General features: G+C 63.5%; 51 protein-coding genes and 1 tRNA gene (1 of these 52 running past the window's edge). 14 read left to right on the top strand and 38 right to left on the bottom strand.

Going from position 1 to position 56,141, the window contains the following annotated elements; translation table 11 throughout:
- Positions 1–831, bottom strand: the 5' portion of a protein-coding gene (locus tag CAG34_RS19050) for a TauD/TfdA family dioxygenase (RefSeq protein ID WP_085591804.1). The gene continues 75 nt to the left of window position 1, outside the view; the window shows 831 of its 906 coding nt (coding positions 1–831); its start codon is at positions 829–831; the stop codon falls past the left edge of the window.
- Between the two features lie 37 nt (positions 832–868).
- Positions 869–1,906, bottom strand: a complete 1,038-nt coding sequence (locus CAG34_RS19045) for an ABC transporter substrate-binding protein (protein WP_085591802.1) — start codon at positions 1,904–1,906, stop codon at positions 869–871.
- 297 nt (positions 1,907–2,203) lie between these two features.
- On the opposite strand from CAG34_RS19045, the gene CAG34_RS19040 reads away from it, so the two are divergent.
- Entirely contained in the window at positions 2,204–3,805 is a 1,602-nt protein-coding gene (locus CAG34_RS19040; RefSeq protein WP_256573566.1) for an ABC transporter permease, read from the top strand.
- A complete protein-coding gene (locus tag CAG34_RS19035; protein WP_025337300.1) occupies positions 3,802–4,665 on the top strand; it encodes an ABC transporter ATP-binding protein in 864 nt (287 codons plus the stop codon). Before CAG34_RS19040 ends, CAG34_RS19035 begins: the two co-directional genes overlap by 4 nt.
- Positions 4,666–4,842: 177 nt before the next feature.
- On the opposite strand, the gene CAG34_RS19030 is transcribed toward CAG34_RS19035, so the two are convergent.
- From CAG34_RS19030 to CAG34_RS18995, 8 genes are all read right to left on the bottom strand, one after another.
- Positions 4,843–5,124: a gamma-butyrobetaine hydroxylase-like domain-containing protein gene (locus CAG34_RS19030; RefSeq protein ID WP_085591800.1), complete on the bottom strand. Its 282-nt coding sequence runs from the start codon at positions 5,122–5,124 to the stop codon at positions 4,843–4,845.
- Complete coding sequence (locus CAG34_RS19025; RefSeq protein WP_085591798.1) at positions 5,124–6,089, bottom strand: HEAT repeat domain-containing protein; 966 nt, start codon at positions 6,087–6,089, stop codon at positions 5,124–5,126. The genes CAG34_RS19030 and CAG34_RS19025 overlap by 1 nt, the downstream gene beginning before the upstream one ends.
- Entirely contained in the window at positions 6,086–6,937 is an 852-nt protein-coding gene (locus CAG34_RS19020; protein WP_085591796.1) for an ABC transporter ATP-binding protein, read from the bottom strand. The genes CAG34_RS19025 and CAG34_RS19020 overlap by 4 nt, the downstream gene beginning before the upstream one ends.
- A complete protein-coding gene (locus CAG34_RS19015) occupies positions 6,937–7,719 on the bottom strand; it encodes an ABC transporter permease (RefSeq protein ID WP_085591794.1) in 783 nt (260 codons plus the stop codon). The genes CAG34_RS19020 and CAG34_RS19015 overlap by 1 nt, the downstream gene beginning before the upstream one ends.
- 15 nt (positions 7,720–7,734) lie before the next feature.
- Positions 7,735–9,141, bottom strand: a complete 1,407-nt coding sequence (locus CAG34_RS19010; protein ID WP_085591792.1) for an ABC transporter substrate-binding protein — start codon at positions 9,139–9,141, stop codon at positions 7,735–7,737.
- Positions 9,142–9,259: 118 nt separating this feature from the next.
- Positions 9,260–9,505, bottom strand: coding sequence for a ferredoxin family protein (locus CAG34_RS19005; protein ID WP_008096634.1), 246 nt, complete (start codon positions 9,503–9,505; stop codon positions 9,260–9,262).
- A gap of 63 nt (positions 9,506–9,568) precedes the next feature.
- Positions 9,569–11,293 carry a fumarate reductase/succinate dehydrogenase flavoprotein subunit gene (locus tag CAG34_RS19000; RefSeq protein ID WP_085591790.1) on the bottom strand — a complete coding sequence of 575 codons (1,725 nt, stop codon included), beginning with the start codon at positions 11,291–11,293 and terminating at the stop codon, positions 9,569–9,571.
- Complete coding sequence (locus tag CAG34_RS18995; protein ID WP_015268562.1) at positions 11,290–12,039, bottom strand: GntR family transcriptional regulator; 750 nt, start codon at positions 12,037–12,039, stop codon at positions 11,290–11,292. Before CAG34_RS18995 ends, CAG34_RS19000 begins: the two co-directional genes overlap by 4 nt.
- Positions 12,040–12,246: 207 nt before the next feature.
- Here CAG34_RS18995 and CAG34_RS18990 point away from each other — a divergent pair.
- The 3 genes from CAG34_RS18990 (at position 12,247) to CAG34_RS18980 (ending at position 14,865) form a co-directional block, all read left to right on the top strand.
- Positions 12,247–12,323 (top strand) — tRNA-Arg (locus CAG34_RS18990).
- Between the two features lie 160 nt (positions 12,324–12,483).
- Positions 12,484–14,214: a dipeptidase gene (locus CAG34_RS18985; protein WP_158091103.1), complete on the top strand. Its 1,731-nt coding sequence runs from the start codon at positions 12,484–12,486 to the stop codon at positions 14,212–14,214.
- A 213-nt stretch (positions 14,215–14,427) separates the two neighbouring features.
- A complete protein-coding gene (locus CAG34_RS18980; RefSeq protein ID WP_025337291.1) occupies positions 14,428–14,865 on the top strand; it encodes a CBS domain-containing protein in 438 nt (145 codons plus the stop codon).
- A 6-nt stretch (positions 14,866–14,871) separates the two neighbouring features.
- Here CAG34_RS18980 and CAG34_RS18975 read toward each other — a convergent pair whose 3' ends face one another.
- From CAG34_RS18975 to CAG34_RS18965, 3 genes are all read right to left on the bottom strand, one after another.
- On the bottom strand, positions 14,872–15,510 hold the full coding sequence (locus CAG34_RS18975) for an NADH:ubiquinone oxidoreductase subunit N (protein WP_085591786.1): 639 nt from the start codon (positions 15,508–15,510) through the stop codon (positions 14,872–14,874).
- 69 nt (positions 15,511–15,579) lie between these two features.
- On the bottom strand, positions 15,580–15,822 hold the full coding sequence (locus CAG34_RS18970; RefSeq protein WP_085591784.1) for a DUF2789 domain-containing protein: 243 nt from the start codon (positions 15,820–15,822) through the stop codon (positions 15,580–15,582).
- A 60-nt stretch (positions 15,823–15,882) separates the two neighbouring features.
- Positions 15,883–16,341 carry an aminoacyl-tRNA deacylase gene (locus CAG34_RS18965; protein ID WP_003260230.1) on the bottom strand — a complete coding sequence of 153 codons (459 nt, stop codon included), beginning with the start codon at positions 16,339–16,341 and terminating at the stop codon, positions 15,883–15,885.
- A 98-nt stretch (positions 16,342–16,439) separates the two neighbouring features.
- Between CAG34_RS18965 and CAG34_RS18960 the strand changes: the two genes are divergently transcribed.
- Both CAG34_RS18960 and CAG34_RS18955 read left to right on the top strand, forming a co-directional pair.
- Positions 16,440–17,786, top strand: a complete 1,347-nt coding sequence (locus CAG34_RS18960; protein WP_085591781.1) for a nodulation protein NfeD — start codon at positions 16,440–16,442, stop codon at positions 17,784–17,786.
- 2 nt (positions 17,787–17,788) lie between these two features.
- The gene (locus tag CAG34_RS18955; protein ID WP_025337287.1) at positions 17,789–18,541 is read left to right on the top strand and encodes a slipin family protein; all 753 of its coding nucleotides are present in this window, start codon (positions 17,789–17,791) and stop codon (positions 18,539–18,541) included.
- Between the two features lie 110 nt (positions 18,542–18,651).
- On the opposite strand, the gene CAG34_RS18950 is transcribed toward CAG34_RS18955, so the two are convergent.
- The 3 genes from CAG34_RS18950 to abc-f all read right to left on the bottom strand — a co-directional run bounded on the left by CAG34_RS18950 (position 18,652) and on the right by abc-f (position 21,906).
- The gene (locus tag CAG34_RS18950) at positions 18,652–19,284 is read right to left on the bottom strand and encodes a LysE family transporter (RefSeq protein WP_046616418.1); all 633 of its coding nucleotides are present in this window, start codon (positions 19,282–19,284) and stop codon (positions 18,652–18,654) included.
- Between the two features lie 124 nt (positions 19,285–19,408).
- Positions 19,409–19,996 carry a mechanosensitive ion channel family protein gene (locus CAG34_RS18945; RefSeq protein WP_085591779.1) on the bottom strand — a complete coding sequence of 196 codons (588 nt, stop codon included), beginning with the start codon at positions 19,994–19,996 and terminating at the stop codon, positions 19,409–19,411.
- Complete coding sequence (gene abc-f / locus CAG34_RS18940; RefSeq protein ID WP_025337284.1) at positions 19,996–21,906, bottom strand: ribosomal protection-like ABC-F family protein; 1,911 nt, start codon at positions 21,904–21,906, stop codon at positions 19,996–19,998. Before abc-f ends, CAG34_RS18945 begins: the two co-directional genes overlap by 1 nt.
- Before the next feature lie 50 nt (positions 21,907–21,956).
- Here abc-f and CAG34_RS18935 point away from each other — a divergent pair, with 50 nt between their 5' ends.
- Positions 21,957–22,439: a TIGR02444 family protein gene (locus CAG34_RS18935; RefSeq protein ID WP_085591777.1), complete on the top strand. Its 483-nt coding sequence runs from the start codon at positions 21,957–21,959 to the stop codon at positions 22,437–22,439.
- Here CAG34_RS18935 and CAG34_RS18930 read toward each other — a convergent pair.
- On the bottom strand, positions 22,415–23,530 hold the full coding sequence (locus CAG34_RS18930) for an AlgP family protein (protein ID WP_085591775.1): 1,116 nt from the start codon (positions 23,528–23,530) through the stop codon (positions 22,415–22,417). The genes CAG34_RS18935 and CAG34_RS18930 overlap by 25 nt on opposite strands.
- A 380-nt stretch (positions 23,531–23,910) precedes the next feature.
- Between CAG34_RS18930 and CAG34_RS18925 the strand changes: the two genes are divergently transcribed.
- Positions 23,911–24,549, top strand: coding sequence for an FKBP-type peptidyl-prolyl cis-trans isomerase (locus CAG34_RS18925; protein WP_085591773.1), 639 nt, complete (start codon positions 23,911–23,913; stop codon positions 24,547–24,549).
- Between the two features lie 9 nt (positions 24,550–24,558).
- Here the strand turns inward: CAG34_RS18925 and rsd are convergent, their stop codons facing one another.
- From rsd to CAG34_RS18890, 7 genes are all read right to left on the bottom strand, one after another.
- Positions 24,559–25,029, bottom strand: coding sequence for a sigma D regulator (gene rsd, locus CAG34_RS18920; RefSeq protein WP_085591771.1), 471 nt, complete (start codon positions 25,027–25,029; stop codon positions 24,559–24,561).
- Positions 25,030–25,259: 230 nt separating this feature from the next.
- Entirely contained in the window at positions 25,260–25,766 is a 507-nt protein-coding gene (locus CAG34_RS18915) for a disulfide bond formation protein B (RefSeq protein ID WP_085591769.1), read from the bottom strand.
- A gap of 221 nt (positions 25,767–25,987) precedes the next feature.
- Positions 25,988–27,226: a heme biosynthesis protein HemY gene (locus tag CAG34_RS18910; protein ID WP_015268543.1), complete on the bottom strand. Its 1,239-nt coding sequence runs from the start codon at positions 27,224–27,226 to the stop codon at positions 25,988–25,990.
- The gene (locus CAG34_RS18905) at positions 27,223–28,323 is read right to left on the bottom strand and encodes a uroporphyrinogen-III C-methyltransferase (RefSeq protein WP_084785108.1); all 1,101 of its coding nucleotides are present in this window, start codon (positions 28,321–28,323) and stop codon (positions 27,223–27,225) included. The genes CAG34_RS18910 and CAG34_RS18905 overlap by 4 nt, the downstream gene beginning before the upstream one ends.
- A gap of 45 nt (positions 28,324–28,368) precedes the next feature.
- Entirely contained in the window at positions 28,369–29,136 is a 768-nt protein-coding gene (locus tag CAG34_RS18900) for a uroporphyrinogen-III synthase (RefSeq protein WP_085591767.1), read from the bottom strand.
- Entirely contained in the window at positions 29,133–30,074 is a 942-nt protein-coding gene (gene hemC, locus CAG34_RS18895) for a hydroxymethylbilane synthase (protein WP_025337275.1), read from the bottom strand. Before hemC ends, CAG34_RS18900 begins: the two co-directional genes overlap by 4 nt.
- A gap of 195 nt (positions 30,075–30,269) precedes the next feature.
- A complete protein-coding gene (locus CAG34_RS18890) occupies positions 30,270–31,013 on the bottom strand; it encodes a LytTR family DNA-binding domain-containing protein (protein ID WP_015268539.1) in 744 nt (247 codons plus the stop codon).
- A gap of 297 nt (positions 31,014–31,310) precedes the next feature.
- Between CAG34_RS18890 and argH the strand changes: the two genes are divergently transcribed.
- Entirely contained in the window at positions 31,311–32,705 is a 1,395-nt protein-coding gene (argH, locus tag CAG34_RS18885; RefSeq protein ID WP_085591765.1) for an argininosuccinate lyase, read from the top strand.
- A 116-nt stretch (positions 32,706–32,821) separates the two neighbouring features.
- Here argH and CAG34_RS18880 read toward each other — a convergent pair whose 3' ends face one another.
- Positions 32,822–33,484 carry a glutathione S-transferase gene (locus CAG34_RS18880; protein WP_025337273.1) on the bottom strand — a complete coding sequence of 221 codons (663 nt, stop codon included), beginning with the start codon at positions 33,482–33,484 and terminating at the stop codon, positions 32,822–32,824.
- 147 nt (positions 33,485–33,631) lie between these two features.
- On the opposite strand from CAG34_RS18880, the gene CAG34_RS18875 reads away from it, so the two are divergent.
- Complete coding sequence (locus CAG34_RS18875; protein WP_085591763.1) at positions 33,632–33,934, top strand: hypothetical protein; 303 nt, start codon at positions 33,632–33,634, stop codon at positions 33,932–33,934.
- A gap of 70 nt (positions 33,935–34,004) precedes the next feature.
- Complete coding sequence (locus CAG34_RS18870; protein ID WP_015268535.1) at positions 34,005–34,250, top strand: TIGR02647 family protein; 246 nt, start codon at positions 34,005–34,007, stop codon at positions 34,248–34,250.
- A 133-nt stretch (positions 34,251–34,383) separates the two neighbouring features.
- On the opposite strand, the gene CAG34_RS18865 is transcribed toward CAG34_RS18870, so the two are convergent.
- Positions 34,384–36,327 carry an FTR1 family protein gene (locus CAG34_RS18865; protein WP_085591761.1) on the bottom strand — a complete coding sequence of 648 codons (1,944 nt, stop codon included), beginning with the start codon at positions 36,325–36,327 and terminating at the stop codon, positions 34,384–34,386.
- A 289-nt stretch (positions 36,328–36,616) separates the two neighbouring features.
- Between CAG34_RS18865 and CAG34_RS18860 the strand changes: the two genes are divergently transcribed.
- A complete protein-coding gene (locus tag CAG34_RS18860) occupies positions 36,617–37,072 on the top strand; it encodes a transposase (protein ID WP_085591759.1) in 456 nt (151 codons plus the stop codon).
- A 310-nt stretch (positions 37,073–37,382) separates the two neighbouring features.
- Here the strand turns inward: CAG34_RS18860 and CAG34_RS18855 are convergent, their stop codons facing one another.
- From CAG34_RS18855 to CAG34_RS18830, 6 genes are all read right to left on the bottom strand, one after another.
- Complete coding sequence (locus tag CAG34_RS18855; protein WP_085591756.1) at positions 37,383–38,801, bottom strand: efflux transporter outer membrane subunit; 1,419 nt, start codon at positions 38,799–38,801, stop codon at positions 37,383–37,385.
- On the bottom strand, positions 38,798–39,673 hold the full coding sequence (locus CAG34_RS18850; protein ID WP_010951565.1) for an HlyD family secretion protein: 876 nt from the start codon (positions 39,671–39,673) through the stop codon (positions 38,798–38,800). The genes CAG34_RS18855 and CAG34_RS18850 overlap by 4 nt, the downstream gene beginning before the upstream one ends.
- On the bottom strand, positions 39,670–39,882 hold the full coding sequence (locus tag CAG34_RS18845; RefSeq protein ID WP_003255905.1) for a DUF1656 domain-containing protein: 213 nt from the start codon (positions 39,880–39,882) through the stop codon (positions 39,670–39,672). Before CAG34_RS18845 ends, CAG34_RS18850 begins: the two co-directional genes overlap by 4 nt.
- Entirely contained in the window at positions 39,879–41,966 is a 2,088-nt protein-coding gene (locus CAG34_RS18840) for an FUSC family protein (RefSeq protein WP_085591754.1), read from the bottom strand. The genes CAG34_RS18845 and CAG34_RS18840 overlap by 4 nt, the downstream gene beginning before the upstream one ends.
- A complete protein-coding gene (locus CAG34_RS18835) occupies positions 41,963–42,415 on the bottom strand; it encodes a MarR family winged helix-turn-helix transcriptional regulator (protein ID WP_025337266.1) in 453 nt (150 codons plus the stop codon). Before CAG34_RS18835 ends, CAG34_RS18840 begins: the two co-directional genes overlap by 4 nt.
- Positions 42,416–42,648: 233 nt before the next feature.
- A complete protein-coding gene (locus tag CAG34_RS18830) occupies positions 42,649–43,443 on the bottom strand; it encodes a tetratricopeptide repeat protein (RefSeq protein WP_085591752.1) in 795 nt (264 codons plus the stop codon).
- 207 nt (positions 43,444–43,650) lie between these two features.
- Between CAG34_RS18830 and CAG34_RS18825 the strand changes: the two genes are divergently transcribed.
- Positions 43,651–44,211, top strand: a complete 561-nt coding sequence (locus CAG34_RS18825) for a WYL domain-containing protein (RefSeq protein WP_025337264.1) — start codon at positions 43,651–43,653, stop codon at positions 44,209–44,211.
- A gap of 118 nt (positions 44,212–44,329) precedes the next feature.
- Here CAG34_RS18825 and CAG34_RS18815 read toward each other — a convergent pair whose 3' ends face one another.
- The 6 genes from CAG34_RS18815 to CAG34_RS29335 form a co-directional block, all read right to left on the bottom strand.
- Positions 44,330–45,193, bottom strand: coding sequence for an ABC transporter permease (locus tag CAG34_RS18815; RefSeq protein ID WP_015268522.1), 864 nt, complete (start codon positions 45,191–45,193; stop codon positions 44,330–44,332).
- 14 nt (positions 45,194–45,207) lie between these two features.
- Complete coding sequence (locus CAG34_RS18810; RefSeq protein WP_085591750.1) at positions 45,208–46,071, bottom strand: ABC transporter ATP-binding protein; 864 nt, start codon at positions 46,069–46,071, stop codon at positions 45,208–45,210.
- Between the two features lie 6 nt (positions 46,072–46,077).
- On the bottom strand, positions 46,078–47,097 hold the full coding sequence (locus CAG34_RS18805) for an ABC transporter substrate-binding protein (protein ID WP_025337262.1): 1,020 nt from the start codon (positions 47,095–47,097) through the stop codon (positions 46,078–46,080).
- An 18-nt stretch (positions 47,098–47,115) separates the two neighbouring features.
- Entirely contained in the window at positions 47,116–48,015 is a 900-nt protein-coding gene (locus CAG34_RS18800; RefSeq protein WP_085591748.1) for a TauD/TfdA family dioxygenase, read from the bottom strand.
- A gap of 199 nt (positions 48,016–48,214) precedes the next feature.
- The gene (locus tag CAG34_RS18795; RefSeq protein ID WP_025337260.1) at positions 48,215–48,556 is read right to left on the bottom strand and encodes a hypothetical protein; all 342 of its coding nucleotides are present in this window, start codon (positions 48,554–48,556) and stop codon (positions 48,215–48,217) included.
- 305 nt (positions 48,557–48,861) lie between these two features.
- On the bottom strand, positions 48,862–56,141 hold a 7,280-nt coding region (locus CAG34_RS29335), incomplete at its 5' end, for an immunoglobulin-like domain-containing protein (RefSeq protein WP_305880218.1).

Genomic DNA, 56,141 nt, shown 5'->3' with positions numbered 1-56,141 from the left:
CACCACCCGCGGTTGGGTCCCGTAATCATCCACCGCATAATGCTGCGTCGCGCGGTTATCCCAGATGGCCACGTCCCCCGCCTGCCAGCGCCAGCGAACGGTGTTCTCCAGGCGCGTCACATGCCCTTGCAGCACCGCGAACAGGTGCTGCGAATCCGCCAGCGAATAACCTTTGATGCGCTTCACGAAATGCCCCAGCTGCAGCACCCGCTCGCCACTGATCGGGTGCACGCGCACCACCGGGTGCTCGGTCTCGTACACCGTGGAGGTGAACACTTTGCGATAGCGCTCCAGCTTGGCCGGGTCCACATCGGGCTTCACGCTGGCGTAGTCGTATTCGTTGCTGTGCACCGCCCACAGTTTGTCGGCCAGCTCGCGCAGCGGCTCGGGCAGCTCCTGGTAGGCCGTGGCGGTGTTGGCCCACACGGTGTCGCCACCGGATGCCGGCACCACCACGCTGCGCAGGATCGAGGCCTTGGGGTAGGCGTCGACGAAGGTCACGTCGGTGTGCCAGGAGTTGGCCCGCTGGCCTTCGGCACCATCGAGCTGCAACAGGTAGCTTGTGCCATCCACCACCGGCACGGTGGGGTGGGCGACCGGCTCACCGAGCAACTTGGCGAAGGCTTCCTGGCTTTGGTCATCCAGGTGGGTCTGGCCACGGAAGAAGATCACCTTGTGCTTCACCAGCGCGGCCTGGATGGCGTCGAGGGTGGCGGCATCAAGGTCGGCGGACAATTGCACCCCGCGAATTTCGGCACCGATGCGGCCGGCAACCGGGTGGATGTCGAGTTCGAGGGTTTGTGGCGCGGTGGCCAGGGCGGCGTTGCTCATGGTCGTGTCCTTGCGGTCATTGTCGGGTTTTCGGGGTTCAGCGGGCGGCCTGCACGGCCTGTTTCTGTTGCAGGGCGGCGTCGAGGAAACGTGGTTCGATCCAGTCGGCCACCTGGAAGCCACGGCGGATCAGGCGCTCCTTGGCGGCCAGGTCCACACCCTGTTGCAACTGGCCGACGAATTCGGCGTCCAGCCGTGGATCGAAGTAATGGGCCAGGTCTTCCTTGGCCAGGTCGTCGTTGAGGATGCTGCGCGGCCAGTTGGCATTGCTGGCCACCAGCTCGACATAGGCCTCGCGGTTGTGTTCGTCGCGCAGCCAGGCGCTGGCCTGTTGCTGGGCATTGACCAGGCGCTGCACCAGCTCGGGGTATTTGCGGATGAAATCGCCAGTGCCCAGCAGCACCGCCTGGGTACTGCCGGCGCCTTCCAGGTCACGCGAGTTGACCGGTAGCTCGACCAGCCCGCGCTCGCGCAGCGACAGCAGGTTGGACAGGCCCCAGGTGGCGTCGATCTGCTTGGCGGCCAGCGCGGCATTGGCGGCGTTGAAGTCCAGGTTGATCACCTTCAGCTCGCGCTCGCTAAGCCCCTGGCTGGCCAGGGCGCTGGCGAACGACAGCTGGTTGGCGGTGCCACGGAACACCGCCACGCGCTTGCCTTTGAGGTCGTGCAGGGTCTTGATGCCGGAACCGGGCACCACGCCCAGGTAGCTCTTCACCCCACGTACCCCCGCCGACAGCACGCGGGTGTCCAGGCCATTGGCCTTGCCGACGATGGCGGCCAGGTCGCCGAGGTAGGCGAAATCGGCCTGACCGTTGGCCAACGCTTCGTTCACCACCGGCCCGGCGCCCTTGAAGAAGTGCCAGTCGATGCGAATGCCGTCCTTGGCGAATTCCTTCTCCAGCAGTTGCTGGTCACGCAGCACGTCGACCACGCCACCGGCGCTGGGCTTGCTGCCCGCGCTGAGGTCGGGCACGGCGATGCGGATGCTTGCTGGCTTGGCCGCTTCAGCTGCGTGGGCGCTGAGGGTGAAGGCCAGCCCAAGGGCGGTGATCAGGTGGCGCAGCGGGGTTTTCATGGCAAGGCTCCTTGGCAGGCTGCCACCGGCGATGGCCGGCGCTTTGGCCAGAAGCTAGGCAGGTCTGGTTAGAACCTACAAAGATCAAAACTTCATTCTTCAGTAACTGGAAGGCATAAATCAGGCGGTATGCGGGCCTGCGGCTGGCTTGCGGAAAACGCATGGAAAATATGAGGAAAACGCAACGGCGAGGGGCTTCCGTATGCATGAAGCGCATGCTCTTATCTCTTGAAAGTCATTTTTTAGAATTTTTAATTCCATAAATGAATAATCTAACAACGCTTCGAGAGATGGCCGATGAATGGAATTCTGAGCAGAGGTCGGGGATTGTTCCGGGGGTCGCTGCGCGACCCTTTCGCGACGCAAGGCCGCTCCCACAAGGATCGCGCCCGCTTGTTGCCCTGGGTCTTGCCTGTGCTGGTTGCACTGCTGTGGGTGGTGGCCAGCCGGGAGCACTGGATGAGCGAGCAGATTCTGCCGGCGCCAGCATTGGTGTGGCAGAGCGCGGTGGAGTTTGGCTCCGGCGAGCTGTGGGGGCACCTGTGGATAAGCTTGCAGCGGTTGTTCTGGGGGCTGGCGGTCGGCATCGGCAGCGGGTTGCTGCTGGGGGTCTGGCTGGGTGCTTCGCGGCGGGCGCAGACGCTGGTGCTGCCAACCTTCGTGGCGCTGGCACAGATACCTACCCTGGCCTGGATCCCGTTGTTCATGCTGTTCTTCGGGATCGGTGAGTTGCTCAAGCTAGTGGTGCTGGTGAAAGCCGTGGTGGTCCCCGTTACCTTGCACACGCTGGTCGGTGTACGCGATGCCCAGCCCAAGCTGCGAGAGGCCGCTGCGGTGCTGCGCCTGCCTCGCCATCTACTGTTCCTGCGCCTGCTGCTACCGGCTGCCCTGCCCGCCTTCCTCACCGGCGTACGCCTGGCCCTGGCCACCGGCTGGACCTCGCTGCTGGCGGTCGAACTGCTGGCCTCCAGCGAAGGGATTGGCTACCTGATGGTGTGGGGACGGCAGCTGTTCATGCTCGACCTGGTGCTGCTGTGCATCCTGGTGATCGGCCTGGTCGGCGCACTGCTGGAGCGCGGCTTCTCGGCCCTGGAAAAGCGCCTGCTGTACTGGCCGCAAGCGGCCACAGGGGAGCAGCACCGTGGCCCCGTGCCGCGGGGTTGGCAAAGCCTGCTGCTGCCACTGGCACTGTTGGCCCTGTGGCAGGCCAGCAGCAGCTTTGGCTGGGTCGACAGCAATATCCTGACCTCGCCACTTGAAGTGTTGCGCACCCTGCTGACCGGCCTGGCCGATGGTTCGCTGCCGCAAGCCTTGCTGCTGAGCCTGCAGCGCGCTTTGGCCGGCTTGCTGCTGGGCGGTAGCGCTGGCCTGCTGGTCGGTTTGCTGTTGGGGCTTTCGGCCAATGCCGAACGTATCTTCGGGCCAAGCCTGTCGGCCTTGCGTCAGGTGGCGCTGTTTGCCTGGGTGCCGCTGCTCACAGCCTGGTTCGGCCTGGGTGAAGGGGCCAAGCAGGTATTCGTCGGCATGGCTGCGTTCTTCCCATTGCTGATCGCCACCCAGCGCGGTATCGCCAGCCTCTCGCCGCAGCTGGGTGAAGCCGCGCGCACCCTGCGCCTGAACCTGTGGCAACGCCTGCGCCTGCTGGTGCTGCCCGGCGCAGCCCCGGCCATTTTTGCCGGCCTGCGCCTGTCGCTGATCTACGCCTGGCTGGGCACCATCGGTGCCGAATACTTCATGCCCTCGGACGGTGGCATCGCCAGCCTGATGATCGGCGCCCAGCAACTGTTCCGCATGGATCAGGTAATGGCCGCCATGCTGCTGATCGGCTTGGTCGGCGCCCTGCTCGGCACCCTTGGACAACGCCTCGAATCGCGCGCCACGCGCTGGAGAACCGCATGAACGCCTTCAATACCTCGCACCTGCACGCGGCCAACCAGCCCGACGTCACCCCGCCCCTGGTCAGCTTCGAGGGGGTCGGCAAAGTGTTCAGCGTCGATGGCCAGCCGCTGGAAGCCATCCGCAACTTCAACCTGTCGATCAACCAGGGTGAGTTCATCGCCATCGTTGGTGCTTCCGGCTGTGGCAAATCCACCCTGCTGCGCCTGCTGGTAGGGCTGGATACCGACTACAGCGGCAACATCCGTGTGGACGGCCACACTGTCAGCGGCATTGGTAGCGAACGCGGCATCGTGTTTCAGGAACACCGGCTGTTCCCCTGGCTGAGCGTGGAACAGAACATTGCCCTGGGCCTGGTCAACGAACCGCTCACCCAGGGTGAGCGCGCGCGGCGGGTACATGAGTTCGTGCAACTGGTGGGGCTGGTCGGCTTCGAGTCGGCCTACCCTCACCAGCTGTCCGGCGGTATGGCCCAGCGCGTGGCGATCGCCCGAGGCCTGGTAGCCAGCCCGCGTATCCTGCTGCTCGACGAGCCGTTCGGCGCGCTGGATGCGCTGACCCGCCAGCAACTGCAGGACGAGCTGCTGGCCATTCGCGAACGTGCCGGCATCACTACGCTGCTGGTCACCCATGACGCCGAGGAGGCCACCTACCTGGCCGACCGGGTGGTGGTTCTGGAGCCGCGCCCGGGGCGGATCAAGTCGGTGGTGGAGATCGACCTGCCACACCCACGGTTGCGTACGGGCGTGGCACTTCACGAGCTGCGGGAGAAGGTGCTGCACCAGATCACCGGGGATGGCGGCTACCTGACGCCGCCGGTGCGACGGGTCGAAGGGCTGAGGCCGGAGCTGATTGCGCTCTGAGCCTGTGGGAACGGGCCCGTACTCATAGAACTGCCCATGACTCACTGAATTAGCAGGGCCCCTGCGGGAGCGGCTTTAGCCGCGAACACCGGCGCAGCCGGTGCCATGCACCGAGTTGGATTCTTCGCGGCTAAAGCCGCTCCCACAGGGTACGCGGACCGCTTGCGAATTCAGGTCTCACCGGGCACTGAGGTCACGCAGGTAAGCCCAAGGGTAGATACCCCGCTCATGCCCATCGCTGAACACCAGCTGCACGCCATATCCTTGCGGCTCGATTTGCACCACGCGCACATCATCGCGAACCAGGCTGATGCTCCCCTGCAGCCGTGCCGCTCGGCATTGTGAACAGGGGCAAGCACCGCGCAGGCGGGCATGGCTGAAGCTGTGTTCGCCGTCTTGCCATTGCAGCACCAGTTGCCCGGGCCCGCGCATGTTGCGAATAGCTTGCGGGGCGTTCATCAGGAGGCCCCGCGCAGTTGCGCCATGGCGATCCGCACAGCCTTGCGCACCTCGGGGTCGCTATCGGCCTCGGCGGCCTGCAGCACCGGCAAGGCACGCGCCTGGCCCAGCTCACCCAGGGCCAGAGCCGCCTCCTTGCGCAGGTTGGCAATGCCGTGGCCGAGCAACTCGCCAAGCGCGTCCAGGGCCGCAGCATGACGCAGCCGCCCCAGGGACCGCGCCGCACGCAGACGTACTTGCCAGAAGTCATCGGCAAGGGCATTTACCAGTGCCGGGCCTGCTGGGGCCAGGCCCACCTTGCCTAGCGTGGTGGCGGCTTCTTCGCGCACTTGCCAGGCCTTGTCAGCCAATGCAGCCACCAATGCTGGCACCACCGCGCTGTCGCGGGCGAGGCCCAGCGCACCAATGGCCGCGCGACGCACCTCGGTGTCCGGCTCGTCTGCGGCAAGCTTTGCCAATGCTGGCAATGCCGGCTGGTGCTTGAGCCAGCCAAGAATACCCACTGCCTCACGCCGGACCGCGGCGTCGCCATCGGCCAGGGCCAGCAGTGCAGGCTCTGCAGCATCTTCCAGGCGCAGCTCGCGCAAGGCACGCAGGGCGCTTGCACGGACGAAGGCATCGGCATGCTTGACCCATGGCAGGATCAGGTGACCGGTTTCAAGGCTCTTGAGTTCGCTGAGGCTCTGGGCGGCAGCCAGCCGTACCGGCTCGGCAGCATCGGCCAGCGCAGCGCACAGGGCCTGCACAACTTCGGGTTCTTCCCAGGCCTCGAGCAGGCGCGCGGCCTCGGCACGCACCTCGTCGGCGGCATCCACCAGTAGTGCATCGGTGAGCCATGGCAAGCCATCCGGGTCTTCCAGGTCGGCCAGTTCGATCAGGGCGATACGGCGCACACCTGCATCAGCGGCACCAAGGCGAGGCAGAAGAGCAAGGATGTCGGGGTTGTCAGTCGTTCGTTCAGTCATAGCGCGATCCGTAGCGGTGGGTGCTCAGTGTCCGGCAGGCCCAGTGGGGTCAGGCGCGGAAGTTCGCGGCCTTCCTCGTGACGGAGCAAGGCCAGACAGTGACGCTTGAGGTGAGTGAATTCAGGGCTGGTCAGCAGGCTGGCGCGGCGTGGGCGCGGAAACTCCAGGTGCAGGTCTTCGATAAAGCGGCCAGGTCGCGGGCTCATCACCAGGATACGGTCGGCCAGGAACAGCGCCTCGTCGATATCGTGGGTGACGAACACCACGGTGGTGCGGATGCTTGCCCAGATATCCAGCAACAGCTCCTGCATGCGTGCACGGGTTTGCGCATCCAGGGCACCGAAGGGTTCGTCCATCAGCAAAAGGCGCGGCCGGTTGATCAGCACCCGGGCAATCTCGGCCCGTTGCTGCATACCGCCGGACAACTGACTGGGCCAGCGCCCGGCAAAGTCGGCCAGCCCCACCAGTTGCAGCATTTCACGAGCCTGCCGGCGACGTTCGGCGCGGCTCTGGCCCTGCATCTTCAGACCAAAGGCCACGTTGTCGAGCACGCTACGCCAAGGCAGCAAGGTGTGGTGCTGAAACACCATGCCACGCTGCGGTGACGGCCCGGCAACGGTCTGGCCATCCACGCTCAACTGGCCGCTGCTGGGCACCAGGTGCCCGGCCAGGGCGCCAAGCAACGTCGACTTGCCGCAACCGGAGGGGCCAAGGATGCAGACGAACTCGCCAGGCTCTACGGCAAAGTCCAGACGCTGCACCGCCTCGAATGCTTCGCTGCCGTGCCCCAGTCGAATCGACAGGCCACGCCCGTCGATACGCCCTGGTGCTGGTTGATAACTGGTCATCAGCTGGCCCTCCGCGTGCGGTACCAAGGCGTGGCCAATTCCCCAAGGCGCTTGACCAGGGCGCTGCTGCCCATGCCCAGCACGCCGATCAGCAGCATGCCGACGATGATGTCCGGGTAGTTTTGCAAGGTGTACGACTCCCAGGTGTAGTAGCCGATACCGAACTGTCCGGAAATCATCTCGGCGGTGACCAGGCAGAACCATGAAGTCCCCATGCCGATGGCCAGGCCAGTGACGATGCTTGGCAGCGCTCCAGGCAACACCACTTCGCGCAGGATCGACCAACGCTCTGCACCGAGGCTGCGCGCCGACGCCACCAGGCGCGGGTCGATGGCCTCGACGCCGTGCACGGTGTTCAGCAGGATCGGGAACAGCGCGCCAGTGAAGGTTATGAACACCATCGACAGTTCCGACGACGGGAACATCAGGATCGCCAGCGGGATCCACGCCACCGCCGGAATCGGCCGCAGCACTTCGAGTGGTGGCATCAGGGTGTCCTCGGCCCATTTCGAGCGGCCGATCAACAACCCCAGGGCCACGCCAATCAGCGCCGCGGCGCCATAACCGGCAAACACCCGTGACAGGCTGCTGCCCAGGTGCGCCAGCAGGGTGCTGGAAGTCAGCAACTGCCAGGCAGCTTCCAGCACCGCCTTCGGTGTGGGGACATAGGTGAACGTCAGCAGCCCGAGGTCCAGCTTCACGCTCGCCGCGACCTGCCAGAACAGCAGGCAGGCCAGCAGCGAAGCCAGGCGCACCGGCCAGCGCTTGAGGTTGCAGGTCATGTCGGTGCCTCCCGGTCAGCGCTGGGCGACCAGCTTCTGGTTGGCGCTGACGAAGTCCAGCGCTTCACCGCCATGGGCCTTGGCATACTGCTCGGCCTGGTCCTTGAGCAGGAACGCCGCCAGTTCACCCTTGGCGTTACGCACGAACCAGGCCTGGTTCGCCAGCAACTTGATTCCGCTGTCGGCGGCCTGGGCGTAGATGGCGCGGATGTCCTTGCCCTCCTGCTCCAGCTGGGCCAAGGCGCCAAGCGCGGCCTCCGGCGAAGCGTAGTGGCGGACCTTGCCTTCACCGCGCACCCAGATCTGTGCCAGGCGGCTGAAGTCAGTAATCGGTTTGCCTGTCAGCGCGTCATTGGCCTTGAGTGGCTGCGGATCGTAGTCTTTCAGCGCCTTGTCGTAGTCCAGGCCAGCCTCCTTGAAGGCCGCACGGATGTACTGGTCGTCGATGAACTTGTCGGTGTCGAGGCCGCGGTCGGTCTTTTTAAGCAGCTTGAGCGTATCGATGGAGGTTGCGACTGCCTGACGGTATTCAGGCTTCCATGTCAGGTCGCGGGTCTGCAGGCCGAGCGGGCCGTGGAACAGGTAATTGACCTCGGCCTCGATGCCGGTGACTTTCTCGATCAACTCGCTGTACTTCTCAGGTTCCGCAGCGATCAGCCGATCGGCTTCGAGGCTGGCGCGCAGGTAGGCGGTGACCACTTCGGGGTATTTCTGCGCATAATCGGCATCGACCAAAGCGCCATGGAAGGTCGGTGCGTTGGCCTGGGCGCCGTCATAGATCTTGCGGGCGAAGCCGCGGTTGGGGAACAGTTCGGCGAACGGCACGAAGTCGGCATGGGCCTCGATGCGGTTGCTACGCAGGGCGGAACCGGCGATTTCCGGCGCCTGGGCGATGATTCGCACATCCTTCTGCGGGTCCCAGCCCTGGGCTGCTAGGGCACGCAGCAGCATGCCGTGGGCGGTGGAGGCGAACGGCACGGAAATGGTCCTGCCCTTGAGTTCAGCCAGCGACTGCACGCTGGACGCCGCCGGTACGACGATGCCATTGCCGCTGCCGTGCACGCTGCCCGACAGCACGCTTACGAATAGGCTGCGCTTGCCGGCATCCAGGTGAGCAACACCGTTGAACGACCCGGGGAAGTCGGCCATTGCACCGAAGTCGAGTTTGCCAGCGACCATTTCATTGGTCAGTGGCGCACCGCTGGTGAAGTTCTTCCACTCCACCTGATACTTGGCATCTTTGTATTTGCCGTCATGCGGCAGGTACTTGTCCAGCAGGCCAAGCTCGCGTATCAGCAGGCCACCAGTGGCGCAGTTGATGGTGGTGTCCTGGGTGCCAATGGCGATGCGGATGGTTTCGGCGCTGGCATTCAGGCCAGTGAGCGCCAGCGCGAGGCCGGCCACGGTTGCAACAAGGCGCATGGGTGTTTCCCCTCGAGTCGTTATAAGAGTTGGGTCGTCTCCGCCGCCCGGCTTGGGTGGTGGGAAACGAGGGGCACAGCAGGAGGGCGTCCGGTGGTGCGCCGGATGGCGGGATGAATCAGCGCAGCAGGTACGGGATGTCGACCTTCACCGCACCCGTGGGGCAGTCCTTTTCGCAGGGCATGCAGTACCAGCATTCGTCGAAGGCCATGTAGGCCTTCTGCGTGGCCGGGTTGATCGCCAGCAGGTCCATGGGGCAAACCTCCACGCAGACGGTGCAGCCTTTTTCGGCGATGCACTTGTCTTCGTCGATGGTGACGGGGGCGCTGCTGCGAAAGAAGATTTCTTGCGGCTGGTAGGCCATTTCACGGAGTCCTCGGGGCCTGCGGCCCTCGTTCTTCGAAGTGTTCACAGGACACAACGTCGCCTAGGCTGCATCGGCCTTTACCCGCAGCTGGTCGTAGGCGGTCTGCTCTTCTGCGTCCAACGCAATCAGGTAAGGCTCGACCGCTTTCCTGAAACTGGTCATTTCACCGTTCTCGCCCTTTTTCAGATGGCAATGGCAGAACCACTCGCCATCATTGCGCTCAGGGAAGTCCACCCGGTGGTGGTACAGCCCCCAGCGGCTTTCCTCGCGGAACAGCGAGGCCCGCGCCGCCATCTCGGCGCAATCGCGAATCACCGAAACTTCCATCGCACGCATCAGTTCGTGAGGGTTACTGGCCTTCATCTGGTCCAGGTCACGTTCGATCTCGGCAAAGCGCGCCAGGCCGATTTCCATCTTTTTGGTCACCTTCGGCGGCTGCAGGTAATCGTTGACCATGCGTCGGAGCTTGTACTCGACCTGCGCTGGCGGCAGGCCATGCTGACGCTGCAGCGGGGCAAACACCCGCGCGCGCTCGCGCTCGACCTGTTCGGCATCGACCTCGGCGAATTCGCGCCCGGTCACGTAATGCGCAGCGTTCACACCGGCAAACCAGCCATAGGTGAAGGCCCCGAGCATGTAGTTGTGCGGCACCGCTGCCATATCGCCCGCGGCATACAGCCCTTTGACGCTGGTCTCGGCCTTTTCATTGACCCACACCCCCGACGCCGAATGCCCCGAGCAGAAACCGATCTCCGAGATATGCATCTCGACCATGTGCTGGCGATAATCGGTGCCACGCCCGGCGTGGAACTGGCCACGACTGGGGCGCTCGTTGCTGTGCAAGATCTCTTCGATGTTCTGGATGGTTTCCTCGGCCAAATGATCGAGCTTGAGGAACACCGGGCCATTGCCGCCCTCGAGTTCCTGATGGAACTCCCACATCATCTGGCCGCTCCAGTAGTCGCACTCGATAAAGCGCTCACCCTTGCTGTTGGCGGTATATCCACCCAGTGGGCCGGTGACGTAGGCACAGGCCGGGCCGTTGTAGTCCTTGATCAGCGGGTTGATCTGGAAGCACTCGAGGTTGGCCAGTTCGGCACCTGCATGGTAGGCCATGGCGTAGCCATCACCGGCATTGGTCGGGTTCTCGTAGGTGCCCATCAGATAGCCCGACGACGGCAGGCCCAGGCGCCCGGCCGCGCCGCAGGCAAGGATCACCGCCTTGGCCCGCACCACGCGAAACTCTCCGCTACGGCAATCGAAACCCAGCACGCCAGCGGCCGCGCCTTCACCATCGAGCAGCACACGGGTGCAGACCATACGGTTGCTGATTTCGACCCGGGCACGCTTGAGCTGACGGTACAGCACCTTCTTGATGTCGTGGCCTTCGGGCATGGGCAGCACGTAGGCGCCCATGTGGTGAACCTTTTTCACCGCGTAGTCGCCGGTCTCGTCCTTCTCGAATTTCACCCCCCAGCGGTCGAGTTGCTCGATGGTTTCAAAGCTGTGGGTAGCGTAGGCATGCACCGTGGCCTGGTTGACGATACCGTCATTGGCCACGGTGATTTCCTTGGTGTACTGCTCGGGGGTGGCATGGCCTGGGATGATCGCGTTGTTCAGGCCATCCATGCCCATGCTGATGGCACCGCTGCGCTTGACGTTGGCCTTGTCCAGCAGCAGCACGCGCAGGCTTTTGTCCTGCTCCTTGGCCTTGATCGCCGCCATCGGCCCGGCGGTACCGCCACCGATGACGATGATGTCGTAGTCCTGGGTCTGGATGCTCATGCCTTGCTCCCCTTCTGGCGGTCGATGCGCAGGCGGTACTGGAAAGCATCGCCGCGGTAGTAAAGGTGTTCGAAGTCCAGTGGCGTACCGTCGGCGGCATGGGTCAGGCGCTCGATGCGCATGATCGGCGAGCCTTCTTCAACATCCAGGGCCTGGGTCAGGTCGCTGTCGGCCAGCACGGCATCGATGGCCAGGTCGGCGTGGCCAAGGGCAATGCCGCAGTCGTTTTCCAGGAGCAGGAAAATGTCGCGGGTGACAAGGTCGGCCTTTTCCAGCTTTTCGCCGACGGCCTTGGGCAACCAGGTCAGCTCCAGCGACACCGGCTCGCGGTTGATCAGCCGTACTCGGCGGATCTCGGTGACCAGGCTGCCCTCCTCGACCTGCAGCCGCGCGGCCACCAATGCATTGGCTGGCACATGGCGGAAACTGCGCAGGCGGTTGATCACCTCGTAACCCATTTGCGTCATCGACTCGCCCAACCCCTGCAGGGTACTGACGTTCTGGAAAGCCTTGGGCTTGGCTACGAAGGTACCCTTGCCATGAATCTTGAAAATCAGCCCTTCCTTCTGCAAGTCGCCCAGTGCCTGGCGCACAGTGATGCGGCTGACGTCGAAAGCCTTGCCCAGTTCGCTTTCCGAGGGCATGCGGCTATGCGATGGATAAGTGCCGTCGAGGATGCGCTCGCGCAGCAATTCCTTGAGCTGGGTGTAAAGCGGTACCGGGGACAGGGGGAGCAGTTCGGCCATGGGGTCTCTTCGCTGATCGAATACTTGTTATAACAAGTTGTGACCAGAGAATAGAGGGCATAATAACTGCTGTGGAAATATCGATATCGCATATGGATAGATGCGTTTGTGATTGCTGCTGTCGGCAGCTCTCGGCGAAAGGTAAAAACGGCTACAGATCAAGGCGATGGACGCCATCGGATCAGATGGGTATCATGCGTGCGCGTTGCACTCGTAGCTCAGCTGGATAGAGTACTGCCCTCCGAAGGCAGGGGTCGTGGGTTCGAATCCCGCCGAGTGCGCCATATCAAAAAGCCCTGGGCCTGTGCCCGGGGCTTTTTCGTTTGTGCGACATGTCGCGTTTCTGGCACTCCCGTGCCACGGGTCATTGGTGTTAGCGTGGGCGTCTTCCCGTTTCCCGACGGGCAACCCACAACAATGATTGGCGAAGGAATGCGCACAACCATGCACCTGAAAAAACTTACCGCCACCACCCTGCTGCTGGCCAGCATCGGCCTGTTCACCCAACCGGCACAGGCCAACCTTACCCAGCAGCAGTCCGCGGCCATCGTCAAAGCCTTCGACGGCAGCGACCCAAGCGACTTCAAGCAGTTCCTCGGCAAGCTCAAAGGCAGCGACCTGGCCAAGGCCGACAACCTCGCGGCAACCCTGGATGCCTACCTGGCCGGCAAGCCACTGGCCGCCGAGCAGCAGAACGAGATCAACCGCCTGCTCGGCCTGTATACCCGCATCAAGTACGGCAAGGCTGCCAGCGAAACCCTGCGTGAACTGGTGGCCATCCCCACCTTCAACGTCGAAGGCACGCCGCAGCACGAGAACCCCGAGTTCCTCAGGATCGCCGACAAGATCAAGGCCCTGGCCGATAGCTTCGGCCTGGCTTTCCGCAATATCGACAACCGGGTGTACGAGATTTCGCTGGGCAGCGGCAAGGAAGTGGTCGGCATCCATGCCCACGCCGACGTAGTGCCGGTCAATCCGGACAACTGGAAGCTGGCCGATGGCACGCGCCTGGACCCGTTCAAGGTCACCCTGGTCGGTGACCGCATGTACGGCCGCGGCACCGAAGACGACAAGAACGGCATTGTCGTGGCGATGTACGCGCTTAAAGTGGCCAAGGACGAGAACCTGCCGCTAGCTCGCCAGTTCAAGCTGCTGATCGACACCACTGAAGAAACCAGCGGTGATGCCATCCCCTACTACTTCGAGCGCAACCCCACGCCCGACTACAACCTGGCCCTCGATGGCGGCTACCCGGTGGTCATCGCCGAGAAAGGCTACGGCACGATCATGGCCAGCTTCAGCAAGCGCCAGGCCAGTGGCAAGGGTGCCGAGATCGTCAACCTGACCGGCGGCCTGGCCACCAACCAGATCCCGACAACCTCGGTCGCGACCCTGGTCACCGACAACCCGGCGAAGCTGGCCAGCCAGCTGGAAAAAGCCGGCGCCGATTACGTGAAGCGTAATGGCGGCGACTTCAGCATCGCCGCCAAGGCCGATGGCAAGCAGGTGTTGCTCACCGTGACCGGCGTGTCCGCCCACTCTTCGGAGCCGGAGTCCGGGGTCAACCCGGTGGCGCGCATGCTTGGTTTCATCAACGGCCTGGGCAAGGATGTGCCGCTCAAGCACAACCACTTCACCGATGCCGCCCGCTATGCCGCCGACAACTGGGGCCTGGACTACCTGGGCAACAAGCTCGGCGTGGCCTTCAAGGATTCGTTCATGGGCCCGCTGACCGCCTCGCTGACCTTTGTCGGGGTGGATGAAAAAGGCCTGAAACTGGCGGTGAACCTGCGCATTCCGAAAGGCAAGCCAATTGCCACGATCAAGGACGAACTGGCTGACAAGCTGGGCAAATGGACCCGGCAGAGCCATACCTCGGTGGCCTTCGACTACAGCCTGGACGAGCCGATGTATCGCAACCCCGAGGGCGAATGGGTCAAGGCCTTGCTTGACGTGGCCACCGAGAACCTGGGCATGAAGCACGAGTTCGGTACCTCGGCGGGCGCCACCTCGGTACACGACTTGCCTAACGGCGTGCAGTTCGGCCTGGCCATGCCGGATGTGAAGTACACCGGGCACAACGACAACGAGTTCAAGACCGTTGAGCAGTTCATGCTGGACTTGCAGGTGGTGAGCGAGATGGTGGCGCGGATCGGGCAGATGCCGAAGCTCTGAGCCAACTCTACCGGCCTCTTCGCGGGCACGCCCGCTCCCACAGGAATTACGCAACCTGTGGGAGCGGGCATGCCCGCGAAGAGGCCGGTACAGGCGACCATTCATGACGTTTTTCAATCGACTCGATGCCGTTTCCTGCATTGCCGTGCAGAGCGCCGTGCCGGATGCTTTATTTACTCCGAGACATCGCTTTTTTCACCCGCAGAGGCCCGTATGAAGACCGTCGAACAAATCCTCAAGACCAAGTCCCAGCACCAGACCGTGTACACCATCGGCCCGGATGACTCGGTACTCGACGCCCTGAAGCTGCTGGCGGAGAAAAACGTCGGTGCGCTACCGGTGGTCGAGGCCAACCAGGTAGTGGGTATCGTCAGTGAACGGGACTATGCGCGCAAACTGGTGCTCAAGGGCCGCTCGTCCGCCGCTACCCCCGTGCGTGAGATCATGAGTGCGCCGGTGGTCACCGTGGAACCGAAGCAGAACCTCGAGTACTGCATGAACCTGATGACCAACCGCCACCTGCGCCACCTGCCGGTGGTCAGCAATGGCGAGCTGCTCGGCCTGCTGTCGATCGGTGACCTGGTCAAGGAAACCATCGCCGAACAGGCAAACCTGATCCTCAAACTGGAGCAATACATCCGCGGTGAATGAAGCGCCTCAATGGTAGGCGCGCTCCAGTTCGTCCAGCTGATGGTCGAAGCTGCGCAGGCGCGCCGACCAGGTGTACACCAGCACTTCCAGGTCCCGGTTGAGCACGGCGGTGTTGCCATGGCCGCTGCGGGTCGGCTCGCCCACATCCAGCTGGTAGCGTTCACGGGCCATGGCCTGGGCCACGCTGGACAGGTCGCGGGCATTGGCCAGCCAGTGGTGATGGTGGTCATGAATTTCGCGGTCGAGCAAGCGGCACTGGCGTTTCAGAGCATCCAGGCTCTGCTCCAGCGGCGTGCCCTTGAGCTCGCCCATGACCTCTTCGAAGGTGCGCCCCGAATGCCAGTAGCTGCCCCAGAAGTAGCGGTCGAACACCGTCTCGACGCGGCGCAGCGCAACCTTGGTGTTCCAGATGGTCAGCAACGTTCGCCCCTGCACCACCTCGCGCTTGTTCAGGTGCAATTGCTGCCAGGCGATCCAGGTCAGCGCCACCAGTGCAACCGCCACGGTGACGGCGGCAGCGGCATACAGAAAGTGCACTGCCTGGTTCATCTGTTGCGTTTGCCGTATGCCGTAGAAATAACTGGCCGTCAATGTGCCCAGGATCGTCACGGAGCACCAGAAGCCCGGTGCGTAGGGATCTTTCATCGCGCTATCCCCTTGTTGTTTTCCTGAGCATAGCAACGGCCAATCACTCGTCAGGCACCACTCGGCGCTTTATTTTTTGCTTGGATGCAGCGCCTCGTTCAGTTGGTCGATCATCGGAATCCAGTCGTCATCAGCGATGTACTTCTCTTTCAGGAAATCGCGCTGTGAATCGTTCCAGAAAGGCGCGTCAACCAGCTTTATATCGTCGTCGAGCGGCGAATGGGTGGTGATGAAACGGTCGATATCGACCGGATCGTCAGACAGCCCCAGCTGTTTGAAAATCTCGGACAAAGGATGAATCGGCTTATCCATGGTTCCTCCTCGTCGCCAGACCGGTCGTCGACGATGCCGGCCCGGCATGGGTTGAGAGCATCAGCTGAGCTCACGCACTTCGGCGCGCGGCACCAGCTTCAGATATTGCTCCATGCTCATGTGGATCAGGTGATCGTGATCACCCGCCTCCAGATAGACATCGCCTTGGCGGGTAAGACTCGAATCAAGCAGCATCTTTATCTGGTAGGCATCGCCAAGCGCCGGTACGGCACCGCGCTCGCAGTCGCCGAACAGGCTCGGCAGGCCGCTTTCACGGGTCAGTTGCCAGGCCCCGGACATGCGCACCTTGGTCATGTCCAGATGCCGGTTGGCCGGTAGCACGGCCATGATGTAGTTGCCATGACGGTCATCGAGCATCACCGACTTGGCGACCCGCTCGGCGGGCACGCCGGCCGTACGGGCCGACTCCAGGCTGGTGGCCGAATGTGGATGGGGAATGATGTCGTAATCGCAGTTGGCCTTGTCCAGGCGATCCTGCAGGGTCTTTGCCATACGCATGATGCACCTCCGGTTTCGCCCCCCAATTTCCAATTTTAGGTCGGGTACCAGCAGGCAGGGCTAAACTTGTGCAATAGAGGCAAACGAGGTGACGACAGGTGATCACCCGCTGCTGGCGCTGGCTGTTGCTGCTGTTGCTGCTTGGTATCACGCCAGGCAGCTTGGCAGCGCCCGGTGCAGTCTGGGTGCTGGGCATCGATGACGCCATCGGCCCGGCCAGCGCCGACTACCTGGTGCGCAGCCTCGACCAGGCCAAGGCGCAGGGTGCGCAACTGGTGGTTATCCGCATGGACACCCCGGGCGGGCTCGACAGCGCCATGCGCCAGATGATCAAGGCGATTCTCGCCAGCCCCGTGCCGGTCGCAACCTTCGTCGCCCCCAGTGGTGCCCGCGCCGCCAGCGCTGGCACTTATATCCTCTATGCCAGCCATGTCGCGGCCATGGCGCCCGGTACCAACCTGGGCGCCGCAACCCCCGTGCAGATAGGCGCCCCGCCAGGCACGCCCAAGGACGACAAGGCCAAAGGCAGCGATGACGAAACCCTCGCGCGCAAGCAGGTCAACGATGCGGCAGCCTACATTCGTGGCCTGGCGCAGCTGCGCGGGCGCAATGCCGACTGGGCGGAGAAGGCTGTGCGCGAGGCGGTCAGCCTGTCCGCCAGCGAGGCCTTGCGGCTCGACGTGATCGACCTGGTGGCCGATGACCTGCCCGACCTGCTGCGCAAGCTCGATGGCAAAACGCTCACTGTCGCTGGCCAGCCCCAGCAACTGCAGACTGCCGGCGCCAGCCAGGTCGAGCACCTGCCGGACTGGCGCACACGGGTGCTCGCAGTCATCACCAACCCCAGCGTGGCGCTGATCCTGATCATGATCGGTGTGTACGGCCTGCTGTTCGAGTTCATGAACCCCGGCTCGACGGTAGGCGGCGTGGTCGGCGGCATCTGCCTGCTGCTGGCGCTGTATGCCCTGCAGCTGTTGCCCGTGAGCTTCGCCGGGGTGGCGCTGATATTGCTCGGTATCGCCTTCATGATCGCCGAAGCCTTCCTGCCCAGTTTCGGCGTGGTCGGCTTTGGCGGCATCGTCGCCTTCGTGGTCGGCGCGCTGATCCTGATCGACACCGATGCCCCTGGTTTCGGTATCCCGCTGGCCCTGATCGGCACCCTGGCGGGGCTCTCGGCGCTGCTGATCGGCGGTGTGCTGGGCATGGCGCTCAAGGCCCGCCGACGGGCGCTGGTCAGCGGTGACGCCGGCCTGGTCGGCAGCCTGGCCACCGTCACCCAGGTGATGGCAGGCAACCCGTTCTGTGGCTTCGTGCTGGCCCAGGGCGAGCAATGGCACGCGCAGTGTGCAACGCCACTGCAAGCGGGCCAGAACGTGCGGGTGACCGCGCGCCATGGCGTCATGCTGGAAGTGAGCGCCGCCGCGCCCGCGGCGCAAGGAGAATGACCATGTTCATGCAATTGGGCTTCGGCGCGGTGCTGATCGTGCTGGCGATGCTGTTGCTGTCGGCATTCCGCATCCTGCGCGAGTACGAGCGCGGCGTGGTGTTCCAGCTGGGGCGCTTCTGGCAGGTGAAGGGGCCGGGGCTGATCCTGCTGATCCCGGTGATCCAGCAAATGGTGCGGGTCGACCTGCGCACCGTGGTGCTGGATGTACCACCGCAAGATGTGATCACCCGCGACAACGTCTCGGTCAAGGTCAACGCCGTGGTCTACTTCCGCGTGCTCGACCCGCAGAAGGCGATCATCCAGGTCGAGGATTTCCTCGTGGCGACCAGCCAGCTGGCCCAGACCACGCTGCGCGCGGTGCTCGGCAAGCACGAACTGGATGAACTGTTGGCCGAACGCGAGCAGCTGAACTCGGACATTCGCCAGGTGCTGGATGCACAGACCGATGCCTGGGGCATCAAGGTGGCCAACGTCGAGATCAAGCACGTCGACCTCAACGAATCGATGGTGCGTGCCATTGCCCGCCAGGCCGAGGCCGAGCGTGAACGACGGGCCAAGGTGATCCATGCCGAGGGTGAGTTGCAGGCGTCGGAGAAATTGATGCAGGCGGCGCAGATGCTGAGCAAGGAGCCTGGGGCGATGCAGTTGCGTTACATGCAGACGCTGGGGACGATTGCGGGGGACAAGAGCTCGACCATCGTCTTTCCGCTGCCGGTGGATTTGCTCAAGGGGTTGGTGGACAAGCAGAAATAGAGGTGGCCCATTCGCGGGCTTGCCCGCTCCCACCGGTACTGCGCTGCCCTCAGGGCTGCAGTAATACCTGTGGGAGCGGGCAAGCCCGCGAATGGCCTACATACGGTCTGTCAGACTGGCGCGCGACGCAAAGTCGCCAGGAAGGTGGCCGCGCCAATGAACAACCCGGCGAACGTCCGGTTCAAACGCTTCTGCTGCTTGGGCGTACGCAGCAAGCGCAAAACCCGCGCAGCCAACCCGGTGTACCCCGCCATCACCAGCATATCCACGGTGACCATGGTCACCGTGATCGCCACATACTGCGGCAACAGCGGCTCATGCGGGTTGATGAACTGCGGCAGCACCGCCAGCATGAACACCAGTGCCTTGGGGTTGCTGACGTTGACCAGGAAGCCACGGAACACCAGGCTCAGCGGTTTACCGATAGGGCGCACGGCGGATTCATCGCTCATGTCCATCGGCAAGGCTCGCCATTGCTTGTAGGCCAGGTAGACAAGGTAGGCGACGCCGAACCATTTGATGATCTGGAAGGCCGTGGCCGAGGCGGCCAGGATGGCGCCGACGCCGGCGGCGATGATGGCGATCTGCACGATCAGGCCCAGTTGCAGGCCCAGGGCGTTCCAGTAACCACGCCAGAAGCCGTATTGCAGGCCGCTGGACATCGAGGCAATCGCCCCGGCACCGGGTGAAAGACTGATCACCCAACAGGCGGCAAAGAAGCCCAACCACACTTCCATCGACATCACACACCTCGCTCGAACATATGTTGCAAAACGTTAAGCTAAGGTGTTGGTGAAAAAATAACCAGTAAATTTTGCAGGATTTGTTCTGCCTGTACCGGCCTCTTCGCGGGCCGTACAGGATTAATCAATCCACCTCGGCGGACGACTCTTTGTGCATGGACTGCACCTCAGCCCCGCGCCAGCGCCGTACCGACTTCTGGAAGAACTGGCTATTGGGCACCTGCACCAGCGCCCCGCCCGCCTCGGGCATTTCCATCAGGGTGGTGAACAGCAGGTTGATGGCAATCACCCGGCCCTTGACGCCCGGCTTGTCCAGGGTGTCGACCAGTTCGACCACGTCACCAATACGAAACGGCCCGACGGTGAAGATCAGCACCGCGCACAGCAGGTTGGAAAGCACGCTCCACATGGCGAAGAAGGCCACCGCCGCCACCGCGACGAAGCCGGACAGTGCTGTCCACAGCACAGTCGCCGATACACCCAGGCGCTCCAGCACAAACAGCAACGCGCTGCCCATGATCAGCCAGCGCAGGCCGCCACGCACCGGCACCAGCAGTTCCGGCGGCAACGGGTAACGCTGGCCCAGGCGGCTCAGCCCGCGTGCAACGATGCGCTGCAGGACGAAGGCCGCTACCAGGATCAACAGGATCTGCAAGCCCAGCCAGAAGGTGTCCATCCATTGCCCTGGCAGCAGCGAACGCAGTTCCTCCATCAGGACAGCGCCTCGAGCTCGGCCTGCATGCTTTCGAGGGTTTCCAGCGCTTCCATCCAGGCCTCTTCCAGTTCGCCTTCGCGCTGCTTCAGCTTGGTCTGGCGCGCCAGCAGGTCACGCAACTCGTCCTTGCGCGACGCGTCGTATAGGCCACCATCGCCCAGCGCGGTCTCGATCTCGGCCAGTTGCGCGTGCACCTGGTTGAGCTCGGCTTCCAGCTTGTCAGCAGCCTTCTTGTGCGGGGCCAGTTGCTGGCGCAAGGCTGCGGCAGCCTGGCGTTGGGCCTTCTTGTCGGTCTTGTCCGGGTTGACCGGGGCGGTACTGGCCGGCGCGCTGCGCTGGCGGTACTCGACCAGCCAGCGGCTGTAGTCGTCCAGGTCACCATCGAAGATGTCGACCTTGCCGTCAGCCACCAACAGGAAGTCGTCGGTAGTGCTCTTGAGCAGATGACGGTCGTGCGACACCACCACCACGGCACCGGCAAACTCCTGCAGGGCCATGGTCAGCGCCAGGCGCATTTCCAGGTCGAGGTGGTTGGTCGGTTCGTCGAGCAGCAGCAGGTTTGGTCGCTCCCAGGCGATCAGGGCCAGCGCCAGGCGGGCCTTCTCACCACCGGAGAAGTTCACCACCGGCTCGTCGACGCGATCGCCATGGAAGTCGAAGCCACCCAGGAAGTCGCGCAGGGTCTGCTCACGCTCGGCGGGGGCAATGCGCTGCAGGTGCAGCAGCGGGCTGGCCTTGTCGTCCAGCGAATCCAGCTGGTGCTGGGCGAAGTAGCCCACGGCCAGGTTCTCACCCCGCACCAGGCGGCCCGACAGTGGCTCGAGTTCGCCTGCGAGGTTCTTGATCAGGGTCGACTTGCCTGCGCCGTTGGGGCCGAGCAGGCCAATGCGCGCACCGGGGGTGAGCTGCAGCTTGACCTTGTCGAGGATCGCCTTGTCACCGTAGCCCAGGCGGCCTTCGGACAGGCTGAGCAGCGGGCTGGAGATTTTCTGCGACTCGCGGAAAACGAAGTCGAACGGCGAATCGACATGCGCCGCCGATAGCTCCTCCATGCGCTCCAGGGCCTTGATCCGGCTCTGTGCCTGGCGGGCCTTGGTGGCCTGGGCCTTGAAGCGGGCAATGTACTTTTCCATGTGCGCACGCTGGGCCTGCTGTTTCTCGTAGGCCTGCTGTTGTTGCGCCAGGCGCTCGGCCCGGGTGCGCTCGAAGGCGGTGTAGCCGCCTTTGTACAGGTTCAGCTTGCGCTGCTCGACGTGCAGCACATGGTCGACCACGGCATCGAGGAAGTCGCGGTCGTGGGAGATCAGCAACAACGTGCCGGGGTAGCCCTTGAGCCAGTCCTCCAGCCACAGGATAGCGTCCAGGTCCAGGTGGTTGGTGGGCTCGTCGAGCAGCAGCAGGTCGGACGGGCACATCAGGGCCTGGGCCAGGTTCAGGCGCATCCGCCAGCCACCGGAGAAGTCGCCGACGCGGCGGTCCATCTGTTCGTTGGTGAAACCAAGGCCGGCCAGCAACTTGCGTGCGCGGGCGTCGGCGGTATAGCCGTCGGCGCTATCCAGCTCAATGTGCAGGCGCGCCAGGGCGGTACCGTCGTGGGCCTGCTCGGCCGCGGCCAGTTCGGCCTGGACCTTGCGCAGGCGCACGTCGCCGTCGAGCACATAGTCCACGGCCAGGCGGTCGAGGGTATCGACTTCCTGGCGCATGTGGGCGATGCGCCAGTCACCGGGCAGCTGGCAATCGCCGGCATCGGGCGACAGCTCACCGCGCAGCAAGGCGAACAGGCTGGATTTTCCGGCGCCGTTGGCGCCGATCAGGCCGGCCTTGTGACCGGTGTGCAGGGTCATCTCGGCGCCTTCTAGCAAGCGCTGCGGACCACGCTGTAAAGTGAGGTTGGATAGTCTGATCATGATGGTCGCGGAGTCTACCAGCTTCCTCGGCCCATAGCGCGAGTGGAACCATGCACACCGACCTGTGGAATCACGCCCTGGCCCTGTACGCCAGGCCCGGCGTAGAAGCCGCCTGCCTCGCCCTGCAGGCGCAGGGTGGCGATGTCTGTCTGCTGCTGTGCGCAACCTGGCTGCAGGCGCGTGGCGTGGCCGTGCTGGACGAACGCGTGCAGGCATTGCGCGAGGTTACCGAGCCCTGGCAGCGCGAAGTGGTCAACCCGTTACGTAGCTTGCGCCAACAGTGGCGAGCAGCGGCGCAAAGTGATGCGCAGCTGGCGGCGTTGCGTGAGCAGGTGAAAGGGTTGGAGTTACAGGCCGAGAAAGCCTTGCTGGAACGCTTGCAGGAGCGTTCGCGACTGTGGCCGGTGGGCGCCCATGAGCCCATGGAAAACTGGCTGGACCGGCTGGCGCCGGCCCAGGCCCGCCACCACGACGCGCTGGTTCGGTTGCGCGTCGCGGCGGCAGCGCTTCAGGACGCCGAAGACGGTGCCTGAGCCGGGGTGCTGGCAGGTGCCGATGGCGCTACCGAAGTTGCCGGGGTGGCCGAGTTGGTCGCGACGGCCGGAGTGCTGGCGGCTGGCGTAGCCGGTTTGGCTTCGGCTGGCTTGCTGGCAACAGGCTTGGCAGCTGCTGGCTTGGCGGCGGGTTTGGCGGCCGTACGTGCTGGGGCCTTGGCGGCAGCTGGTTTCGTGGCCGGCTTGGCAGCAGCGGCTTTGGCTGGCGTTTTGGCTGCCGCTGGCTTGGCTGCAGGTTTAGCGGCTGCGGTGGCTTTGGCTGCTGGCTTGGCTGCCGGTTTGGCAGCAGCAGTGGCCTTGGCAGCCGGCTTGGCTGCAGGTTTGGCAGCAGCAGTGGCCTTGGCGGCTGGTTTAGCCGCAGGTTTGGCAGCAGCAGTGGCCTTGGCGGCTGGCTTTGCCGCAGGTTTGGCAGCAGCAGTGGCCTTGGCGGCTGGCTTGGCTGCAGGTTTGGCAGCAGCAGTGGCCTTGGCGGCTGGCTTGGCTGCAGGTTTGGCAGCAGCAGTGGCCTTGGCTGCCGGCTTGGCCGCAGGTTTGGCAGCAGCAGTGGCCTTGGCGGCTGGCTTGGCCGCAGGTTTGGCAGCAGTGGCCTTGGCGGCCGGCTTGGCTGCAGGTTTGGCCGTAGCAGCCTTGTTGACAGGTTTGGCGGCTGCTGGTTTGGAGGTCTTGGCAGCACGCTGGTCAAGCGCCTTGGCTGCAGCTTCGCGAACCTTGCCTACACCTTGGGCCAGCTTGAGGCTGTCCTGGGCATCGCGCTTGAGTTGCTGGATATAAGAACGGGTCTGGGTTTGACGTTCCTTGAGGGAGTCGAGCAGTTCTTCAAGTTCGCCAATGACTTTTTGCGCCTTGGTCTGCGCCTTGGCTTTACCTGCCTTGGCCGCGTCTTGCAGTTTCAGGCGACCGTTGTGCAGTTTTTCCTGGGCCTTGCCACGCTGCTTTTCCAACTTGGCCAGCAGTTTTTCCGCATCAGCCAGCGCTTGCGAGCAGGCATCTTCCAAGTGTTCGAGCAAGCTGCCCGAAAGTTGCTGGAGCAGGTGTAACGGCGTGCTTACTGGCTTCTTTTTAGCCGACATGGTTTACCTCCTGGCTGACGAGATTGCGGCTCATACTATGCTTCTGCTGCTACCGCCGCTAGGGCATGTTGACAGTATTATTTACGCCGCGTTGCATGCCTGGGCAAAGTTGTTATCTTGCAGCTCCGAGCAAGTGTAGTTGCTGAATAAATCATTGCTGATATTTGGCAATTATCTGTACTGCACAGCCCCCTGTAGGAGCGGCCTTGTGTCGCGATGGGCTGCGGAGCAGCCCCTGGATTCAGCACCACCGCAGATATTGCCGGGGCTGCTTTGCAGCCCTTTCGCGACACAAGGCCGCTCCTACAGCGGGCGTAAAAAGGCAAATACAAATAACGAACACTGGCATACTTCCCCGCTCATTGGCGCAGGAACTGACCATGCCTCGATATCTTGTTTTAGGTTTATGCCTGCTGGCACCCCTCGCCCTGGCTGACAGCGAAGAACATGACCTCGCCTACAGCATCGGCGCCAGCCTGGGTGAGCGGCTGCGCCAGGGTATGCCGGGCCTGCAACTGGATGCGCTGGTAGAAGGCCTGCGCCAGTCCTACCAGGGGCAACCGCTTAAACTCGACAACGCACGCATGCAGGCCTTGCTCCAGCAGCAGGAAGCGCAGGAAGGCGATGCCGCCATGCAGAAACTTCAAGCTGCCGAAACACGTTTCATGGCCAACGAGCGTGGTCGTTATGGCGTGCACGAACTACCGGAGGGCGTGCTCTACAGCGAACTGCAAGCAGGTACGGGCGCGCAGCCCAAAGCCGGTGGCAAGGTGCAGGTGCGTTACGTGGGCAGGCTGCCAGACGGCTCGGTGTTCGACCAGAACCAGACGCCCCAGTGGTTCAGCCTGGACTCGGTAATCGAAGGATGGCAGGTGGCCTTGCCAAAGATGCACACCGGCGCCAAATGGCGCCTGGTGATTCCCTCAGCGCAAGCTTATGGCGCCGAGGGCGCAGGCGACCTGATCGAACCCTACACACCCCTGGTGTTCGAGATCGAACTGCTGGCGGTTGGCGACTGACGCCAACCCTCAGGCCTGGACTGCGCCTTCTTCCTTGTGCGCGTTGTGCAACACTTCGATCAGGCAGTCTTCCAGTTCGAAGCGCTCGTGCAGCAGGCCACCCAGCTTGCCCAGCTTTTCGGCAAAGCGTTCGGTGTCCTTGCATTCACCCTTGGCGCAATGGTCATTGAAGGCCAGTGCGATCTGAGTACTGTCGTTGATCCGTGGGTTGATATCTTCGGCCAACTTCAGCGCCTTCTCGTCGCCGAAGGCCTTGGCCTCACTGACCAGCTGCTCGCAGACTTCGAAATGCCACGCCGAAACGTAGTCGACAAGGAGCGTGCAAAACTCCCCGTTCGTGTCCTTGTCGGCGAAGGCCGGCTTGGCATCGCGCAGCGCGCGGAAAGCCTGCACCAGTTCCTGGCGCTCCTCCAGCCAGCGGTCGATCAGTTTGTGAACCCCACCCCAGCGTTCCTGAGCGTTCTGACAACTATCGAGCATGGCGATCTCTTCCCTTCTGGGTAGATGCCGCTGCACCTCGCACCACGACCGTGCAGCACAAAGGTGACATCAGCAGGCGGCATCGAGCAGTTGTGTTTTCGGTATGCGTGCTGGGAGATTATTCCCGCGCGTGCTGCCCTTCAAGGTACGCAGCGGACAAAGTTCATACAAGTGTTTAATACCCTGTTACACGGCCATTGGTCGTGCCAATGGCGCAACCTTGCGCCAGGTCATGTTCTCGCCAGGGTGCGGAAACGATACGCCAGCAGGCAACTCAAGGGCAGCACCGCCAGCAGCAGGAAGGCCAGCAGGCTCCACTCGGGCAGGGTCAGGTCGAGAAAGCTCCAGGCCAGCGAGTTGCAATCCGGGCCGCCGAACAACAATTGCCGGGCCGCCTCGCCCCAGGATTGCTCGAACAGCCGCCCGAGCGGCACCGGGCAGACCGGGATGGCCCCGTCATCCCCTTGCAACCAGACATGTCGCGCTGCCAGCAACGCCCCGGCCAGCGAACAGCCCAGCGTCGCCCGCGCGTAGCAGCGAATGCCCGCCGTACCCGGTGCCTGCAGCACTGCCGCCAGGCACAGCAGCGCGTACAGGCCAAGCAGCAGCCGCTGGCTGAAACACAACGGGCAGGGCACCAGCCCGAGGACGCTTTCCAGGTGGAAGGACGCGGCCAGTACCGCCAATGCAGCAAGGCAGGCAGGTAGGAAAAAGGTGCGCAAACGGGCCGGCAACATGGGCGGTGAAGGTCCCGGAATAATGAAGTGGCCTGAAACGGTAGAGGAAAGACGCGCTTTGTTTCAAGGCGCGACAGCAACGACAAGTCGCTGAATCGCGAAGGAAATTTCCAACTATGCAGTAGGAAACGTCTGAAGAAATGGATTGCAGATCTAACTTACATCGAGAGAAAGGTTACCCGCCCCCAAGGCCCGCACCTTTGCGCGGGCCCTGGGGTAGGTCAGGCGCGTACGCCTTCGGGCAAAGGCAGGGCTAGCAGGCGCTCGTCCAGCAGGCCGAGGCCCTCCTGGAACAGCTGGTTGCTGCGCTCGGTCTCGCCAAGGCCGGCGAGCAGGCGCGCCAGCTCGGCACAGGCTTCGGGGTTGCGCTCCATGCGCAGGCTGCTTTCCAGGTAGTCGCGCGCCTTGCCCCACAGGCGGTTCTGCAGGCTCAGACGGCCCAGGGTAAGCAGCAGGCTGGCATCTTGCGGGTGGGCCTTGAGCCAACCTTCGGCTGTTTGCAGCTGGCGCGCCGGGTCATCGCCGCGCACCAGGCCGTACAGGCGGGCCAGGTGGCTTTCGTATTCACGCTTGAGGGCGGTGCGCAGCACTTGTTCGGCTTCGCTCTGGGCACCCACCTGGCGCAATTGCTCGGCATAGGCCAGCACCAGCTGTGGCTCCTGGCGCTGGGCTGCGGTCAGTTGCTGCCAGGCGCGCTCCAAGGCCTGACGGGCACTTTGCGCGTCCTCGCCACGGGTGGTGGCCAGGCTCAGGTTCTGGCCCCAGGCACGTTGTTCCAGGGCTGCCAGCTCGGCGGCCGGCAGCACCTTGCCCTTGCGCAGGTCGGGCAGCAGGCGGATCAGTGCCGACCAGTCGCCGCGCTCCAGGTGCAGGCGCTGCAGCAGGCGCAGCACCTGGCCGTTGTGCGGGTGGCGCTCCTGCATGGCCAGCAGGGTTTCCAGGGCGCCGTCGCTTTCGCCACGGTCCATCTGCAACTGTGCATGGGTCAGGGCGATAGCCAGTTCCGCTTGCGGCTGGCGCTCCAGGGCACGTTCCAGCAGGTTGTCGCTGTCTTCGGTTCGGCCTTGCTCGTTGGCGGCACGCGCGGCACCGAGGTAGTACAGCAACGGCTGGCGCTCGGCCTCGGCGGCACGGTGCAGATGGCGCTGGGCACTGGCCCAACGGCCCTCGGCGAGGTCCAGCTGGCCCTGCTCGATGGCCAGACGAACGCGCCGGCTGCGATTACGCCGCGACCACGGGTTGACCACGCCGCTGGAAGTCAGCACCAGGCCGACCAGGTAGCGCACCAGCCACAGCAGCAGCACCACAACCAGCAAGCCGGCCAGGGCCGCCCACAGCCCCGACTGGTAGCGGAAGCTGCCATAGGAGATCAGCACGTAGCCGCTGTGCTTGGCGACCGCAATACCCAGCGCCGCGGCGACCACGATCGCCAGCACGGCCAGCAGGTAGACACGCTTCATGGCTTGCCCCCTTCAGCCTCGGCCGGCAGGTGGCGGCGCTGTATATAGGCCTGCACTGCGGCCAGGCTTTCGCTGAGGTCGGGGGTAACCACCGACACCGGCTGTTCGGCAAGGGCGTTGAGGCTGTCAAGCATGGCCTTGCTTTGCGGGTTGTCGGCGTTGAAGTTGGCCAGCAGCACGCTGCGGGCGTCGTCCAGCGCCTGGGTGTACACCTTGCTATCGCCATTGAGCGCTGCCCACTGGGCCTGCTCGATGGTCAGGCTCAGGGCCAGGCGCAGCTGGTTCAGTTGCTGCCCGGCCAGCAGCGGACGCACATTGTCATCGGCGTTGAAGTCGATCTGGAAGTACTTGGAGATCTCGGCCCACCACTGGGACAGGCGACTGGCGCCGTCACCATCGGCGGTGAGCGCGCCCAAGGCATCGGCATTGGTGTCGAACTCCGGCGACTGGGCGCTGAGTTGCTGCACCAGCTCACGCTGAGCGGCCAGTTTCAGGAACAGGCCGGTACGGTCCGGTTGCTGGGTGCTGTTGAGCGTGGCCAGGCTACGCGCCAGTTGCTCACGGGCGGCGAATGCACCCGGATCGCTCTGCTCGCGCAGGATCTCGTCCGCCCCCTCGACCAAAGCCTTGGCACTGGTGATGTCCTGCAGCGCCGACAGGCGCAGGGTGGCCAGGCGCAGCAGGTGCTCGGCCTCGGCCAGGCGCCATTCCTTGCGGCTTTCGCCCAGTACGGTTTCCAGGCGCTGGCTGAGGCGTTGCTGGTCGCCTTGCAACTGTGCGACCAGGCGGCGGCGGTCTTCCAGCTCGCTGGCCGCTGGCAGGCTGGCCAGTTGCGCGCTGATCTGCTGCTCACGCTGCTGCAGGGCCTCGGCGCGCTGGTTCAGCGCCTCGATGTGCTGGCCCTGGTTGAATTCGCTGCCTTGCAGTTGACGCACCTGCCAGACACCCCAGCCACCTACCGCCACCCCGGCCGCGCCCAACAGCAGGGCCAGCGTTGCCAGGCCACTGCCGGAGCGCTTGGCAGGTGGGGTGGTGACGGGTTCCGCCGGCGCTTGTGCCGACGGCTGATCGTTATTGGACAAGACAGTCTCGCTCACGTATCCATCCTTTGCATGGGGGCGCATCGCGTTCAGCTTAGCGCCTTAAGAGGCAGGTGCAGCGCTGCGCTGCACGGCTGCCAGCAAGGCCGTGGCACTGGCGCCACGGCAATCCACAACCTGTTGGGCCCCGGCGGCCCTGGCCTGATCGGCAACCCGAGGGCTGGGCACGAACAGCGGCAGACGCGCCAGCTGCGGCCAATCGGCGCCGGCCATCTGCTGCAAGTGTTCAAAACCCTGCCCACTGCTGACCACCAGGCCATTGAGGCGTTCCGCTTCGATGCGGCGCATCAGGGTGCCTGCCGGGTAAGCCGGCAGGCAGCGACGATACAGTTCCAGATAATCGACACTAGCACCTTGCTCTGCAAGACGCTCTGCCAGCAGTTCGCGACCTCCGACGCCACGAACGATCAAGATCCGCGGTGCCGGCACGGCAACTGCCTGGCGCAGGGCCGGCAGCGCCAGCAACGCTTCGCTGTCATCGCCACGTGGGGGGAAGCTCACCGCCAGGCCCGCACCCTGCAGCACGGCGGCGGTTGCCTCGCCCACAGTGAACCAGCCTTGCACGGGTGGCTGCAGGCCGGCATCGGCCAGTTGCTCAAGCAACAAGCGGGCTGCCGGCTTGCTGACCACGATGATCGCCTGGAAGCCCTGCAGGCCTTCCAGCAACAGGCGTTGCTGGTTATCCACAGCGACGGGCTCGATTGCCAGCAGCGGCAGGCAGCTGCTGGCTATCCCCGCCGCTGCCAGGCTTTGCGCCAGTGCCGCACAGTCCTCGGCAGGCCGGGTCAGCAACAGGCGCCACGAACTCACGGGTGGCCGGCCTCGCCGTAGACTTCCTTGAGGATGGCCTCGGCGCCCTGCCCCAGCAGGTCCTCGGCCACCTGCACGCCCAGGGTTTCGGCGGCAGTACGTGGGGCGCGGGCATCGGCCACCAGCAGGGTACCGCCGCTGGGCTGGCCGACCAGGCCACGCAGCCACAGCTGGTCACCTTCCAGCACCGCATAGCAGGCAATCGGTACCTGGCAGCCACCATTCAGGCGTTTGTTCAGGGCGCGTTCGGCCACAACCCGGTCGGCGGTATCGGCATGGTGCAGCGGCGCCAGCAGCGCGTGGATTTGCTGGTCGGCGCTGCGGCATTCGATGCCCACCGCGCCCTGGCCGCCAGCCGGCAGGCTGTCATCGACGCTGATGGTGGAGGTGATGCGGTCTTCGAAGCCCAGGCGGATCAAGCCGGCGGCGGCGAGGATGATGGCGTCGTACTCACCGGCATCCAGCTTGGCCAGGCGGGTGTTGACGTTGCCGCGCAGGAAGCGGATTTGCAGGTCCGGGCGACGCGCCAGCAACTGGGCCTGGCGACGCAGGCTGGAGGTACCGACGATGCTGCCGGCAGGCAGCGCATCAAGGCTGTCAAACGTATTGGAAACAAAGGCATCACGCGGGTCTTCGCGCTCGCAGATGCAATACAGGCCCAGGCCTTCGGGGAAGTCCATGGGCACGTCCTTCATCGAATGCACGGCGATGTCGGCTTCGTTGTCCAGCAGGGCGGTTTCCAGTTCCTTGACGAACAGGCCCTTGCCACCAATCTTTGCCAGCGGCGCGTCGAGCAGCTTGTCGCCACGGCTGACCATGGGCACCAAGGTCACCAGCAGACCGGGGTGGGCCTGCTCGAGGCGGGCTTTGACGTATTCGGCCTGCCACAGGGCCAAGGCACTTTTACGAGTGGCAATGCGGATTTCGCGAGTGGACATGGAACGCCCCGATCCAGAGAAATGCTGTCGATGATAACAGCATCGCCGGTATCGCTAGCAGATGTGGATCAGGATCCTGTGCTTACCTGTACCGCCCAATCGCCGGCAAGCCAGCTCCCACAGAAGCCCTGCAAGGCTCAAGGCTGACGCTATACCTGTGGGAGCTGGCTTGCCGGCGATTGGGCCGGTACAGGCTCAGAGGGTTTGCATCATCTTGCGCACACCGGCCACATGGCGCCGGCTGACGGTCAGGGCGTCACCGTCCAGGCCTTTCAGGTATAGCTGGAAATGCCCCAGCGGCGTGCGCTGCAGGCGTTCGATCCGCTCACGGGCGACCAGCGCATTGCGGTGGATACGCACGAAACGTTCGCCAAACTCGTCTTCCAGGGCCTTGAGGGGCTCGTCGAGCAGTACTTCCCCGGCCTCGTGGCGCAAGGTCACGTACTTGTGATCGGCAATGAAATAGATCACCTGGGGCAAAGGGATCAGTTCGATGCCTTTGCGCGTGCGGGCACTGATGTGGCTACGCGGGCCTCCGCCTTCATTGGCCGGCCTGGTGAGCGCCGCCAATTGGGCGCGGTTGGGCTTTTCAGCCTTGCGCAAGGCATCGCGCAAGGCCTGGGCCTGGAAAGGTTTGGTCACATGGCTGAGGGTACTGTCCTTGAAAGCCTCGGCACCGTATTCATCGTCCCCGGTGCAAAACACCACCGCCGGCGGCGCCTCGCGCTCGCACAGGCGAGCAGCAACCTGCAGGCCGTCCAGGCCTGGCATGCCGATGTCCAGCAGGACCACATCGGGCTTGAGGCTTTCGATCAGCGCCAAGGCCTCCTCGCCGTTGGTGGCGCTAGGCTCCAGCACGGTGTAACCCTCCAGTTCGCCGAGCAGCCGGCTAAGGCGCTCACGGCCTTGGGGTTCGTCATCAACGATCAGGACATTCATAATTGCGCTGGATTCCTGAATGAGTCTCGCACAGGTATAGCGTAGACAGGTATGGTTCGAGCGACACTAAGGTCACGCTCTAGACCGGTGCGATGGCCAAAGATTCACTCGGCCGGCAGATTCACTGCCAGTCCTCTGTCCAACTGTAGACGGTCCGTGGAACACTGCCGTTCATTCCTGCAAATCCTTCTCTATCGTTTTCCGCGCATTTCTCTCGACCAGCGCCCTGCGGCGGCCAGCCTAAACCCTGCTATCATCGGCGCCACTTTTTCGTTCACGCCTGCAATGAGTGAATCCATGAGCACCGACAAGACCAATCAGTCCTGGGGCGGCCGCTTCAGTGAGCCCGTCGACGCCTTCGTCGCCCGTTTCACCGCCTCGGTCGATTTCGACAAGCGCCTGTACCGCCACGACATCATGGGTTCGATCGCCCATGCCACCATGCTGGCGCAGGTCGGCGTGCTCAGCGATGCCGAGCGCGACACCATCATCGATGGCCTGAAGACCATCCAGGGCGAGATCGAGGCTGGCACCTTCGACTGGCGTGTCGACCTCGAAGACGTGCACATGAACATCGAGGCACGCCTGACCGACCGTATCGGCATCACCGGCAAGAAGCTGCACACCGGCCGTAGCCGCAACGACCAGGTGGCCACCGACATTCGCCTATGGCTGCGCGACGAAATCGACCTGATCCTGGCCGAAATCACCCGCCTGCAGCAGGGCCTGCTGGAGCAGGCCGAGCGTGAAGCCGAGACCATCATGCCCGGCTTCACCCACCTGCAGACGGCCCAGCCGGTCACCTTCGGCCACCACCTGCTGGCCTGGTTCGAAATGCTCAGCCGCGACTACGAGCGCCTGGTCGACTGCCGCAAGCGTGCCAACCGCATGCCCCTGGGCAGCGCCGCGCTGGCAGGCACCACCTACCCGATCGACCGTGAACTCACCTGCAAGCTGCTGGGCTTCGAAGCCGTGGCCGGCAACTCGCTGGACTGCGTGTCGGACCGCGACTTCGCCATCGAATTCTGCGCCGCCGCCAGCGTGGCGATGATGCACCTGTCGCGCTTCTCCGAAGAGCTGGTGCTGTGGACCAGCGCGCAGTTCCAGTTCATCGACCTGCCAGACCGCTTCTGCACCGGCAGCTCCATCATGCCGCAGAAAAAGAACCCGGACGTGCCGGAACTGGTACGTGGCAAGAGCGGCCGTGTGTTCGGCGCCCTGACCGGCCTGCTGACCCTGATGAAAGGCCAGCCGCTGGCCTACAACAAGGACAACCAGGAAGACAAGGAGCCGCTGTTCGACGCCGCCGACACCCTGCGCGACTCGCTGCGTGCCTTTGCCGACATGATCCCGGCAATCAAGCCCAAGCACGCCATCATGCGTGAAGCGGCCCTGCGCGGTTTCTCCACCGCCACCGACCTGGCCGACTACCTGGTACGCCGTGGCCTGCCGTTCCGTGACTGCCACGAGATCGTGGGTCACGCGGTGAAGTATGGCGTGGACACCGGCAAGGACCTGGCCGAAATGAGCCTGGACGAACTGCGCCAGTTCAGCGACCAGATCGAGCAGGACGTGTTTGCCGTGCTGACCCTGGAAGGCTCGGTGAATGCCCGTAACCACATTGGCGGTACCGCACCGGCGCAGGTGCGTGCGGCCGTCGCCCGCGGCAAGGCGCTGCTGGCTTCGCGTTAAGGCCCATTGCGAGGGCTTCGCCCTCGTTCGCGGGCACGCCCGCTCCCACAGGTATAGCGTGGCTGTAACTGTGGGAGCTGGCTTGCCGGCGATGGGCTGCGAAGCAGCCCCAGCTTTTAGCGCTTGCCGCTGCGAATCATCTCCATGAAGGCCGGCATCGCCGCCTCCTTGTCCGCCACGATCCGCGCCATGTGCGGGTTGTCGCCCATCAGCTGCAGCAACGCCTTGGCCTGCGGGAAGTCCGCCAGGAAGTCGATGTTCAGCACCTTCTTGCCCACCGCGCAGGCCAGGTCGACCGAGAAGCAGAACATCAGGTCTGCCAGGGTCAGTTGCTCACCCGCCACATAGGGTGCGAAGCGGCCGTTGCGCTTGAGCGTAGCAAAACCGGCCAGCAGGTCGGCACGGGCTTTTTCCTTTATCAGCGGCTCGACCTGCATACCAAAGAAAGATTCGGCATAGCAGGTACGCGCCGGCAGTTCGATGTACAGCTCGATTTCCTTGAGCAGCTCACGCACCTTGGCTTGCCCGAACGGGTCAGCCGGCAGCAGCGCCTTGCCGCCCTGGGTCTGCTCGATATAGTCGAGGATCACACTGGTTTCGCTGAGGAAGCCGTGTTCGGTCTGCAGCACCGGCACCTTGCCTCGCGGGCTCACTTCCAGCGCCTGTGGCGCCTGGCCGCCATAGAAGGTGACTTCCTCGAAGGGCAGGCCTTTTTCCAGCAGGGCCAGCTTGACCATGTTGTAGTAGTTGCTGACCGAGAATCCATGAAGCTTGAGCATGAGGTAACAGCCTCCAGGCCGTAAGGGGTTGGCCCGGCTTTTATAGACCGTACGCCCGCTCCTGACCAGCGTCATGCGCCCCGTCAATGCCCGGGCATTGCCGCCACAGGCGTGGCACACTGTGCATCCCATCACAGGAGTACCGCCATGAGCGAGCCCACCGACATCGACAATGACGACGACGAAGCCTTCGCCGAGGCAACGCTGACCCAGGCCATCGAGAACCAGATCGAAAGCGGCGACCCGGCGGCGGCGAAAGCCACGTTCAACAAACTGACCCTGGTCGGTTACGAGCGCGAAGACATTCTCAACCTGATGGCCCATGTACTGGCCTTCGAAATTGACAACATGCTGGTGGAAGACCGCGAGTTCGACCGCGAGTGGTACGAGAATGCCCTGCGCGCGCTGCCGGAACTGCCGCCTGAGATGGATCAAGGCGAGGACGAATAACCCGGCTACACTCGAAGATCAGGCACCGTAGAACGGTGCCGTCATCCTTGTCTGGAAGTCAGGAGTCGCCATGCCTTTTACCCCCGATCTGATCGCTGAACTGGAAGTCCTTTCGCTGTTCAAGCACGACAGCAGCCAGGAAGGCATCAAGATTCACAAGAACGCTTCCCCCGCCCTGGTAGCCGCCGCGCAACGCCTGCATGAAAAGGGGCTGACCGATCAACCTGATGGCGGCTACCTGACCAGCCTGGGTCATGACGCTGTCGAAAGTGTCCAGTTGCTGCAGAACATTCTCAAGGCGCCACAGCCGGCCTGAACTGATAATGCCAGGGGCTGCCTTGCAGCCCATCGCCGGCAAGCCGGCTCCCACAGGTACTGCAAATGGCTTGAAGCCGATGCGGTCGGGGTGGGAGCTGGCTTGCCGGCGATGGGTCGCAGCGCGGCCCCAATCAGTTGGCCGCTGCCCTGCGCCTTTCCGCCAGGCGCGAGCGCCCGTACAGGAACACGATCGCCAGCAAGGCCAGCGCCTGCGCCGAAAGCGAGTAGGCGTCAGCGTGAATCCCCAGCCAGTCGAACTCGAAGAACGCCACCGGCCGTGTTCCAAGTACCCCGGCCTCTTGCAACGCCTTCACGCCATGCCCCGCGAACACCACCGACAAGGCACATAGCAGCGCGGCGTTGATGCTGAAGAACAGCGACAGCGGCAGCTTGGCCGAGCCACGCAGGATCACCCAGGCCAACCCCACCAGCAGCACCAGCGCCGTGGCACCACCCGCCAGCACCGCCTGGTGCCCGGCTGGGCCGGCCTGCAGCCACAGGGTTTCGTAGAACAGGATCACTTCGAACAGTTCGCGGTAAACCGAGAAGAACGCCAGCACGGCAAAACCGAAACGTCCACCACCACTGACCAGGCTGCTCTTGATGTAGTCCTGCCAGGCGGCGGCATGGCGGCGGTCGTGCATCCACACGCCAAGCCACAGCACCATCACCGCGGCGAAAAGCGCCGTGCAGCCTTCCAGCAGTTCGCGCTGGGCGCCACCGACGTCGATCACGTAGGCTGCCAGCGCCCAGGTTGCGAAACCAGCCACCAACGCCAGGCCCCAGCCGATGTTGACGCTGCGCACCGCCGACTGCTGGCCGGTATTGCGCAGGAAGGCCAGGATCGCCGCCAGCACCAGAATCGCCTCCAGGCCTTCGCGCAGCAGGATCAGCAAGCCGGATACAAAGCTCAGCGACCAGCTCAGGCCATCGCTGCCCAGCAGCTTGGAAGCCTGCTCCAGCTTGGCCTTGGCTTCGCTCAGGCGTTGCTCGGCCTGGGCCACGGGCAAGCCGTCCTGCAGCGACTGACGGTAGGCCATCAGCGATTTTTCGGTGTCCTTGCGCGCCTGGGTGTCGATGTTGTCCAGCGAGCTTTCCACCAGCTCGAAGCCTTCCAGGTAGGCCGCCACTGACAGGTCATAGGCCTGGTCGTGATCACCTGCGCGGTAGGCCGCCAGGCTCTTGTCCAAGGTGCTCGCGGTGTATTCGAGCAATTGCGCAGGGCCACGCTTGACCTGCGGCGGCTGGGCGCGCTGGGCGCGGAACGCCTCCACGGCCGTGGCACCTTCGCTGGCGGCGACTTCGGCCGGGGTCTGGCGGGCCAGGTCGGCGATGTTCCAAGTCTTGTCGCCTTTTCCGGCTTCTGGCTTGGCGGTGAAGCTGGCGATGTAGGCAGCCACATCCCAACGCTGGCGGTCGTCCAGCTGGTCGGCAAACGAAGGCATCTCGGTGCCATCGATGCCCAGGGCCAGGGTGTTGTAGAGGTCGAACAGGCTCAACTGGTCGAGGCGCGAAACATCGCGCAGGTTGGCGGGTGCAGGCTCCAGGCCCACGCCGGCCGGGCCGTCGCCAGCGCCAGTGTCGCCGTGGCAGATCGAGCAGTTTTGCGCATACAGCGAAGCGCCGCGGGCTGGGTCCGGGGTAATCACTGGAGCCTGGCTGACCTCGTAGGCCACCGCCAGGCGTGCGCCCAGCTGGCGGGCCTGCCTGGCAACAGCCGGGCCGTCCTGGCGCTGGTCGATGGCCTGGCGCAGCGCCTGGACGCCCTGCTCCAGGGCTGCTTGTTCAGCATGCGCAGGCAGGCCTTTGACCAGGTCGGCCAATACCGCGCTGAACTCCTGCTGCTCGCGGTATTCACCATCGTCGATCACCTTGCCGCCTTGCACGGTGGGCGGGTAGTCGGCGCCAATATAGTCCAGCAGGTGCAGGGCCTTGGTGGCCTCGGCGGGGGCTTCGGCCAACGCCAAGGTGCTGCACAGCGCCAGCACCGGGCCGAGCAATATAACCGGCAGCCAGGCAAGTAGACGGGAACGGGTTTTCATGGCCAGTCTCGAAGGGAATGCGAAAGAGAACATTGTTCACTCCCACTTTGCTTCACTCAAGGGTGCCGGGCGGATTTCATGAAAAATCTTGCTACAAATCAGATGAAGAGTGGGATGCGCTGAACCTGTGGGAGATTCTGTCTTGTGTTGCTTGCCCACAGGTATTGCACATGGCTTGAGGGAGATGCGGTCGAGGTGGGAGCTGGCTTGCCGGCGATAAAGGTTGCGCCGATGTCACTGGAAACACCGGGTACCAATTGATTGGTTATTCGCAGATCCATAGCCACTAGCCTGAGGAGCAAACCATCAGGAGACAGGGAACATGGATCGCCCCCACTCAGACCAGTTACGGCTTGGCCGTTTTTCGGAAACCAGTCGATTGTATCTGCTTACCAGCACAACCCTCGACCGGGCCCCAATATTCACTGACTTTCACTCGGCCCGCTTGCTGGTTGCCGAGTTGCGCCAGGCTGAAGAGGAAGGTGCCGTCAGATCGCTGGCCTGGGTGGTGATGCCAGATCATTTTCATTGGCTGGTCGAGCTTGGACCGGGCAGCCTGAAGCGCTTGATGCGCAGGGTGAAATCTCGCAGCACCATGATGATCAACAGGTATCAAGGGCGAAGCGGCCAGCTCTGGCAGAAGGGATTTCATGACCGGGCATTGCGCCGGGAGGAGGATGTGCAGGCAATGGCGCGGTACATCGTCATGAATCCGAAGCGGGCAGGATTGGTCGCGAGGGTGAGGGATTATCCGCACTGGGATGCAATTTGGCTTTGATGGGGCTTTGCCTGTCAGGGCCCTATCGCCGGCAAGCCAGCTCCCACAGGGTACTCATCAGGCCTGTGGCAGGCGCTGACCTGCCTGGGCCTCATCGCCGGCAAGCCAGCTCCCACATGGTCCGCACCAACTTCGAGGCATGCACAAGCCAGCTTCCACATGGTCCGTACCAATTTCAAGGCATGCACAAGCCAGCTCCCACATGGTCCGGACCAACTTCAAGGCATGCACAAGCCGGCTATCACAGGTGAACCACAGGTCTCAAAGGCGGTGGAGTACCTGTGGGAGCTGGCTTGCCGGCGATTGGGCCTCAAGGCTTGGCGGTGTCCTTCCACCCCCCACCCAACGCCAGGAACACTCCAATCTGCCCCTGAGCCACTTGGCTATTGGCCGCTGCCAGCTGCGCGCGCATGTCGGTATAGGTACGCGTCGCCTGCAGGTCGGCCAGGAACGATTCACGCCCCGCCTGGTAATACCGGTGCGTCTGGTCCGCCGCTTCCTTGGCCGACTTCTCCGCCTCGGCCAGCGCGTCACGCCGGTCCAGCAGGGCGCTGTACTGCGCCAGGCGGGTCTGGGTCTCGCGAATGGCGTTCAGCACTACCCCATCAAAATTCGCCAGGGCTGCCTGGGTCGAGGCTTCGGCCATGCGAATGCGGGCGCGGGTGCCATTGGTGGGGATGGTCCAGCTGATCTGCGGGCCGAAGCCCCAGCGGTTGGTCGCCGGCTCGCCAAGGTTCTCGAGGATACCGATGGTGCCAACCTGGGCGCCGATGCTGATGTCGGGGTACAGGGCGCCGGTGGCCACGCCGATGTAGGCAGTGGCAGCGGCCAGCTGCCGTTCGGCCTGGCGCACGTCTGGACGGCGCTTGAGCAACGCCGCGCCATCGCCCACCGGGACCAGCTGGTTAAGGTGCGGCAGCTCGGCACAATCGGCAGTGCCGGCAGGCAGCTGGTCGACCGGTTTTGCCAACAAGGCAGCCAGGGTATAGATGCCCGTCTCGCGCTCCGCCTTGAAGCGTGGCAGTTCGGCGCGCAAGGATTTGAACTGGGTCTGCGAGCGGGTGACCTGGGTTTCGTCGCCACGCCCGGCATCACGCAGGCGCTGGTTGAGCTTCACGCTCTGCTCCTGCAGATCGAGCGACTCGCGGGCAATGTGGTATTCCTCGTTGGCCGAGCACACTTGGGTGTAGGCCTTGACCACATCCGCCACCAAGGTGATGCGGGCGGTATCGGCGGCGGCCTGCACTGCGTCGGCATTGGCCTTGGCCGCCTCGGTGCCACGCTTGAAAGTACCCCACAGGTCGAACTGGTACGAAGCACTGATGATGGCTTCGCCGATGTTGGCCACCGGCACTTTCTCTGGCAGCAGGAAGGCCTCGCCCGATTCCTGCAGGCGCTGGGCGCCAAGTTTGACGCCGCCGTTGAAGCCACCTTGCGACTCAGCCACTTCGACCTGGGCGCGCGCCTTGGCAATGTTGGCGGCAGCCACGCGCAGGTCGGTGTTGGCACTCAGGGCCTGGCGCACCAGCTCGTTCAGCCGTTGATCCTGATACAGCTGCCACCAGTCCTCAGGCACCGGTGCCGATACCACGCTGTCGGCATCCTGGCGCAGCGGGCCGTTGAGGTCGCTGCGTTGCACCGCCGCGTCCTTCGGCACCTCATAGTCGGGGCCGACCATCATGCAGGCCCCCAACGACAGGCACAGCCCCGCCAGGATCAGCTGTTTCATGGGCGCTGGCCCTCGATGATCGACACCGTGGCGGTTCGCCCGGCAATCATGCGGAAGTCTTGCGGCACTTCATCAAAGGCGATGCGCACCGGAATACGCTGGGCCAGGCGCACCCAGCTGAATGCGGGGTTGACGTTGGGCAACAGGTTGGCGCCACTGCTGCGGTCACGGTCTTCGATGCCGGCGGCGAAGCTTTGCACATGGCCACGCAGGCGGGTGTTGTCGCCCATGACGCGAATGTCCACGGCATCGCCGATGTGGATACCGCCAAGCTTGGTTTCCTCGAAGTAGCCATCGACGTGGTACGAGGCGCTGTCGACCACCGACAGCACCGGGCGGCCGGCGGTGACGAATTCGTGATTACGCGGTGCTCGGTCGTTCAGGTAACCGTCCACCGGGCTGCGCACCACCGAGCGGTCGAGGTTGAGCTGGGCGGTATCGACGGCCACCTGCGCTTCGCTGACGGCGGAACGGGCACGGGCCTCGCGGGACTGGCTTTCTTCCAGCTGTTCGGCGGCCACCAGGTTGCCCAGCTTGCGGTTGCGCTGCGCTTCGCGGGAGGCCTGGGCCAGGGTTTCCTGGCGCTCACCCAAGGTCGCCTTGGCCTGGCGCAGGGCCAGGGTGAAGCGGTCCTGGTCGATGGTAAACAGCACATCGCCGCGCTTGACGGTCTGGTTGTCACGCACCTCGACCTTCTGGATCAACCCGGACACGTCCGGGGCAATCTGGATCACGTCGGCGCGGATGTGGCCGTCGCGGGTCCAGGGGGCGAACATGTAGTACACCACCATCTGCCACACGAGCACGGCGGCGAAGGTCACTACCAGCAAGGTCAGGACCACACGGCCCAGGGTCAGCAAAGGTTTTTTCATGGCAGCATCAGGTTTCGGCAAAAGTGGTCCACCGCACCAAGCAGCACGGCATACAGAGCAACGTTGAACAACGCCCGGTGCCAGACCAGGCGGTAGAAATGCAGGCGCACCAGCACCGCGTGCACCCCGAGGAACAGCAGGTAGGTGCCAAACATCATCACCAGCAGCGTGGGCAGGAATACCCCGCTGATATCCAGTTCACCAATCACAGGGGCGCTCCGTCGAGGCCGGGGGGCAGTTGCGGTTGTTCGGCTGGCTCGAGCATCACCTCCACGCCCGGCAGCAGCGCCAGGCGCAGGCCGCTCAGCGCGTGCAGCAGGTGGGTACGGGCATCGCCGCGCTCGTACAGTTCATCCAGGTTCAGCGCCAGGCGCGCGCGCTCCATGTTGCGCAGCAGCGCGGCCGGGGCGTGCAGGCGCTCGCCGGCGCGCAGGCAGGCGGCGTAGTGCGCGCCGACTTCCTCGACTACCGTGTTCAGGCGCTCGCGAGCCTGCTGCCCGGCACGCGGCATATAGGCCAGCAGGTCGAGCAGGTTCAACCCCACGCGCAGGTCGCGCAGTGCCACGCCGCTGTCCTGCCCGGTTTGCGACAAGCGCGGCAGGTGCTGCATCAGGCGGTCGAGCATCTGCACACCGACCTGGCGGTGCTCGGCCAGGGTGGCCGGCTCGGTCATTTCGACGATGTCGCGCCAGGCGAAGCGGGTCATGCGCTTGGCTGCCAGCTCCACGCCGAACGGGCGCATCACCAGGGTCCAGATGAAGGCGAACAGCAGCCCCACGGGGCCGGCCAGGTTGGAATTGAGGAAGGTGAAGAAGTCAGCGTCGTAGGCACCCTGGATGCTGATGAAGGTCGAGGTGTTGACGATGGTCAGCAAGGTACCCAGGTAGAAGCGCGGCTGCACGGTCAGGGTGCCAACGCAGATGAATGGCACGGCGAAGGCCAGCACCAGCATCGGGAAGTCGTGCAGGTTGGGCAGCACCAGGAACAGGTACAGGCTGGAGAAGATGACCGACATCAGCGTCCAGAAGAAGAACCTGTAGATCTGCGGCGCCGGGTCGTCCATGGCGGCGAAGAAGCTGCACGACACGGCGGCGAGGATCACTGCGCTGGCGCCGTCGTTCCAGCCCAGGCCAATCCACAGGCCGCAGGCGACAACGATCGCCAGCACGGTTGAGGCCACCGAATACAGCATCAGGCCACGGTCGAAGAACGCCGTCAGGCGGCCCAGCCGCCAGTGGCGGTACACCGCGCGCCAGGGTTTGGAATCGTCGCTGCGCAGGGCATGTTGCAGGCTGCAGCAGTCCTGCCACAGGTCGGCCCATTCGGTCAGGCGATACAGGGCGTTGGACAGTAGCAGTTCGGCGCGCTGGTCGAGGGCCGCGGCGCCGGGCTGCAGGCGTTCGATCTGTTCGTGCAGGGTGGTCCAGCGGGCGACGGAGGCGCTGTCGACGGTGCCCTTGAGCCATTCGCGGGCGGCATCGAGCAACGGTTGCAACTGGGCGAACTGTGCCGGGGCGCGGCCTTCGAGGGCGACCAGGGCGTCGTCGAGGGCATCGATCACGGGCAGCAGGTGGATCATGCGCCCGCGCAACTCGCGGGCATTCTTCAGGGTGTGCGGACCAGCGCCTTCATGGCCGAGCTGGCCGATCATCAGCTCCAGCGAGTTGAAGGTGGCGACCATCGCCCCGCGCATGCCGCCAACCTGGTCTGCGCTGGCCTGGCGGGCCAGGTAGGTGTCGCTGTAGCGGATCGCTTCGGCGAACCAGCTACCAGTGGCACCGACTACAACCGGCGCCAGCCGGCGTGGCCAGAAGATCGCCCCGACCACCGCCGCGCAGACGATCCCCAGGCAGATTTCCTGGGCGCGGGAAGACGCCACGTCGAACACAGCAAGCGGGTTGTCGACCACCGCCAGGGCAATCATCGGCAAGGTGTAGCCGGCCAGCATCAGCACGTAGTTGTTGGCGGTGCGCAGGTTCAGCGAAAGGAACAGCAAGGTGCCGGTCCACAGGGCGATGGCGATGCTCAGCAGCAACGGCGACTGCACCAGCGGTGGTACCAGGAAAATCGCCCCGCCGGCACCGAGCAGCGTGCCCACGGCACGGTACAGGGCCTTGGAGCTGGTGGGGCCAAGGAACGGGCTGGAGACGATGTACACCGTGGCCATGGCCCAATAGGGGCGCGGCAACTGCATGAGCAGGGCGATGTACAGGGCGATCATGGAGGCGGCAAAGGTACGCACGCCATAGAACCAGTCGCGGGCCGGGGGCACCGAGCTGAAGAAACCGTTCATGCTGCCCCGCCTGTGTTGCCCAGGCCGGCGGCTTCGAAGGCACGCAGCACGCGCAAGGCGGCTTCCAGGTCGGCCTGGTCGATGCCATGCAGCACCTCGCGGCGCAGGCGCACCAGTTCGGCTTCGATGGACTCGGCCAGGGTGCGGCCTTCGGCGGTCAGGCTCAGGGCCTTGGCGCGGCGGTCCAGTGGGTCTTCGCTGCGGCATACCAAGCCAGCCTTGCACAGCTGGTCGAGCAGGCGCACCAGCGACGGGCTTTCCAGGCCGGCGGCCTGGGCCACGGCCACCTGATGCACGCCGTCACCCAGGCGCACGATCATCAGCAACGGCGCGGCGCAGGCCTCGGAAATGCCGTAACCGGTCAGGGCGGTATGGCAGATGCGCCGCCAATGGCGGGCGGCAACCACCATGCCACTGCTGACTTGCAGGCGCAGGAGATCAAGGGACATGACAGGAACCAAGGATATTCATAGTTTGCTAACTATCAATATACGCCTGTGCCTCCCCCTGTCGTCAACCGGGGGTGACGGATAGCCCGGGTGAAATGTTGTTCATGCTTTTGTCTTACTGGCCCTTTCGCGGGCTTGCCCGCTCCCACAGGGACCTCACAGGACCTGAAATTTGTGCAATTCCTGTGGGAGCGGGCGAGCCCGCGAAAGGGCCCGGACAAGCAGCAGCAAATTCAGGGCTGAATCTGGTCTTCCAGCTTCATGGTCAAGGCCAATGTACTGCCCATCTGCACCGCCCGGTCACGCCACTCCTGGTAGCGGCCCTCGTCACGGCTGCTGAAGTGCACCGCCAGCTCTTCGGCCGCCTGTACCACCCCCGCAGCAGCTGCCAGCTCCAGCCAGTACAGCGCGGCCTTGAGATCAGCCTCCACGTACAGCCCATGCATCAGCCGGTAGCCCACCTCGAAACGGCAGCGTGCCTCGCCCTGCTCGGCCCCGCGCAGGAACCACTGGTAGGCCTGTATCAGGTCGACCTGCCACTGCAGGCCGCCATCACACACCTCTTCCTCGTACAGGTCACCCAGCGCGGCAGCGGCATGCAGCATGCCCCGCTCGAAAGCCTGCCGGTAGCACTCCGCCGCCTGCATGTAAGAGGGCTCGATGCCTTTGCCAAAGTAATGTTGCTGCCCAAGGTTGAACCATGCCGCGGCATTGCCTTGCAGGGCCGCCATGCGCAACAGGTGGCCGGCCAACACGGTGTCAGCACGCCAGTATTTGCCGTTGAGCCAGATCCAGCCAAGGTCGTTGAGCGCCGCCACGCTGCCTTGCAAGGCCTGGCGGCGCAGGTCGACGTACACCGCCTGCAAGTCGCTGGCTTCGTCCAGGCGGCTGACCAGCAGCGAGCGCTGGCTGGGCAACCCTATCCCGGCAAACAGTCGCTGTCGCCTCCCGACAGCGGCCGGTGGGGCAATGACCCGCTCGGGCAAAAGGCGGGCAAGCAGCGAATGGATATTGCTGGCAGCAGACATGTTCATCCTCATTGAACGACACACAACCCCAACCTTCGGCTGTGATGAGGCGTGATTCTGCGTGACGTAACGTCAAAACCTGTCGCGAACGATTCGGCGCCAGGCAACCAAATGCGACTTCCTTGATCTGAGCAGGCTGTGGCCAATTGCCATGACCCACGCCTGCCGCCATCCTATTGCGGCAAGCCTAGACAAGGACGTTATCTTTTGCCGTTCGCCACAACTCGCGCCACCCTCAGCCGACAGTGGGCGCTGCTGCGCCAGTTGCCCAGCCGCTCCCCAGGCATTACCAGCGCCGAATTGGTCTGGCGCCTGCGTGACGTGGGCTTCACTGTCAGCAAACGCACTGTCGAGCGTGATCTCAATGAGCTGTCGCTGATATTTCCGCTGGAGCGCAATGACAAGAGCATCCCGTTTGGCTGGCATTGGTCGGCGAGCGCAGTGGGCGACTTGCGCGGCAATTTCGACTTGTTGACGCACCTGCGCGGTGATGCGCTGCAACCGGCTCGGGGCGAGGGGGTGGAGTTGGTGGCGCGGATCAGCGATACGCTGGCGCGGCAGTTGCGGGTTGCGCCGTTGAGTAGCGACATGCAGCTGACGGCCTTGGAGCACGGGCATCGGTTGCAGGCTACGGTGAGTGACGGCTGGCCGTTGCGCTGGTGGCTGTTGAGCCATGGCGATGGGGTGGTGGTGGAGCAGCCGGGCGGCTTGCGGGAGGAGATTGGCAAGATCCTGAGCAATGCGGCGGCGCAGTACCAGAATTTTTAGCCTGTGCTGGCCTCTTCGCGGGCTTGCCCGCTCCCACAGGTACTCTACAGATTCTGAAGTGTGTGGTTTTCCTGTGGGAGCGGGCAAGCCCGCGAAGAGGCCGGCACAGGCATACCAGTTAGCGCTGCATGCCCCAGCGCCGCACCGTCAGCCGCTCGAGGGTATTGAACACCAGCCCTTCCACCAGCAAGCCGATCAGGATCACCACCGCCAACCCGGCAAACACCTTGTCGGTGTACAGCTCGTTGCGGTTCTGGAAGATGTACCAACCCAACCCGCCTTTGCCACTGCTGGCCCCGAACACCAGCTCGGCAGCGATCAGTGTACGCCAGGCGAACGCCCAGCCGATCTTCAGCCCCGAGAGGATTGATGGCAGCGCCGCCGGGACAAGGATATGCAGCACCAGCCGCAGCCCCTTCAGGCCGTAATTGCGCCCGGCCATGCGCAGGGTTTCCGACACGCCGAGAAAACCCGCATAGGTATTCAGCGCCAGCGCCCAGAGCACCGAGTGCACCAGCACGAAGATCAGGCTGTTGTCGCCCAGCCCGAACCACAGCAAAGCCAGCGGCAACAGGGCAATCGCCGGCAACGGGTTGAACATCGAGGTCAGGGTGCCCAGCAGATCGCGCCCAAGCTGGGTCGACACCGCCAAGCTGGTGAGGCCGAAGGCCAGGATGATCCCCAGCAGGTAACCCTTGAGCAGAATCACCAGCGACACGCCAACCTTGGCCGGCAACTCACCGCTGACCATGCCGTCCCACAGCGCCGTGGCCGTCTGCAGGAAGGTTGGTAGCAGCAGATCGTTGCCCTGGTAGCGGGCAATGGCCTCCCACAGCACGGCGATCACCAGCAGGATGACCGCCTTGCGCAACCAGCCGTGCTGCCACAGGCGCTGAGCCAACGGCAGGTTGCGCTCCACAGGCACACTGAGCAAAGGCTCCAGCTGCACCTCGTATTCCTGGCGTACAGGTGTAGTGGTCATGGCTGAAGCTCCTGTCAGTAGGCGATACGGATATCGTTGAAACCAAGATCGTCGGGCTGTTCGGGGGCATCCGCCTCATCGAACAGCAAACGATGGATGCGCCGGGCACTGGCCTGGAAGTCGCTACCACCCAGGCTGCCCAAGTCGTACTGGTGGCTGTGCACTTCGGCTCGCACCCGCCCCGGGTGGGGCGACAGCAGCAGGATGCGGTTGCCAACCACCAGAGCCTCTTCGATGGAGTGGGTAACGAACAGCAGGGTAAAACGCACCTCCTCCCACAGCAGCAGCAGTTCTTCCTGCATCTTGCGCCGGGTCAGCGCATCAAGTGCCGCGAACGGTTCGTCCATCAGCAGGATCTTCGGCTGCGTGGCCAAGGCCCGGGCAATCGCCACGCGCGCTTTCATACCGCCCGACAGGGTGTGTGGGTAGGCATCGGCGAAGGCGGCCAGGCCGACTTTTTCCAGATAGTGCAGCGCCCGCTCCTCGGCCTCGGCGCGTTTCAGCTGGCCCGACACCAGCAGAGGGAACATGACGTTCTGTTTCACCGTCTTCCATGGCGGCAGCTGGTCGAACTCCTGGAACACCACGATGCGGTCGGGGCCTGGGCCGCTGACTGGCTGACCTTGCAGCAGAATCTGCCCTTCCTGGGGCGAGATGAACCCGGCCACGGCCTTGAGCAAGGTGGACTTGCCGCAGCCGGAGGGGCCGAGCAGCACGAAGCGGTCGGCACGGTCGACTTCGAAGCTGACCTGGTGGGTGGCCCGCACCACGCGTTGCGCGGTGCGGTATTCGAGGCTGAGGTTATCCACCTTGAGCAAAGGCGGCGTTGCGACACGGCTCAGGTTGCTGGCCGTGTGGCCTGGCAATGGGGCGGTCATGATCGGTCAGCTCCCCTGCAGCGGGCGTTCATCCTGGAAGAAGTAGTCCTTCCACGATTCCGGCTTGTGCTTGATGGCGCCTACTCGATAGAGGAAGTCGGCCAGCTTGTAGGTGTTCTTTGGCGTGACGGTGAATTCGTACTGCGGGTTGTCGATCAGCTTGATCAACGTGTCGCGGTCGATCTTGGCCTTGGTCACGCGGATGTAGGTGTCGGCGGCGGCCGCCTTGTCCTTCTGGGCGAAGTCAGCGGCTTCGGCCAGCGCATCGACGAAGGCCTTGTAGGTCTTGGGGTTGTCCTTGCGGAATTTTTCGGTGGCGAACAGCAAGGTCGGCGAGTTGGGGCCGAGCAGGTCGTAGCTGTTGAGCACCACGTGCACGTTCTTGTTGGCCAGCACCTGGTCCTGGAACGGCGGGTTAGAGAAGTGCCCGTTGAGTTCGGTGCCGCCGGCCAGCAGCGCGGCAGTGGCATCCGGGTGCGGCACGGCCAGGGTGTACTTGTCGAGGCGGTTGTATTCCTTGTCGCCCCATTGCTGGGCGGCGGCGTATTGCAGGAAGCGCGACTGCACCGAAACGCCTACCGCCGGCACGGCGATGCGGTCCTTGTCGGAGAGGTCGGCAATGGTCTTCACGTTGGGGTTGCTGCTGACCAGGTAGTACGGGAAGTTGCCCAGCGAGGCCACGGCCTTGACGTTCTGTCGGCCCTTGGTACGGTCCCACACGGTCAACAGTGGACCGACGCCGGCACCGGCGATGTCCACCGAACCGGACAGCAGTGCGTCGTTGATGGCCGACCCACCCGACAGCTGGGCCCAATCGACTTCGATGTCGATGCCCTGCTCCTTGCCATGTTTTTCGATCAGATGCTGGTCACGCACTACGTTCAGCAGCAGGTAGACAATACCGAACTGTTCGGCGATGCGAATCTTGCCTTCTGCTTGCGCCGCGGCGGGGGCCGCCAGGCTGCCTACGACCAGGCTTGCGCCCAGGCCGATGCTTGCCGCCAGGCGGCTGATGGATTTACGCATGATGGGTTTCCTCAGTCGTCAGAACGGGGCATCGCCCTGGATGGTGGTGCGGTAAAGCTTGCGCCGCAGGTGTGCGGGGCAGCCGGTGGCCAGGTGGATCAGCGAGCGGTTGTCCCAGAACACCAGGTCGTGGGGCTGCCACTGGTGGCGGTAGATGTTCTGCTCCAGCACGCTCAGGGCATACAGCTGTTGCAGCACGTCGCGGCTTTCGTCACTTGGCAGGCCGACGATACGGGTGGTGAAACCTTCGCTGACGAACAGCGCCTTGCGGCCGTTTTCCGGGTGGGTACGGACCACCGGGTGGATGACTTCCTGTACCTGCGCCAGTTGCTCGGCGGTCAGGGTCGGGCGCCAGTTGCCTTCGAATTTGGTCTCGGCGTAACGGGCGGTGTAGGAGTGCGCAGCATCACGGCCCTCGATGACCTTGCGCAGGGCCGCGGGTACGGCGTTCCAGGCCTTGTGCATGTCGGCGAACAGGGTATCGCCGCCCTCGTCGGGCAGTTCCTGGGCATGCAGCATGGAGCCGAGGCTGGGCAGCTCCTTGTACGACAGGTCCGAGTGCCAGAACTTGCCGGCATCACCCAGGCCGATGTTCTGGCCGTTTTCGACGATGTTGGAAACGATCAGGATCTCGGGGTGGCCGGCGAGCAGGAACTGCTTGAGCACATGGATCTGCAATGGGCCGAAGCGGCGGCTGAAGGCGATCTGCTGGTCGGGGCTGATGCGCTGGTCGCGGAACACCAGCACATGGTGGTCGAGGTGGGCGCGATGGATACGGGCGAAATCCTCGGCGTTGACCGGTTTGGCCAGGTCCAGGCCGATGATCTCGGCGCCCACGGCACCGGAGAACGGGCGGATTTCGAAGCGTTGCGGCTGGGCGCTGTCGATGATCGACAAGGCGTTCGAGGCGGCTGACATTTTTCACTCCCACGCAGTGCGCGACTTCAATGGCGCGCAACGATCAGAAACGCACGGGGATTTCCCGTGTGGGTTCAAGTCGTGCGGCGCATCGATTGGTCGACGGGTACGCAGTGGAAGTGACTATAAAGTCATAAGAGCTTTATTTTAAATACCGTTAAAGAATAACCATAGCACTGCTGCCAGGGGTGCTACGCAATCAGATCAAGCCGCCCTGCTCTTCTTCATCGATGAGGTTGTTCAGGCTGCTGAGCGCCTTGCGCGCTGTAGAACGGTTGAGCAGCTTGGCCTGCGCACCGGGGGGCAGGTCGGTGATCTTGAACACACCCTTGGCGGTCAGTACATCGATCAGGTCCTCGAGCACGCGGATCATGTCGAGGTCGCTTTGCTTGAGCTGGTTTAGGCTGTTTTCCACCACGTCATGGGCAAACCATTCCTGGATATCGGCATGGTCGGCGGGGAGCATTTCGGTGAACTCGTCAAAAGCGGCTGCTTCTACCCGCAGCAACTGGCCAGCGGCATCGCGTTGCACGTAGAACATGGCGGTGTCCCTCGTCACATTGGTTCCTTGGTGGTAGACAGCAGCATAGGCAAAGATCACCAGGCACGCCGGCCCGGCGCCAGAGTATGCGCTGTCATGGAGTTGCGGGAAAGGCCCAGGCACGCGCCCTGTAGGAGCGGCCTTGTGTCGCGATAGGGCCGCAAAGCGGCCCCACGGTTTCGGCAACAATGCCGGAGACCTGGGGGCTGCTCTGCAGCCCATCGCGACACAAGGCCGCTCCTACAGGGACAGCGCCAGCCTGAAGCCGGTGATGGCGATGGGCTGCAGGGCAGCCCATTGGCGCATCAGCTGTCCTTGTTGTGGACGATGATGGTCGGGTCAGCACCGCTGATCAACGAGTTGATCGTGGTGTTGGACCAGTTCACCCCTTCCAGCTTGATGGTCACATCGGCGTTGGCGATACCACCGGCGGCATTGAGCTTGCCTTCGCTGCTGACCTGCAGCGTCGTCGTGCCTTCCACCGTGGTGAGCTTCAGGTAGTTGTCGATGGTGCTGCCCTTCTCGCCCTGGAGCAGGTCCTTCAGGTCGATGCGGTCGCCTTCGGCCACCTTGAAGTCCTTGATCACGTCATTGCCGGTATCGCCAGCCTTCCATACGAAGGTGTCGGCACCGCTGCCACCGGTCATGGTGTCATCGCCCTTGCCGCCAAGCAGGATGTCATTGCCTTCACCACCGAGCAAAGTGTCCTTGCCCAGGCCACCGATCAGGATGTCATTGCCCTTGCCACCGTCGAGGGTGTCGTCGCCGCCCTGGCCGAACAGGAGGTCATTGCCCGCACCACCGTTGAGAATGTCATTGCCATCGTTACTGCGCGAGACATCGAATTCGCTGACGTGCTCGACGATGTACTTGTGCAGCACGCGACCGTCGACATCACCCAGGGCCACACCCAGCTGGCCTGCGACATAGCCCTGTATGGCTTCGACACCGTTGCCGGCGACCGAACCGAAGCTCACCAGGTCACCGAAGATGATGTCGTTGCCATCACCACCGTTGACGGTGTCATTGCCCGGCACGGTGGCTTCGGTGTGGCCCAGGATCGCTTCCGCCAGTTTGCTCGGGTCGATGTTGGTCTGCGGCTTGCTATCGGTGTCGTAGGGCTTCAGGTCGTTGACATTGACCGCGCTGTTCAGGCCGATGGCTTCCACGCCAGACAGGTTGGACAGCAACAGGAAGCTTTGTTGCGAGTTGTAGTCCACATAGTAGTAACCGCTTTCAGCGTAGGAGAACTCAAAGGTGCCATCACCTTGGGCATGCAGCTGTCCAGACGCACCACTGTCGTTGGTCCAGCCCTTTTTGCCCCAGTACTCGGCGGTCATGTTGCCTTTGGCATCGATGCTGAAGCGGTTGTCGCTGCCCACCATCTTGTTGGTGACCACGTCGCCCAACTTGTAGCTGATCGACTTGAGCACGGAATCCACCGTGGTGCCGATGTTCTTGAAGGTGCCCTCACGTTCGCCAGCCTGGTACACGTTCGGCTGGCCGTCGGTGATGAAGAACGTCTGGCGGCTGCCGGTGTTGCCCGCGTCCATCAATTGCTTGAACCAGTTGGCGGTGGTCTTGAAGGCATCCTCGTAGTTGGTCGAGCCGCTGGAATAGAGCGTATTGAGCGCAGTGTAGAGCGTGCTCAACGCGTTCTTGTCGCCCAGGTTGACCGAAACCGTACTGTTCACCTGGGTGGAGAAGTCCACCAGCAGGATGTTCACTGTACCGGACTGCGCGCCCTTGACGCTGTTGGCCAAGGTATCGAACACCGACTTCAACGAGTTGCGCGCGGCATCGACCGCGCTGCCCATGCTGCCTGAGGTATCGACGATGAACGCAATGTTGTAGTCCTGACCCGGCGTCACATGCAGGCCACTGATGTCGGCAACGATGATGTCGCTGGTGGCGGTGCCGGTGAAACTGTCGCTGTCGGTGGTCAGGTTGTTGGCGGTGTAGGTGTCCGGATAGACAGTTACCTTGATCGTGCCTTCGGTGGAGGCTTTGCTGCCGCCCACGCTCTCGGTGGCGGTCGAGGTGACCTTCACATCGAAACTGCCCTGGTAGTACGCCGGCGGTTTGATGCTCAGGCCGTTGAGGCTCCAGCCGGTGACGTCAACCGAAGTGGCGCCGACGGTTACGGTATGACCGGCGCCATCGCTGAGCACCGAACCTGCCGGAATGCCGTCCAGCTTGACGCTCAGGCTCTCGGAGCCGTCAGTGTCGGTCAGGTTGGTGGAAATGCCAACCAGCTTGACGGTGCCGTTCTCCGGCCCTTCGTTGAGCTTGTAGCCGTCGTAGTAGCCCTGCCCGTCACTGCCATGGAAATCGGACACGGAAAGCCCGGCGTTACCCATCGCCGCAACGTTCGGGTACATCGGGATGGCCGAGCTGCTCAGGTCGGTCACCGGGCCGTTGCCGACCTTGACGTTGATATCCAGGCTACCCGGGCCGGACTGGTTGGCGTGGTAGATCTCCAGGGTGTAGTAGCCGCTGACAGGCGGCGAGAAGCTACCGGAGATCGTACCGCCCGCCCCCCAGGTGGCGCCGACCACGCTGGTTTTGCCGATGTAGACCTGCAGGCTGTCATCGGCGGTGCCGCTGAAGGTGTAGGTCTGGCCGGCTTCCAGGTAGATCAGGCCGGAGGTCTTGGAGCCAGTGCCGGCGGCAACGCTACCGCCCGAATCGGCGCTGGTAACCTGCTCGGTCTTGCTGGCACTGCCAGAGTTGGCGAACACGTTCTTCAGCGCAGTACCGCTGATGCCGTTGCCGTTGGTGCCCAGGCCCGTGAGGCTGTTCCAGGTTTCCTTGGTCAGGCCAAGCGAATCGGGGGTGTTGCTGCCGATGTTCAGGCCAGGCTTGTCGGCTACAGGTGCAATATCGACCTTCAGCGTGGCCTCGCCACCAGCAGCGGTACCGTCGGTAGGCTTGTACTTGATCTGGGCATAGTCGGCCTGCTTGTTGCCGACGCCCGTTCCGCCATATCCGTCGATACCCGACTCGTTGGGTTTCGGCACGAACCGCAGGTTGCCGGCAGCGATGTCGGCCTGGCTGACGGTCTGGTTCTGGGCGACGTTGACCCAGGCGGTGCCGTTGAAGAGCTGCAGGGAACCCGCTGGCAGCTGGGTGAAGGTCACACCCAGGCTCGACAGGGCGCTGTCGACGTCGGAAATGTTGAAGTCGTTCCAGGTCAGCACCAGCGGCGTGTCTTCGACGCCAGTGACAGCGCCGCCGGTGGCAACCGGTGCGTCGTTGACTGCGATCACATTCACCGTGGTCGTGGCGGTGTTCGAGGTATTAACGCCGTCGGTCACCGTCACGGTAATGATGCGAGGCGTGGTGCTCGGGTTCTCGCTGCTGTTGATGAAGGTGATGTTCTTGATCGCCTGGATATAGTCGGCCAGCGATGCAGCGCCGCTCAGGGTCAGGACTACCTTGCCGTCGGTGCTGTTGGCATTGATCGAGATGCCGTTGACACTGTTGCCCAGGTTCAGCGCGTCACCCGGCTGGCGGTTGGTCAGGGTGACCGTCGCGCCAGTCAGCTTCGAGCTGTCGAAGTCGGTGATGGTGACGTCCACATCGCCGATCGACACACCACTGCCTGGCTGGTTCTCGGTGAAGGTGGTCTGGTAGTCGGCACCGGTCTTGCCGCTGGAGTCGTTGCCATCCAGGTCCAGAACCGGGGCTGGCTCGAAGATCTGGGTGGTCACGCTGCCGGCGCTGGAGCTGATGTCGAGCTTCTCGAAGTTGCCGCCAGTGGCCGAATCGATCTTGACAGTGAAATGCTCGGTGCCCTCGGTGAAGTTGTCCTTGAGGGTCGGGATGGTGAACGTTGCCTGCGTGCTGTTGGCCTTGATCACCACGGTGGCCACGCCGGTGTAGTCCGTGCCATCGGCCGCGGTGCCGGTGTAGGTCAGTTTGACGGTGACGTCGCTCTCGGCCTTGTTGGTCAGGTTCAGGACGTACGTGGCATCGCCACCTTCGGCGACCGCGGAGGTGCCGCTGATGCTGAGGGTGGTGGTCTGGATGGTATCCGTTACCGCAGTGACCGCCGCCGTATCGCTGACATTCAGTTTCTCGAAGTTGCCACCGCTGGTTTCGGTGATCTTCGCCGAAACGTTGCCTGCATCGATATAGACGTCATCGGTAGGCGCCGGAACGGTAACACTACCGGAGAGCTTGCCCGCTTCGATGCTGATGACGGCACCGTTGCTTAGCTTGATGGTCATGTCGGTGCCGGCCTTGTTGGTCAAGGTGGCGGTGTAGGTGATCTGGCCACCTTCCTGGACGGTAGGAGTGCCAGTCAGGGTCAGCCCGGTGTTATCGAGGGTGTCGGTGACTTTGGTCACAGCTGCAGAGTTGCTGATGTTCAGCTTCTCGAAGTCGCCACCGGTGGTGCCGGTGACAGTCACGCTCAGGTCTTCGGCATCGAGGTACACGTCGTCGCTCGGCGCATCGATGGTGATCGAGGCTTCTTTCGAGCCCGCAGCGATGGTGATGCTTTCACCGTTGCTCAGCTTGATCACCAAGTCGGTACCGGCCTTGTTGGTCAAGGTAGCGGTGTAGGTGATCTTGCCACCTTCGGCCACGGTGTCCGTTGCGGTCAGGGTGAGCGTGGTGATGTCCGGAGTGGCCGGATTGTCAGTGACAGTGGTCACCGGCTCGCCTACGGCCACGGTCTTCTCGTAATTGCCGCCCGAGATATTGGTGATCTTGTTGGTGAGATCCGGGTTGGTGCTGTGGACGTTGTCTGGTGCAGTGAACGGCACCGATGCCGACGACTCGCCCACTGGAATGGTGATGGTCTGGCCGTTGGCCAACTTCACCACCAGGTCCGAACCGGTGACCTTGTGGTTGACCGAAGCGGTATAAGTCACCACGCCACCTTCAGCGACGGTCGAAGTCGCGGTCAGGGTCACGGTGGTGGTGTCGATGGTATCGGTGACCTTGGTCACAGCCGCAGTGCTGCTGACGTCCAGCTTCTCGAAGTCGCCACCGGTGGTGCCGGTGACGGTCACGCTCAGGTCTTCGGCATCGACGTACACGTCGTCGCTTGGGGCATCGATGGTAATCGAGGCTTCCTTCGAGCCGGCGGCTATGGTGATGGTTTCACCGTTGCTCAGCTTGATGACCAGGTCGGTACCAGCCTTGTTGGTCAGGGTGGCGGTGTAGGTGATCTTGCCGCCTTCGGCCACGGTATCCGTCGCAGACAGGGTGAGCGTGGTGACGTCCGGAGTCGCCGGGTTGTCGGTGACCGTGGTCACTGGCTCGCCAACCGCCACGGTCTTCTCGTAGTTGCCACCCGAGATGTCGGTGATCTTGTTGGTCAGGTCCAGGTTGGTGTTGTGGACGTTGTTCGGTGCAGTGAACGGTACCGAAGCAGACGACTCGCCCACCGGGATGGTGATGGTCTGGCCGTTGGCCAACTTCACCACCAGGTCCGAACCGGTGACTTTGTGGTTGACCGATGCGGTGTAGGTCACCACGCCGCCCTCGACCACGCTTTGCGTGGCGGTCAGGGTCACGGTGGTGGTGTCGATGGTGTCGGTCACCTTGGTCACGGCTGCAGTGCTGCTGACGTCGAGCTTCTCGAAGTCACCACCGGTGGTGCCGGTAACGGTCACGCTCAGGTTTTCGGCATCGACATACACATCGTCGCTCGGCGCATCGATGGTGATCGAGGCTTCTTTCGAGCCCGCAGCGATGGTGATGCTTTCACCGTTGCTCAGCTTGATCACCAGGTCAGTGCCGGCCTTGTTGGTCAGGGTGGCGGTATAGGTGATCTTGCCGCCTTCGGCCACGGTGTCCGTCGCGGTCAGGGTGAGCGTGGTGATGTCCGGAGTCGCCGGGTTGTCGGTGACGGTGGTCACCGGCTCGCCAACGGCCTCGGTCTTCTCGTAATTGCCGCCCGAGATGTCGGTGATCTTGTTGGTCAGGTCCAGGTTGGTGTTGTGGACGTTGTTCGGGGCGGTGAACGGTACCGAAGCCGACGACTCACCCACCGGGATGGTGATGGTCTGGCCGTTGGCCAGTTTCACCACCAGATCGGAACCGGTGACCTTGTGGTTGACCGACGCGGTGTAAGTGACCACGCCACCTTCAGCGACGGTCGAAGTCGCCGTCAGCGTCACGGTAGTGGTGTCGATGGTGTCAGTAACCTTGGTCACCGCTGCGCCGCTGTTTACATTCAGTTTCTCGAAGTCACCACCCGAAGTTTCGGTCATTTTTACCTGAAGGACTTCAGCGTCGACATACACATCATCGCTTGGCGCATCGATGGTGATCGAAGCTTCCTTCGAGCCAGCCGCAATGGTGATGGTCTCGCCATTGCTCAGTTTGATGACCAGATCGGTACCGGCCTTGTTGGTCAAGGTAGCGGTGTAGGTGATCTTGCCACCCTCGGCAACTGTCGGCGTCGCGCTCAGGGTCAGGTGAGTAACGTCCTTGGTACCTGGACCATCGGTCACGGTTGTCACCGGCTCGCCGGTGGCCACGGTCTTCTCGTAGTTGCCGCCCGAGATATCGGTGATCTTGTTGGTCAGGTCCAGGTTGGTGTTGTGCACGTTGTTCGGTGCGGTGAACGGCACCGAAGCCGACGACTCGCCCACCGGGATGGTGATGGTCTGGCCGTTGGCCAACTTCACCACCAGGTCCGAACCGGTGACTTTGTGGTTGACCGATGCGGTGTAGGTCACCACGCCGCCCTCGACCACGCTTTGCGTGGCGGTCAGGGTCACGGTGGTGGTGTCGATGGTGTCGGTCACCTTGGTCACAGCCGCAGTGCTGCTGACGTCGAGCTTCTCGAAGTCACCACCGGTGGTGCCGGTGACAGTCACGCTCAGGTTTTCGGCATCGACGTAGACGTCGTCGCTTGGGGCATCGATGGTGATCGACGCTTCTTTCGAACCGGCGGCGATGGTGATCGTCTCACCGTTGCTCAGCTTGATCACCAGGTCGGTACCGGCCTTGTTGGTCAAGGTAGCGGTGTAGGTGATCTTGCCGCCTTCGGCCACGGTGTCCGTCGCGGTCAGGGTAAGCGTGGTGACGTCCGGAGTCGCCGGGTTGTCGGTGACGGTGGTCACCGGCTCGCCAACGGCCACGGTCTTCTCGTAATTGCCGCCCGAGATGTCGGTGATCTTGTTGGTCAGGTCCAGGTTGGTGTTATGGACGTTGTTCGGCGCGGTGAACGGTACCGAAGCCGACGACTCGCCCACCGGGATGGTGATGGTCTGGCCGTTGGCCAGTTTCACTACCAGATCGGAACCGGTGACCTTGTGGTTAACCGACGCGGTGTAGGTCACTACGCCGCCCTCGACCACGCTTTGCGTGGCGGTCAGGGTGACGGTAGTGGTGTCGATGGTGTCAGTGACCTTGGTCACAGCCGCAGTGCTGCTGACGTCCAGCTTCTCGAAGTCACCACCGGTGGTGCCGGTAACGGTCACGCTCAGGTTTTCGGCATCGACGTAGACGTCGTCGCTTGGGGCATCGATGGTGATCGACGCTTCTTTCGAACCGGCGGCGATGGTGATCGTCTCACCGTTGCTCAGCTTGATCACCAGGTCGGTACCGGCCTTGTTGGTCA

This window comes from Pseudomonas sp. B14(2017) (assembly GCF_002113255.1).
GTDB lineage: Bacteria > Pseudomonadota > Gammaproteobacteria > Pseudomonadales > Pseudomonadaceae > Aquipseudomonas > Aquipseudomonas putida_Z.
The sequence above is the reverse complement of the archived record's forward strand: the minus strand, read 5'-3'. Positions and strand labels throughout refer to the sequence as shown.

Bases quoted from the DNA above. Each gene is read 5' to 3' on its own strand.
- CAG34_RS19045 (WP_085591802.1), bottom strand. From the start codon at position 1,906: ATGAAAACCCCGCTGCGCCACCTGATCACCGCCCTTGGGCTGGCCTTC.
- CAG34_RS19040 (WP_256573566.1), top strand. From the start codon at position 2,204: ATGAATGGAATTCTGAGCAGAGGTCGGGGATTGTTCCGGGGGTCGCTG.
- CAG34_RS19035 (WP_025337300.1), top strand. From the start codon at position 3,802: ATGAACGCCTTCAATACCTCGCACCTGCACGCGGCCAACCAGCCCGAC.
- CAG34_RS19030 (WP_085591800.1), bottom strand. From the start codon at position 5,124: ATGAACGCCCCGCAAGCTATTCGCAACATGCGCGGGCCCGGGCAACTG.
- CAG34_RS19025 (WP_085591798.1), bottom strand. From the start codon at position 6,089: ATGACTGAACGAACGACTGACAACCCCGACATCCTTGCTCTTCTGCCT.
- CAG34_RS19020 (WP_085591796.1), bottom strand. From the start codon at position 6,937: ATGACCAGTTATCAACCAGCACCAGGGCGTATCGACGGGCGTGGCCTG.
- CAG34_RS19015 (WP_085591794.1), bottom strand. From the start codon at position 7,719: ATGACCTGCAACCTCAAGCGCTGGCCGGTGCGCCTGGCTTCGCTGCTG.
- CAG34_RS19010 (WP_085591792.1), bottom strand. From the start codon at position 9,141: ATGCGCCTTGTTGCAACCGTGGCCGGCCTCGCGCTGGCGCTCACTGGC.
- CAG34_RS19005 (WP_008096634.1), bottom strand. From the start codon at position 9,505: ATGGCCTACCAGCCGCAAGAAATCTTCTTTCGCAGCAGCGCCCCCGTC.
- CAG34_RS19000 (WP_085591790.1), bottom strand. From the start codon at position 11,293: ATGAGCATCCAGACCCAGGACTACGACATCATCGTCATCGGTGGCGGT.
- CAG34_RS18995 (WP_015268562.1), bottom strand. From the start codon at position 12,039: ATGGCCGAACTGCTCCCCCTGTCCCCGGTACCGCTTTACACCCAGCTC.
- CAG34_RS18985 (WP_158091103.1), top strand. From the start codon at position 12,484: ATGCACCTGAAAAAACTTACCGCCACCACCCTGCTGCTGGCCAGCATC.
- CAG34_RS18980 (WP_025337291.1), top strand. From the start codon at position 14,428: ATGAAGACCGTCGAACAAATCCTCAAGACCAAGTCCCAGCACCAGACC.
- CAG34_RS18975 (WP_085591786.1), bottom strand. From the start codon at position 15,510: ATGAAAGATCCCTACGCACCGGGCTTCTGGTGCTCCGTGACGATCCTG.
- CAG34_RS18970 (WP_085591784.1), bottom strand. From the start codon at position 15,822: ATGGATAAGCCGATTCATCCTTTGTCCGAGATTTTCAAACAGCTGGGG.
- CAG34_RS18965 (WP_003260230.1), bottom strand. From the start codon at position 16,341: ATGCGTATGGCAAAGACCCTGCAGGATCGCCTGGACAAGGCCAACTGC.
- CAG34_RS18955 (WP_025337287.1), top strand. From the start codon at position 17,789: ATGTTCATGCAATTGGGCTTCGGCGCGGTGCTGATCGTGCTGGCGATG.
- CAG34_RS18950 (WP_046616418.1), bottom strand. From the start codon at position 19,284: ATGTCGATGGAAGTGTGGTTGGGCTTCTTTGCCGCCTGTTGGGTGATC.
- CAG34_RS18945 (WP_085591779.1), bottom strand. From the start codon at position 19,996: ATGGAGGAACTGCGTTCGCTGCTGCCAGGGCAATGGATGGACACCTTC.
- abc-f (WP_025337284.1), bottom strand. From the start codon at position 21,906: ATGATCAGACTATCCAACCTCACTTTACAGCGTGGTCCGCAGCGCTTG.
- CAG34_RS18935 (WP_085591777.1), top strand. From the start codon at position 21,957: ATGCACACCGACCTGTGGAATCACGCCCTGGCCCTGTACGCCAGGCCC.
- CAG34_RS18930 (WP_085591775.1), bottom strand. From the start codon at position 23,530: ATGTCGGCTAAAAAGAAGCCAGTAAGCACGCCGTTACACCTGCTCCAG.
- CAG34_RS18925 (WP_085591773.1), top strand. From the start codon at position 23,911: ATGCCTCGATATCTTGTTTTAGGTTTATGCCTGCTGGCACCCCTCGCC.
- rsd (WP_085591771.1), bottom strand. From the start codon at position 25,029: ATGCTCGATAGTTGTCAGAACGCTCAGGAACGCTGGGGTGGGGTTCAC.
- CAG34_RS18915 (WP_085591769.1), bottom strand. From the start codon at position 25,766: ATGTTGCCGGCCCGTTTGCGCACCTTTTTCCTACCTGCCTGCCTTGCT.
- CAG34_RS18910 (WP_015268543.1), bottom strand. From the start codon at position 27,226: ATGAAGCGTGTCTACCTGCTGGCCGTGCTGGCGATCGTGGTCGCCGCG.
- hemC (WP_025337275.1), bottom strand. From the start codon at position 30,074: ATGTCCACTCGCGAAATCCGCATTGCCACTCGTAAAAGTGCCTTGGCC.
- CAG34_RS18890 (WP_015268539.1), bottom strand. From the start codon at position 31,013: ATGAATGTCCTGATCGTTGATGACGAACCCCAAGGCCGTGAGCGCCTT.
- argH (WP_085591765.1), top strand. From the start codon at position 31,311: ATGAGCACCGACAAGACCAATCAGTCCTGGGGCGGCCGCTTCAGTGAG.
- CAG34_RS18880 (WP_025337273.1), bottom strand. From the start codon at position 33,484: ATGCTCAAGCTTCATGGATTCTCGGTCAGCAACTACTACAACATGGTC.
- CAG34_RS18875 (WP_085591763.1), top strand. From the start codon at position 33,632: ATGAGCGAGCCCACCGACATCGACAATGACGACGACGAAGCCTTCGCC.
- CAG34_RS18870 (WP_015268535.1), top strand. From the start codon at position 34,005: ATGCCTTTTACCCCCGATCTGATCGCTGAACTGGAAGTCCTTTCGCTG.
- CAG34_RS18865 (WP_085591761.1), bottom strand. From the start codon at position 36,327: ATGTTCTCTTTCGCATTCCCTTCGAGACTGGCCATGAAAACCCGTTCC.
- CAG34_RS18860 (WP_085591759.1), top strand. From the start codon at position 36,617: ATGGATCGCCCCCACTCAGACCAGTTACGGCTTGGCCGTTTTTCGGAA.
- CAG34_RS18855 (WP_085591756.1), bottom strand. From the start codon at position 38,801: ATGAAACAGCTGATCCTGGCGGGGCTGTGCCTGTCGTTGGGGGCCTGC.
- CAG34_RS18850 (WP_010951565.1), bottom strand. From the start codon at position 39,673: ATGAAAAAACCTTTGCTGACCCTGGGCCGTGTGGTCCTGACCTTGCTG.
- CAG34_RS18840 (WP_085591754.1), bottom strand. From the start codon at position 41,966: ATGAACGGTTTCTTCAGCTCGGTGCCCCCGGCCCGCGACTGGTTCTAT.
- CAG34_RS18835 (WP_025337266.1), bottom strand. From the start codon at position 42,415: ATGTCCCTTGATCTCCTGCGCCTGCAAGTCAGCAGTGGCATGGTGGTT.
- CAG34_RS18830 (WP_085591752.1), bottom strand. From the start codon at position 43,443: ATGTCTGCTGCCAGCAATATCCATTCGCTGCTTGCCCGCCTTTTGCCC.
- CAG34_RS18815 (WP_015268522.1), bottom strand. From the start codon at position 45,193: ATGACCACTACACCTGTACGCCAGGAATACGAGGTGCAGCTGGAGCCT.
- CAG34_RS18810 (WP_085591750.1), bottom strand. From the start codon at position 46,071: ATGACCGCCCCATTGCCAGGCCACACGGCCAGCAACCTGAGCCGTGTC.
- CAG34_RS18805 (WP_025337262.1), bottom strand. From the start codon at position 47,097: ATGCGTAAATCCATCAGCCGCCTGGCGGCAAGCATCGGCCTGGGCGCA.
- CAG34_RS18800 (WP_085591748.1), bottom strand. From the start codon at position 48,015: ATGTCAGCCGCCTCGAACGCCTTGTCGATCATCGACAGCGCCCAGCCG.
- CAG34_RS18795 (WP_025337260.1), bottom strand. From the start codon at position 48,556: ATGTTCTACGTGCAACGCGATGCCGCTGGCCAGTTGCTGCGGGTAGAA.